Source organism: Bosea beijingensis (assembly GCF_030758975.1).
In the GTDB taxonomy this organism is placed as follows: Bacteria; Pseudomonadota; Alphaproteobacteria; order Rhizobiales; family Beijerinckiaceae; genus Allobosea; species Allobosea beijingensis.
This window is the reverse complement of sequence record NZ_CP132359.1, coordinates 1,849,689-1,907,359: the sequence shown is the minus strand read 5'-3', so window position 1 is coordinate 1,907,359 and position 57,671 is coordinate 1,849,689. Positions and strand designations below refer to the sequence as shown.

Sequence of the window (57,671 nt, the reverse complement as noted above, 5' to 3'; positions counted from 1 at the left end):
GCGGCATCGCCGTCTTCCTGTTCATCGTCTCCGGCCTCATCAACCTGCTGGCCCTGACGGGCTCGTTCTACATGATGCAGGTCTACGATCGTGCCTTGACGAGCGGCAGCATCCAGACCCTGGCGGCGCTTTCGGCACTCGCCATCGGCCTCTATCTCTTCCAGGGATGCTTCGACGTCATTCGCTCGCAGGTGCTGGTGCGCGTCGGGGCGCGCTTTGACAATCAGATCGCGCCGATAGCCCATCGCGTCACCATCGACATGCCGCGCCTGGGTTTTTCGACTGCGGAGGCGATGGAGCGTGGCCGCGACGTCGATACCGTCCGCAGCTTTCTCGGCGGGCAGGGGCCGGGCGCCCTGTTCGACCTTCCCTGGATCCCGCTCTATCTCGCGTTCGTCTATTTCCTGCACCCCTGGCTCGGCGGGCTGACGCTCGCCGGAGCCGTCGTGCTGACCATGCTGACATTGCTCAGCGAGGTCCTGACCCGCCGCATCAACAGCGAGACGCGGCAGGCATCCGTCGCACGCGGCGCCATTGCCGACAGTAACGCCCGCAACGCCGAGGTGCTGAAGGCGATGGGCTTCGCGCCGCGCGCCGTCGCGCGCTTTGACGAGATCAATCGCGAGCACCTCGCCCTTCAGACCCGGTCGAGCGATCTTGGTGGCACCTTCGGCGCGATCTCGCGCGTTCTGCGCATGATCCTGCAATCGGCGACGTTGGGGCTCGGCGCCTATCTCACCATCAAGGGCGAGCTTTCGGCCGGCGCGATCATCGCGGCGTCGGTTGCCTCTGCCCGCGCGCTGGCGCCGGTTGATCTGGCGATCGCCAACTGGAAGCCCTTCGTCGCCGCACGCATGGCGTTCCAACGCCTGCGCGAGACGATGACGGCGCTCAGCAAGGCGGTCGAGCCGATGGAACTGCCGGCACCCCGCCAGTCGCTGAAGATCGACAAGATCACCGTCGCGGCGCCGGGCAGCGGCCAGGTGCTGCTGAGCGACGCAAGCTTCGATGTTCAGGCAGGCAAGGCGGTCGGCATCATCGGGCCGAGCGGCGGCGGCAAGACCACGCTCGTGCGGGCGATCACCGGCATCTGGCCGATCCTGCGCGGTGCCGTGCGGCTCGATGGCGCGGAGCTGGAGCAATGGCCGGAGGAAACCATCGGCCACCATCTCGGCTATCTGCCGCAGGAGGTCGCGCTGCTCGATGCTACCGTCGAGGAAAACATCTCGCGTCTGGCCGAATCGGCTGACCCGGCCAAGGTCGTCGAGGCGGCCACCGCCGCCGGTATCCACGAGATGATCCTGCGCCTGCCGCTGGGCTACAAGACGCAGCTCGGGCCACAGGGCACAGCCCTCTCCGCGGGCCAGCGTCAGCGCATCGGCCTGGCGCGGGCGCTCTATGGCAATCCGTTCCTCGTCATCATGGACGAGCCCAACTCCAATCTCGACGGTGAGGGAGAGGCCGCGCTCACGGCCGCAATCGAGCAGGTCAAGGCGCGCGGCGGCATCGTCCTCATCGTCGCGCACCGCCCGAGCGCGCTGCAGGCGGTCGATGATGTCGGCCTGATCCAGGGCGGCAAGCTCGTCGCCTTCGGCCCGCGCGACAAGATCCTCGCACCGGCACAGCCGCGCGTCGGGACGTCGGCCGCACCGAGCGCGCCAGCTCCCGCACCTGCTGCGGCGCCTTTCAACGGTGAGCGCGGCGTTTCCATGCCACGGGCCGTCGGTCTCGGCGAGCATCCGGTCGCCCATTTCGGACGGGTGCCGGCATGATCACGATCAAGGCAGCCAAACCTGCGGAGCCGCAGCTTCCCGACGCCGCCCAGATCTACCGCAAGGTGCAGGATGAACCTGCCTCGACGCCACGCTGGCCAGGCGTATTTGCGCTCGCCTTCACGGCAGTCGTGCTCTACCTCAAAAGCCTGTTCCCCGGCCAGGCGAAGACCGATGCGTCGGCGCCCCCTGCCGCAGAGGGCATCGCCCAGGCCGAGGAAGCCTCCAGCAAACCGACCGTCGCCGAAAGCGAGGAGCAACAGCCGGATGAGGAAAAGGATGTCGACGAAACCGGTTCGGTGAACAAGGATCCGGCGGCCAAAGCGATCGGCTCGGGAGGGCTCGGCCCTGCCGTGCAGGGGCTGCCGGATTTTCTCAATATCGACTCGCGGCTGATCGACTACGAACAACTGCCCTTGCCGCGTTACACGTCGCCGATCTTTGACGCTGGGCAGGGCTTCTCCGCCAATAACGACAACGGCGGCGGTGGCTTTTCCTTCACTGCGGTCTCGGGCGGTGCCTCCGATGGCGGCGGCTCGTCGACAGGTTCGGGACCCGGTGGCGGAACTGAGCCCGGCGGCCCGGGCCCGGGCGATGACGACGATGACGACCAAACGCCGCAAGAGCCGCGCAACCGTGCCCCGCGCGTCTCCGGCCCCGTCCAGCTCGTCGATATCGGTGGCTGCCAGACGCTGATGATCGCCAGCCTCGCCCTGCTGGCCGGCGCGACCGATGCCGATGCCGACCCGCTCTCGATCGTCGGGGTCCAGGCATCCCACGGGCAACTGACCGCGACCGAGGGCGGCTGGGTCTTCAAGCCGCAGAGCGGCTGGTACGGCACGGTGACGCTGACCTATTGGATCAGCGATGGTGAAGCTCTCGTGCAGCAGATGGCGACGCTGCGCGTGCTCGAGTTCCTCGATGTCACCGGCACAACCGGCGACGACATGCTGCTCGGCAGCGAATGCAACGACCGGATCGCGGGCCTCGGCGGCGACGACGTGGTCGATGCACGCGGCGGCAACGACATTGTCGTGACCGGAGCCGGAGACGACCACATCGTCGGCGGGGCCGGCGATGATCAGATCGACGCGGGAGCCGGCAACGACATCGTCTTCGGCGGCGCCGGCAACGACGTCATTCGCGGCGGCGCAGGCAATGACCGCCTATATGGCGGCGACGGCAACGATACGATCTACGGCGAGGCCGGCGACGACTTCATCGACGCAGGCCCCGGCGACGACATCATCGACGCCGGCACGGGGAACGACGTCGTCGATGGCGGAACCGGCAACAACATCATCGATGCCGGTGACGGCGACGACGTCGTCAAGGCCGGTGACGGCGACAACATCGTACTCGCAGGCAAGGGCGACGACCATGTCGCCCTTGGGGCCGGAAATGACGTCGTCGAGGCCGGCGCAGGCGATGACCGGGTCGAGGCGGGCGCTGGCGCCGATCGCGTCTTCGGCGAGGAGGGCTGCGACGAACTCCATGGCGAGGCCGGCAACGACGTGCTCGACGGCGGCGCAGGCAGCGACCGGGTCTTCGGCGGAGAAGGCAACGACTGGATCGTCGCGACGAGCGATGCCGCCGATGATTGCTACGACGGCGGGGAGGGGCACGACACGCTCGATCTGTCCGCCACCGAGCACGGCGTCACCGTCGACCTGAAGCGCGGCGAGGCGGTCGGGATCGAGATCGGCGAGGACACGGTGATCGATTTCGAGGCCATCCTGGGCGGCAGCGGCGATGATTGTCTCATCGTCGGGGAGAAGGCCACGACGCTCAGCGGCGGTGATGGCGATGACCGCTTCGTCTTCGCCGTGGATGCCGATGCCCGGCGCACCGACGATCTCGTCCATCGTATCCTCGATCTCGAGGTCGGCGATCGCATCGTGATCAAACAGTATCAGCTTCGCTCACGCGACGACGACGACGACCTGGACCGGGACCGGGACTCCGATGATGAAGGCTTCGACCGGACTTATGGCGACGGCGGGAACGACGAACGACCCTTCCGCTTCCGCATCGAGAAGATCGGCGAGGAAGAGCGCACCTATGTCGACGTCTATGTCGAGGAGCGCGACGACAAGGACTTCTCGGTCGAAATCTACGGCAATCACAAGCTCTATTATGCCTGAGGCAAGGACCGGCTGGACGAACAGCCGGCGAGGGGACAATGCCGATGAACGCCCATAATCACGATTTCGCCGCCCGTTCAGCCAAGACAGGCAAGAAGGCGCGTGCTCGTCATGTGAGCTTCAGCCTGCGCGGCCACGTCCTCACGGGTGCGGCCGTCGCCCTTCTGCTGGTGCTCGGCTTTGGCGGCTGGGCGGCCAATGCCGCGCTGAATGGCGCCGTCGTCACGCAGGGCGCGGTCAAGATCGACCAGAACCTCAAGGAAGTGCAGCATCGCGACGGCGGTATCGTCCAGTCGATCGCGATCCGCCAAGGCGACCGCGTCGAGGAAGGTCAAGTGCTTTTCCGGCTCGACGATGTCCAGACCCGGGCCGAGCTTTCGATCATCCGCTCCCAGCTCGCCGAGAATCTCGGCCGCAAGGCGCGGCTCATCGCCGAGCGCGACAACCTGGCGAGCGTCATCTTCCCGTCCGAGATCTCGGCGTTGTCCGACGAAGTCGACCATATCCGCGAGGGTGAGACCCGCCTGTTCGCCGGCAACAAGGCCAACCGCGACAGCCGCAAGGAGCAGTTGGAGATCTCGATCGTCCAGTCGGGCGAGGAAATCCGCGGGCTCGAAGCGCGACAGGTCGCGAAGGTCGAGGAACTCAGGCTCGTCGATCTCGAGCGCGCCAAATATCTCAGCCTTTTCCAGAAGGGCTTCATCGATGGCGTCAAGGTCTTCAACATCAACCGCGAATGGGCGCGGCTGCTGGGCGAGCGTGGCGAGATCGACGCGACGCTTGCGCGCGCGAAGCTGCGTATCAGCGACGCCCGCCTCCAGATCATCGCGATCGACGAGACGGCCCGGACCGAAGCCCAGCGTGAGTTGCGGCAGGTCGAGGCCAAGGTTTCCGAGCTCAGCGACCGCCGTATCGCCAACGAGGACCGGCTCGCGCGCATGGAAATCCGCGCCCCGATCGCCGGCACCGTCAACGAGTTGATGATCTTCACCGTCGGCGGTGTCATCACCCCGGCAGCACGGCTGGCCACGATCGTGCCGGAGAGCGCGAAGCTGGTCGTCGAAGTCCGCATCGCGCCCAACGATATCGATCAGATCCAGGTCGGGCAGACGGCGCGGATGCGCTTCTCCGCCTTCAACCGCAACACCACGCCCGAGGTCTCCGGCAAGCTGACCCATATCTCCCCGGCGACGACGAAGGATCCCGTTAGCGGCCAGAATTTCTACGTCGGCGAAGTCCAGACCAAGGATGCCACGGTCGCGCTCGGCGACCGTCGCCTGCTGCCCGGCATGCCCGTCGAAGTCTTCATCTCGACCGAAGACCGAACCGCGCTCTCCTACCTCATCAAACCGCTGATGGACCACGCGGAACGCGTCTTCCGCGAACGGTAACAATGAACGTTAAAGCCTATGCCAAAGTAATGTCCGGTTTCTGGCCGTGCTCCAACGTCAGCAATTGGCGCGCGCGCGACAAATTTGGGAGCCTGCTGGCACAGTGAGATCGTAGTCCCCGCCTCATCAAAGGTCAGCGATAAGCTCCGGTGACCCGCCGAGCAGCTTCGGCGATAGCCGCGGCGCGGGCAGCCATCGGAGCGCGACTTTCCGCTATGAATGCCGCAATAGCCACGACGCCGCGGTCGGGAGCGGTTAACAGCCCGACATCGTTGGTAACCCCGTTCACGCCGTTGAGGCTTTGGCTCGTGCCGGTCTTGTGACCTACGGTCCAGCCTGCAGGAGCGCCGGCCCGCAGCCGATCCGGAAAGGTGACCGTCTGCGACATCACGGCGAGAAAATGTTCTGTGGAGGCCGGTGAGAGGAGTTGGCCTGCTGCCAGCTTGCGCAGGAAGCTCGCCATCGCCAGCGGTGTCGCCGTATCGCGCGGGTCATTGAGATAGGCTTCGAACGCCTCCGCTAGGCGCTTCTGAGAAACCTTCGCGCGTGCCGCCTTGAGCCGCTCCGGATCGACGAAGGACGGTTCCCACCTCAGCCCGGTCACCTCGGTTTGCAGCTCGCGCTCGGTGCGATCGATGCGGATGTCATGCAGATCGGCGGCTCGGAGGAATGCCTGCACGGCACCGACGCCTCCGAGTCGGGAGATCAGAAAATCGGTTGCCGCGCTGTCGCTTTCGACCACGGCACGGCGCACGAGATACTCGATCGTGCTCTCGAACGTGCCTTCCTTGAGCACGATATCCGCAAGCGGCTGAATGTTGACGCTGAGATCATCGCGCCGCAGCGTCACGCGGTCCTCAAGCCGCATCCTGCCTTCGTCGACGGCGCGCATGACCGCAGCGCCGACCACCAGCTTCATGACGCTCTGCAGCGAAAATCGCTGCTCGCCATTGCCCTGGCCGACAACTCAGAACTATCTTGATGTGGAGCTGGGCCGCGGCGACCGCCATCGCAAGCTGATGCTCAGCCTGCCCGGCTATGCCGCGGTCGGCGCCGCGATCGAGGCATCGGACCTTGTGGCCTGCATACCGGATCGCACCGCGGTGGCGCTCAGGAGGATGCATCCAAACCTTCGCGCTCGGCACATCAATCCGCCATTGCGCTCGACGTTGTCACTGCTCTGAGCGCTCGGTGGGCAACGCGACCCCGCGCTGAAATGGGCCGGCTCCCTGATCGGTCAGGTCGCTGGCCAGCTCCCCACAGAGTGATGCCGAGCCCTTGGGAATCGTTCAGTTTCTCGAACGATGCCCCAATTCCGATGAACCTCCGAGTGATGACTGGCCTGTAAAGGTAACGGTAGCTGCTTGCATGCGAAGGGGATGTCCGCTCTCGGGCAGGGCCTCAATGTCCGGAAGTGGCGCAAGGCGTTCCGGATCCGCTCTCGACCCATTACTGACCTCGTAGCGTTGCGCGCAGCAATCAGCGCTTCGGCCCCATGGTCCCGATCGTCCGCAACCGCGCCGACCTGACCCAGCCGCTGACGTCGTTGCCGGTTCGGGGATTGAGATACATCACCGACGACCAGCCATCCCGGGTCTGCGCATAGGCGATGATCTCGTCCTTCGGGATGATGAAGACGCCCTTCATTTGGCATGCGCTGTCGGGTGCCGAATGGAATTGCAGGCGGCCTGAGCCGGTCACGACCTGGCTCAGCGGCGGCGAGAGGGCGGGGGCCTGATCCGAGCCGGCCGGCGGTTCCGTGCAGGCGGCCTGCGCGGCGTGCGACAGGAACGCGCATATCAGGAGAATTCCCGGCCCTGTCGTTCTCATGGCTTGTTCTTCCGCGCTCAGCCTCGGTTCCGGTGACAGGCTAGCACGAGCCTTCAGCGCGAAGCCTCTTGCGATTTACATAAGTATTTGCTTATGTGTTTCCATGATCGAGAACGAGATCTTCAAGGCACTGGCCGATCCGACGCGGCGCGCGATCCTCGACAAGCTGACGGCGGGCAGCCTGAACGCCAGCGCCCTGCGCAAGGGCATGGCGATCAGCCAGCCGGCAATGTCGCAGCATCTCGCAGTCCTGCGCGGTGCGGGTCTCGTCAGCGAGGAGCGGCAGGGGCGCTTCGTGAACTACCGGGTCGATCCGGACGGGCTCGCGCTGGTCGCGCAGTGGCTGACGAAATACCGTGCCTTCTGGCCGGTGCGGATCGACGATCTCAGGACCTTGCTCAAGGAGATGGATCAATGAGCGGTGACGACAGCCAGGCGGCGGCCGATCCTCTCGTCTTCGCATTTCAGTTCGACGAGCCGCCCGAGAAGCTCTGGCGCGCCATCAGCACGCCCGGCCTGCGCGAGCACTGGCTGCCCGATGCGGAGCTGGCCGATCCCGAGCCGAGCGTCGTCACGCCGGGAGAGGCGCTGCGCTACCGGATGCGCGACAGCGAGCCGCCCTTTCTGGAAAGCGTGGTCACGTTCCGGATCGACGCCAGCGAGGCCGGTGGAAGCAGCCTGCACGTGATCCATGAATTGACCGATAGCCGCGTCGGGCGGCGGCTGACCCCTGCAAACAGCAACGGGCCGCCGGTGATGCGCGCCGCCGCCTGAGGCGAGGCGAAACCACACCATCCATCTTCCCGAGACTCTGGAGTTCGCCGATGCGCGAAGCGATGCAACTCGTCCCTATGGTCGTCGAGCAGTCGAGCCGCGGAGAGCGCTCGTTCGACATCTACTCGCGGCTGCTGCGCGAGCGGATCATCTTCCTCAATGGCGAGGTCAACGACGCGATGAGCGTGCTGGTCTGCGCGCAGCTCCTGTTTCTGGAAGCCGAGAACCCGAAGAAGCCGATCCATCTCTACATCAACTCGCCGGGCGGCATGGTGACCAGCGGCTTCGCGATGTACGACACGATGCGCTACATCCGTTCGCCGGTGCATACGCTTTGCATGGGCACCGCGCGCTCGATGGGCTCGTTTCTGCTGATGGCCGGGGAGCCGGGCGAGCGTGGAGCGCTGCCCAATGCCAGCCTGCATGTCCATCAGCCGCTCGGCGGCTTCCAGGGGCAGGCCTCCGACATCTTCATCCATGCCGAAGAGATGCGGCAGACCAAGCATCGCCTGACCCGGCTTTATGCCGAGCATTGCGGGCGCAGCTACGAGGAGGTCGAGCGCACGCTCGACCGCGACCGCTTCATGACGGCGGAAGAGGCGCTGGAATGGGGCCTGATCGACCGGATCGTCCACCGGATGGAGGAGCCGGCCGCCGCGTGAGCCGTACATGCGCGGTCATCCCGGGCGACCGAAGGGAGACCCGGGATCCATTCCGGAACGGTTCAGGCATGGATCCCGGATCGGCGCCGCTGACGCGGCTTGTCCGGGATGACCTGCTCGGGCGAGTGCGAGCTTTGGGCTATTTCTCCATGAAGGCCCGGATCGCGCCTTCGGCCTGCTTCATCGACATCACACCGTCAAGATGGCCGCGCGAGCCGTCGATCGTGGCGTGGGTGATGTCGCGCCCGGCCTCCTTCGCCGCCTTCACTGTCGTCGCGACCATGTCGGGCGTGAAGACGAGATCCTTCGGCTGGGTGATCAGCAGCATCGGCGCCTTGATCTTGGCCATGCCGTCGGCAAGCGAGGTGCCGCCCGCGGCGAAGAGCTGGTTCGCCTTGACCAGATAGAGGAAGTGGTTGGCGTCGGAGATTTTTGCGCGGGCCATGCCGGCATTGTCGAGCACGCTCTGGACCTGGAACTTGTTGGCGAGCGCCTTGCCGGGCTCCTCGCCCTCCTTGGCCGGACGGCGGCCGAAGGTAGCGTTGGCCCAGTCCTGGTGGTTCGCCTGCAGCGTCACCGCGGTCAGCGCCTTGGCGAGGCCGGCGAGCGGCGGGGTCTTGCCGTAATAGTCGCCATTGTTCCAGTTGGGGTCGACGAGGATCGGCGCGGCCCAGACGTCGAGCCAGGCGATCAGCATCGCGTCGGCCTCGCCGGCGCCGATCACCGGCATGGCCTTGGCGACCATCTCGGGATAGCTCGCTGCCCATTCGAAGGTCTGGAGCGAGCCCATCGAGGGGCCGGCGACCAGCGCGAGCTTCTTGATGCCGAGGCTCTCGACCAGCGCCTTCTGGACCTCGACGAAGTCGCGGACCGTCACGATCGGAAAGTCGAGCCCATAGGGCTTGCCAGTTTCGGGGTTGATCGAGGCGGGGCCGGTGGTGGTGGTCTTCGGATCGCCGGTGCTCAGATTCACCAGCGTGTCGGAGGACAGGACGAAATACTTGTTGGTGTCGATCGCCTTGCCCGGGCCGATGATGGCGTCCCAGTAGCCCGGGGCCGCGTCGTCGGCTGCGTATTTGCCGGCGGCATGCGAGTTGCCGGAGAAGAAATGGCAGATCAGCACGGCATTCGATTTGTCGGCGTTGAGCGTGCCGTAGCTCTCCCAGCCGACGCGGACATTCTTCAGCGTGCGTCCGCTCTGGGTGGTGAAACTCGGAAGTTCGAAGACCTTCTTCTCGACCGTCAGATCCTGCGCGTCGGCCATGCCTGCCGTCATCCATCCTGCGAGCGCAAGCGCGCCCATGATCCACATCTTCATCGCTGCATCCCTCCCGCTGCCGCAACAGGTTCCGTCTGCAACAGAGCGGATTTCCGATGCACACGAAAGCGGGAGTTCACGATCAGCGGGTGAGCGGTGTCGGTGCGACGGAGGCGCCGGCCGGGCTGAGGAAGGCCTCGGTCTCGATATCGAAATCCGGAGCGTCGACCGGGCCCTTCAGCAGGAAGGGCAGCTTCAGCGAGCCGCTGGGGGAGGCCAGCAGCGCGGTCATGTCGAGGGTGCGGGGGCGCAGCGCCGCACTGCCGGCGAGGTTGAAGCGATAATTCGCGCCGATCATCTGCGCCTCGGTCAGGGCGAGCAGGCCGCCGGCGATCCCGGCATTGGCGCTGATGGTCTCGTAGGGCGTCTTGCCCTGCCGCCAGTCGCGCAGCGCCTGGACCGGGCTGCGCTCGGCGCGGCGGATCAGGTCCCCGAAGGCGACGCCGCCGATCTCGCCCTGCCGGGCGGCCAGGTTGATGCGGCCGGTGAACGAGCCCAGCAATTCGTCGAAGGTGCGGCCGACGCCGTCCAGCGCAAGCTGGAGGTTGCCGGTGCCGCTCAGGCGCGCCAGTTGCGGCAGGTCGGACGCCGCCTGGCCGATATTCACCTTGTCGAGCCCGGCCTGGAGCTTGATGTCGACGCCGGCGGGGGTGGCGAGCGCGAGCAGGCGGCTCTTGACGCTGCCGCCATAGGCGCCGGCGCGGAGCAGCCCGGTCTCGAACCGCCCCTTCTTGACGAGCAGATAGGTCGCGACGTCGTTGAGCCTCGCGCCTTTCAGGCGGACGGCGTCGACAGAGACGCGCAGGTCGATATCGCGCGCGGTCCAGGCTTCGAGATCGAAGGGTGTCGTATCCGCGACATCGACCGCCGGAACCGGGAGACGATCGACGATGCGGTCGAGGTTCAGCGCCGCGCCTGCGAGCGTGCCCGAGAGCGCATAGCGCCCGCCGGCCTCCGCGAGCTTGATCGCGCCGTCGAGGCGCTCGCCATCCAGGTTGACGACGGCGCTGCTGAACGAGACCTCGCGCGGCTTCACCTGGATATCGGCCGAGAGAGCGACGGCGCCGAGCGCCGAGCCCAGACGCGATTCCTCGCCGAACCAGCCGAGCAGCTTCGGCAGCGACGGGGTCGACAACACGAGAGGGCCGCTGATCACCGGCTCGCCGGGGCCGGAGCGGCTGCCTTCGAAGCGCAGCTTCAGCAGGGAAGAGGTCGCCGACAGGGCGGCCTTCGCGCTGCCGCCTGCCATCGGCCAGAGCAGGTTCACCTCGGTCGGCACACCGCGCCAGTTGAGGGAGCCGGACAGGGCGAGGGGGTCGCGCGAGCTGCGTTCGTCGATGACGAGATCGAGATTGCGGACGACGCTCTGGATCGCGCCGTTCGCGCGCAGGAAGACCGAGCCGGCGCTGACGACGATCTTGCTCTGGTCCTGGAGGTGTTCGAACTCGGCGAGCGCGGGGCTGAGCCACTCGGTGACGCCGTCGCTGCCGGCTGGAACGGCGATGTCGATCCGGGGAGCCACCAAGTCGACACGGTCGAAGCTGATCCGCCCGCTGAGCAGCGGCAGCAGGCGCAGATGCGCCTTGATCCGCACGGCCTCGCCGGCGAGCGCGCCGTCGTGCTGGCTGAAGGAAACCTGGGACAGGCTGATGCGCGGCAGCGGCAGCAGGGCGATTTCGGCCCGCTCGATCGCCTTGACGACGAAGCCGGTCCGCTCCTGGATTGCCTTGATCGCGCTACGCTGGACGCGCCCGAACGCAACGTCCCAGGACTGCATGCCGAGCAGGCCGATAGCGACGACGAGGCTGAAAGCGATGATCGCAGCGCGTCTGGTCATGGACTTCCGAATCGGCACCGGGCCGAAAGTCAGCCAGCCCCCTGGCGGCACAGGGTGTAGGCCGATGCAGAGGGCTTGTCGAGGCTGGAGAGCCGGCTATCCCGTGCGATCTGCGCCGGTTTTGGCCAGAACGAAGGCCGGATAGAGCCCGGCCAGGATGATCAGCAGCGCCGCCAGCGCGCCGTCCTCGAAGACGCCGCGCGAGGCGTGGCCGTAGACGACCGTCGCCAGCGTGTCGACGTTGAGCGGTCGCAGCAACAGCGTCGCCGGCAGTTCCTTGAGGCAGTCGACGAAGACGAGAAGCGCCGCAGCGGCGATGGCGGGACGCGCCAGCGGCCAATGGATGCGCCTGAGCACCTCCGGCCCGGCGGCGCCGAGCGCGCGGGCAGCGTCGTCGATCCGGGGCGAGACGCGCGAAAGCCCGCTCTCGACGCCGGAGACCCCGATCGCGAGAAAGCGCACCGTATAGGCGATCACCAGTGCCGCACCGGAACTGATCATGATCAGGCCGGGCTTCAGGCCGAACAGGGCGGATGCGGCATCGGCCAGCAGATTGTCGAAGGCCGCAAGAGGGATGAGCAGGCCAAGCGCCAGCACGGTGCCGGGCACGGCGTAGCCAAGGCTGGCGACACGGGCGAGGGGCTTCAGCCAGCCCTCGCGGCCACTGCGGCCCGCGGTCGCGATCCCGAGCCCCAGCGCCACCACCAGAGCCGCGGCGAGGCCGGAGAGCAGGAGCGCATTGCCCAGGAGGCGCAGCAGCCCGATGTCGAACTGCTGAAGCAGGCCGCGCTGCAGGATTTCGGTGACGAGATAGCCGATGGGCAGGGCGGCGCCGAAGATCACGGGCAGGGCGCAGGCGAGGGTGGCCAAAACCGCTCTGCGACCGTGCAGCGGCCGGCGCGTCACCGGGCGGGCCTGGCGCACAGGCAAGGCGAAACGCCTCTGCCCGCGCAGTTTCACCTCAATCAGGATCAGGGCGAAGACGATCAGCAGCATGATACATGCGATCTGGGCGGCGCCGGGCAACGAGCCGCGATTGACCCAGGTCGTGTAGATCGACAGCGTCAGCGATCTCACGCCGAGATATTCGGTGGCGCCGATATCGTTCAGCGTCTCCAGCAGGACGAGGGTCAGGCCGGCGGCGAGCGCGGGGCGCGCGAGCGGCAGGCCGATGCGCCAGAACAGGCGGCCGGGCGCTGCTCCGAGATTGCGGGCGGCCTCGACGATGCTGGCTCCCTGCACGCTGAACAGCGCGCGCGTGCTGAGATAGACATAAGGGTAGAGGACGATCGCCATGATCGCGATCGCTCCCGGCACGTTGCGCGGATCGGGAAACCAGTAGTCGCGGAGCGAACGCCAGCCGGTGGCGGCGCGGAGAGCGCTTTGCAACGGCCCCTGGAAGCCGAGGAACTCGACGTAGATATAGGCGGTCAGATAGGTCGGCAGCGCCAGCGGCAGCACGAGCAGCCATTCGAGCGAGCGGCGGCCCGGGAAGTCGTGCTGCGTCACCAGCCAGGCCGTGCCGACGCCGATGACGGCGCAGGCTGCGCCGACACCGGCCAGCAGCAGGCTGGTCTGGACGAGCGCGACGGGCAGGACATTGGCCGCGAGATGCGGCCAGATCTCAGCCGCCTGTCGCGACGAAAACGCGGTTGCGACGAGCGCGAGGAGCGGCAGCGCCACGAGGGCAGCCCCGCCGATCGCGGCATAGGCAAAACGCGTCGACGGCCGCCACGAGAATGGCGACCGTCGCGTCGTGTCGAGCGGCTGGCTCAGGCTCAATTGTCGAAGCCGACCTTATCCACGAGGTTGGCGGCGGCCTTGCGCTGCTTGGCGACCTCGGAAAGCGTCAACTTGTCCGGCGTGACGGTACCGAAGAGCTTGACGGCAGTGGAGTCGGTGACGGCCGCGTTGACGGGTAACTCGAAGTTGCCGTTCGCGTAGAGGGCCTGGGCCTTGTCGCCGAGCATATACTCGACCAGCTTGACGGCGTTGTCCTTGTTCGGGGCGTTCTTGGCGAGCGCGGCAGCCGAGACGTTCACATGGGTGCCGCCGCCGGCGAAGGTGGTCTTGAGCGGCTTGATCGCGTCGAACCAGCCCTTCTGCTCGTTCTTCGCCTCGCTCATCAGGCCGACATAGTAGGTGTTGATGAGGGCGATGTCGCAGAGCCCGGACTGGATGTCGCGGGCGACGTCACGGTCGCCGCCGCCGGGCTTGCGAGCGGCGTTGGCGCGCACGGCCTTCAGGTAGGTCTCGGTCTTCTCGGCGCCGTAATGGGCGAGATAGGCGGCGAAGAACGCGTTGTTATAGGGATGCTGGCCGGCGCGAATGCAGAACTTGCCCTTCCACTTGGGATCGGCGAGGTCCTCATAGGTGATCGCGTCCTGCTTGACGCGCTCCTTCGAGACCACGACGACGCGGGCACGCTTGGTCAGCGTGACCCAGTTGTTGTCAGGGCGAAGCTGCGCCGGAACGGTCTTGTCGACGACATCCGACTTGATCGGCTGGGTGATGCCGGCATCGACGGCGGCATTGATCTCGCCGACATCGACCAAGAGCATGACGTCGGCCGGGCTGTTGGCGCCTTCGGCCTTGATGCGCTCCTGCAGGCCGTCCTTCAGGAAGACCGCGTTGACCTTGATGCCGGTATCCTTGGTGAAGGCCTCAAGCACCGGGTTGAGCAGAGCCGGCTCGCGGGTGGTGTAGAGATTCACGCCTTGCGCAAAGGCCGGAGCGGCCAGCAGGCAGGAGGACAGCGCCAGGGCGTGGAGATAGGTCTTTGCGATCATTCTTCTGCTCCGTCGTGGGGCGCGATCAGCGCGATGGGCGAGCGATAGAACGCCGCCGGCGGAGCGTCAATGAAGTAATCCTTTAATATCAAAGCCTTATAGCAGTTCTAGTTTTCTTCTTATTTTGACGAATTCTAATAAGATGGACATCGCATTGGAAAGACGAGGGGATTTCCGGCGCATTCCAGTCGTACGTCTTTCGGATGGGACGTCCTGTCGCGGTTAGCGTGTTGCCGTTCTTGTCAAACGCGGACGCAATACCAGCGCCTAAGATGTGCCAGCCGTTGTCATTCCGGGGCGTGCCGAAGGCGCGAACCCGGAACTCACGACTGGGTAGAACATCTTATATCCGGATTTTCAGGCTTCACCCGGTCGTGGGTTCCGGGTTCTTCGCTGCGCGAAGCCCCGGAAGGACAAGGAGCGTCGAAAGTCCAGAAACCTATCGCTGCGGCAGCGCAAGCGGGATCAGGCGGACCGGCTCGCGCGTGGTCGGCTCGACCGTGCCGCGAAGGGCGGCGTCGCTGGCAAAGGTGTCGCCCTGCAACTGCGCCTCTCGGACGCGCATCTGGCGCCGGACGCTGCGGGCCTGCGCTTCCATCCGGGAAATGCCGACCTGCTCGTCGATCTGCTTGCGCTGGGACTTGCTGAGCTCGGAGGCCGTACGGAAATCGCGGAAGTCGCGCCGGCTATAGGGCCAGCTCGAACCGCCGGTAAAGGTCGAGACCTTGCCGTCGAGCACGACGCTGTCGCCCGGCCGCAAGGTGATGTCACGCAGCAACGAGATGCGCCGCTCGCCAGGCTGGACGATGGCCGCGCGGCAGGCCGGGTCGGCCGCCTTCTCGTACCCGAAGGCCATGGGCAGGGCGCCATAGCGCTTGCCATCGGTGGACACGGCGTCGGCAATGCTGGTCGCGCCGGCGGCCATCCTGAAGACCTTGACCGGAACGCCTGGATTCATCGCCGTGCAAAGCGCCTCATGAGCCTTCATGTCGCTGTTGGCGCGGAGATAGCCGATCGGGGAGTGGAAGCCGTCGCAGAGGCGCACGCAGAAGGTCTGGGCGCGGTCCGCCGCGCCGGTGACCGCGTCGAGCGAGGCGCCGGTCGTGCCGGCCGGCCTGCGCTGCCTGTCGGCGGTCTTCTGGGTCGATTTGCGGAAGGGATTGAGCTCGATCGGCGGATGCGCGAGCCGGCCGTCCGGCAGTGCCTGCATGAGCGGCAGCCGCCAGCCATTGCCGGCGGGCGCGTAGGCGTTGGCCTGCGGGGCATAGCGGGTCGAGCTGTAGGTCGCGTTCTGCACGCGTCCCTGTTGCCGCCGGGCCGCTTCCTGGATCAGGAAATCGCGCGCGCTGCCCTCGCTCTCGGCCTGGACCATCGACGCCGTCAGCACGATGCCGCCGGAGCCGAGCGCCATCCCGAGCGCGGCGAGCGCCAGCAGGCGCGCCGTCGGGCTGCGCCGCACCATCTTCGCCTTGCCGGAAACGGCAGCCAGACCCTCACCGTCGCGGGCGAACACCCGCGCCGGGACTTCACGGACACGCAACATCGCGTCACTCCAAACTACGCTTGTCCACCGTCCGCCGCCATCCGGGGTGTAGTTTACTTTTCGTTAAGCTTCAACGCTTCCGGGCGCGTGCTCACCGGAAACGGACGGAATGCTTAACGGGAACGCGGAGTGGGGCGTCGCTCAGAGCACCGAGATCAGGACGCCCAGCCACATGCAGAACAGCGCGATGACGCCGATGCCGTAGACCGCGCCGCGCAGGGGGAGCTTGTTGGGGCCGATATGGATCAAGGTGTGGGCAACGCGGGTCGCGACATAAAGCCAGGCGAGGAGGGCCATGCCATAGCCGGTGGCGCCGGTCTCCATCGCGACCATCACGACGGCGAAGAAGATCACCGGCGTCTCGAACTGGTTGGTGAAGTTGGCCGCCGCCAGCCGCGCCGGAACCGGGTAGCGCTCGGTCGAGACCGACACTTCGTCGGGCCGGACGGCGCCGCTGGTGAAAGCGGTCTTGCGGCGGAGCGCCAGGATGACGCCGACGACGAAGATCCAGAAGATCAGCGCCAGTGTCGGGTAGATCAGCTTGAGAGTCATGGTTATGCGTCGCCTCGTGCCAGCACCGGCCTGGATAGTTCAGGCCAGTGCTGCACGAAGCTCGCCCGGACTCAAGAGCGGGTCGGGTAGTTCGGGCTCTCGCGCACGATGGTCACGTCGTGGACATGGCTCTCGCGCAGGCCGGCGCTGGTGATGCGGATGAAGCGGGCCTTGTTGCGGTAGTCCTCGAGGTCCTTGCCGCCGACATAGCCCATCGCGGCGCGCAGGCCCCCGGCGAGCTGGTGCAGCACGTTCGAGACCGGGCCCTTGTAGGCGACCTGGCCCTCGATGCCTTCCGGCACGAGCTTCAGCGAATCCTTGATGTCCTGCTGGAAGTAGCGATCGGCCGAGCCGCGCGCCATCGCGCCGACCGAGCCCATGCCGCGATAGGCCTTGTAGGAGCGGCCCTGGTACAGGAAGGTCTCGCCGGGTGTTTCATCGGTGCCGGCCAGCAGCGAGCCGACCATGGCGCAGGAGGCGCCAGCGGCCAGCGCCTTGGCGAGGTCGCCCGAATACTTGATGCCGCCATCGGCGATGACCGGCACCCTGGCCTTCGCGCCGGCCGAGGCGGCATCCATGATCGCGGTGAGCTGGGGCACGCCGACGCCTGCGACGATGCGGGTCGTGCAGATCGAGCCCGGGCCGATGCCGACCTTGATGGCGTCGGCGCCGGCATCGATCAGCGCCTGGGCGCCGCCGGCGGTGGCGATGTTGCCGGCGATGACCTGGACCGAATTGGAGAGCTTCTTCACCCGGCTGACCGCCTCCAGCACCTTGGCCGAGTGGCCATGGGCGGTGTCGACGACGATCAGGTCGACGCCGGCATCGATCAGCATCTCCGAGCGCTCGAAGCCCTGGTCGCCGGTCGTGGTCGCCGCGGCGGCCAGCAGCCGGCCATGCACGTCCTTGGCGGCGTTCGGGTGGGCGACCTGCTTCTCCATGTCCTTCACGGTAATCAGGCCGATGCAGCGGTAGTGGTCGTCGACCACCAGCAGCTTCTCGATGCGGAACTGGTGCAGCAGGCGGCGCGCCTCCTCGGGATTGACGCCTTCGCGCACCGTGATCAGGCGCTCCTTGGTCATCAGCTCGGAGACCGGCTGGGCCGGGTTCTGAGCGAAGCGGACATCGCGGTTGGTCAGGATGCCGACGAGCTTGCCCTTGTGGCCCTGCGGGCCGCGCTCGACGACCGGGATGCCGGAGATGCCGTTGTTCTTCATCAGCGCCAGCGCATCGGCCAGCGTTTCGTCGGGATGGATGGTGATCGGGTTGGCGATCATCCCCGATTCGAACTTCTTAACGAGGCGGACCTGTGCGGCCTGCTGGTCGGCGTCGAGATTGCGATGGATGACGCCGAGGCCGCCGGCCTGTGCCATGGCGATCGCCATGCGGGCTTCGGTCACCGTGTCCATCGCGGAAGCGATGATCGGCAGGTTCAGCGAGATCGTCTTGGTGAGCTTCGTGCGGATATCGACATCCGCCGGCATGACCTCGGACGGGCCGGGCTCGAGCAGCACGTCATCGAAGGTGAAACCGTCGCGAATCAGACCGTCGAGGGAAATCGTCATCGTCAACTCCGACGCCGGGCAAGGCCGGCTTTTCAAAGGGGCAGGGCGAAAGGCCCGGTGCCGAGTTGACGAGGCCCGTTAGCATGGGCGGGCCGGGACCGCTAGTGCTCGGTGAGGGATTCTTTTGCAGTGCGGCAACGGCGCCGATACGTGGCGGTGCCGTTGCCGCAGCGTCGCGGTGTCAGCGGGTGCGGCGAGCCGCGGCGGGCGCCTCCGGCGTGAAGCCGAAGCAGGCGATACGGGCGATGCTCTGGTCGCCGGCATCGGCCATGCGCTGGCAGGTCTGCAGGCGCTGGCACATGTCGTAGCGCATGGCCTCGCCGGCGCTTTGCGGTATCGACCTGAACTGGCAGCCAGCCTGCCAGCTCATCATGTCGGTTGCAGCCGCAGGAGGCGCCCAGCTCAAGCCGGCCACAAGGGCGAGACCGAGCACGGGCAGGCCGGGCGAGAGGCGGCGAGCGGCGGCGAAAACAGGTGAAACATCGATCATGGCGCTTCTCCAGAACGTGAACGGCGCGCGCCCCTCGCGACGGCCCGGCGCGACCGGGCTTCAAGGAGATGGGGGCGCCGTCGCGTCCGAAGGAGTGAAGCCAGCGCATGACGGCGTTGTGCTTGCTGCCGGGGCATAATCACAGCGCATGACGGAAGCGCGCCGGCAGCGGGCAAAACCGGCTGCAAAGCGCCATTTCGCTCTCGTCACTTGGTGTGCATGGCATTAATAGCCGAGCTTATGATTTCATACGCGCCTAATTCGACCGGCGCGGAAGGCCCGAAGTCCCAAGGTCCGAAACTTTGCAGCGCTCCAAACTCCTGCCCCTGATCGTCGCCTGTGCGCTGTTCATGGAGAACACCGACTCGACGGTGATCGCGACTTCGCTGCCGGTGATCGCAAAATCGCTGGGTGAGGACCCGATCGCGCTGAAGCTGGCGCTGACCTCCTATCTCGTCAGCCTCGCCGTCTTCATCCCGATCTCCGGCTGGATGGCCGATCGTTTCGGGGCACGCACGATCTTCCGCTCGGCGCTCTGCGTCTTCATGCTGGGTTCGCTGCTCTGCGCGGTATCGAATTCGCTCGGTGCCTTCGTCGGCGCGCGCTTCATCCAGGGCATGGGCGGGGCGATGATGGTGCCGGTCGGGCGCCTCGTCATCCTGCGCAGCGTCAGCAAATCCGAGATCGTCGGCGCGCTCGCCTATCTGACGATTCCCGCGCTGGTGGGGCCGGTCGTCGGGCCGCCGCTGGGCGGCTTCATCACCACCTATTTTGATTGGCGCTGGATCTTCCTGATCAATATCCCGATCGGGCTGATCGGCATCGTGCTGGCGAGCCTGTTCTTCGAGGACATCCGCGAGGAGGACGTGCCGCCCCTCGATATTCGCGGCTTCCTGCTCTCCTCGGGCGGTTTCGCCAGCCTGATGCTCGGGCTCAATACCGGCGGGCGCCATCTGGTGCCGGAGGCGGTGTCCTATGCTTGCGTGCTGGGCGGGGCGGCGGCGCTCGTCGCCTACTGGTTCCATGCGCGGCGCGTGCCCTATCCGGTGCTCAACCTGTCGCTGTTCCGCATTCCGACTTTCCGGATCGGCGTGATCGGCGGCTCGGTCTTCCGGACCGGCATCGGCGCGATTCCGTTCCTGCTCCCGCTGATGCTGCAGCTCGGATTCGGGCTGGACGCGCTGCAGTCCGGGCTGATCACCTTCGTATCGGCGGCCGGCGCGCTGATCATGAAGACGCTGGCGAAGACGATCCTGGCGCGCTTCGGTTTCCGGCGCGTGCTGATCGTCAACTCGGTGATCGGCGCCGCCTTCCTCGCGGCGTCCGGACTGTTCACCCCGACGACACCGCACGCGATCATCCTCTCCGTGCTGCTGGTCGGCGGCTGTTTCCGCTCGCTGCAATTCACCGGCATCAATGCGTTGAGCTATGCCGACGTTTCCAATCGCGACATGTCGAGCGCGACCTCGATGTCGAGCGTCGCGCAGCAGCTCTCGTTGAGCATAGGCGTGACGATCGGCGCCTTCGCCCTGGAGACGACCCATGTCCTGCATGGCGGCAAGACGCTTGCGGCCGGCGATTTCTGGCCGGCCTTCCTCATCGTCGGCCTGGTCTCGGCCTCGTCCGTGCTCTGGATGATGCGGCTCGCTCCCGATGCCGGCGCCGAGGTCTCCGGCCATGTCCCGGTCAGCGCGCGCAAGGTCACCGCCGAGGCGATCGCGGAGCAGAAGCCTCTCGACTAGCTTGCCAGCTTCGCTGACTTGCCGCAGGGTCAAGGCATGCAAGCCGAGCCCGCGCCCTCGAACGAGACGCGCTACACGCTCTGCGTCGGCGACGGCGCGGCCCGGCTCAAGCTCGCCGAAACCGAACTGACGCTCAGCGGCGAAGGCATCGCCTACGAACTCGACGGCCGCTCCGGCTTGCGGTCCTTCGCCAAGCTGACCGGCGTGCGCCTGCAATCCGTCAATGGCGGGCCGCGATCGCCCTGGGAAGCGCTGGCCGAGCTGACCTTCTCCTCCGGCCGGCCGCTCTTCGTCCATTCCAGCGGCCCCTGGGGCGCCGATGATCCGCAGCGCGATACGACCTTCACCGCCTTCATCGAGGACCTGCATCGCCGCCTCGTCGCGGGCGGGCACCGCCATGTCGCGTTCCGGCGCGGCATCCCGGAAGGGCGCCACCGCTTCATGATCGTGGTCGCGCTCATTGCCGCCGTGGTCTTCGGCGGCGCCGGCCTGATGGTTCTCTATATCGGCCTGAGCGGCAAGGCCGGCTTCTTCGAGGTCATCGGGCCGCTCATCGGCGTCGGCGGTTTCGGCTTCTGGATCTGGAACTCGGTCGTGCGGAGCGCGCCGGGCAGCTACGATCCGCGCCATTTGCCGCGCGACGTCTTTCCGGAGTGACGGTAATCTAGAATCCGCAGGCGAGGCATTCGGCGCCATCGGCCGTGCGGTACTCCGCCTTCCAGTAATGCGGGTCGTTCAATGCGGCATAGGCGATGCCGGGCGGCAGCGGATAGCGCTTCCGGAAGGGGCGGGCGAGCTGGACGAAGAGCCGGCAATCGGGCGGCCAGTCACCAACGCTCAGGATGGAATTCCCTCGCGCGATCTCGGCGTCGAGGATCGCCTGAAGCGCCGGTATCATGCGCGGAACGGGCTGCGTCACCGCTTGCTCTTGTTCAGCCGTCGTCGCCTTCCGGCCGCTGCTGCCGGCGATAGCCGGTCGCCAGAACGTAAAGCTCGGAGGAATCGGCGCGGCTCGCGGCCGGCTTGACGTTGCGGACGGTCGTGAAATCGCGCTTCAGCATGGTCAGAAGCTCGGCACTGTCGCCGCCCTGGAACAGCTTGGCGAGGAAGAAGCCGCCCGGCGCCAGCACGCTGTGGGCGAATTCGACGGCCGCCTCGGCCAGCGCAATGATCTTCAGGTGGTCGGTCTTCTTGTGGCCGGTGGTGTTGGCGGCCATGTCGGACATCACGCCGTCGGCGCGGCCGCCGAGGCGCTGCGTCAGCAGGCCAGGCGCCTCCTCGGCCATGAAATCCATCTGGATCAGATCGACGCCGGGAATCGGGTCCACGGCGAGCAGGTCGATGCCGACGATATGGCCCTTGCCCTGCTCAAGCCCGATACGCTTGGCCGCGATCTGGCACCAGCCACCCGGCGCACAGCCGAGATCGACGAGCCGCTGCCCGGGTTTCAGGAACTTGTAGCGGTCGTCCATCTCCTCGAGCTTGAAGGCCGCGCGCGAGCGATAGCCCATCTCGCGGGCCCGCTTCACATAGGGGTCGTTGAGCTGGCGCTCGAGCCAGAGCTGCGAGGAGTGCTTGAGCTTGCCGGCCTTCTTGACCTTGACGCGCATGTCGCGTGCGCCGGCAGGCTTGCCGCCGCCGGTTTTGCCGCCCGATTTTCCGGTGCTCATCGTCTCAAAAGCCTATTTCCGTCGCCACCAGGCGCGGTCCTCATGCATCATGCGCAGCAGGATGCCCTCGCGCAGGCCGCGATCGGCAATGCGCACGCGCTCGCTCGGAAACGCGCGGCGGATCGCCTCGAAGATCGCGCAGCCGGCCAATACCAGATCGGCACGCTCGCGGCCGATGCAGGCATTCGCCGCCCGCGCGGCATAGTCCATCTCGATCAAACGGTCGATCACCGTGAGAATGTCGCGCTGGTGCATCCACAGCCCGTCGACTTCGCGCCGATCATAGCGCGGCAGGTCGAGATGGATGCCGGCAACGGTGGTCACCGTGCCGGAGGTGCCGAGCAGGTGGAAGCTGCGGGCGTCGCGCGCTCCCGCCGCCTTCTTGGCGAAGGGGGCGAGTGCCTGCGCGCAATCCTCGACCATCTTCTCGAACAATTCGCGGCTGACCTCGATGCCGCCATAGCGTTCCGCCACCGTGACGACGCCGATCGGCAGCGAGGCCCATTCGCGGATGCGGGCGGCGGGGTCGCGCGCCTCGCTGCGGCCGCCGAGCCAGACGATCTCGGTCGAGCCGCCGCCGATATCGAAGACGATGACGCTTTCCGCCGCCGGATCGGCCAGAGCCGCGCAGCCGGAGACGGCGAGCGCCGCTTCCGTGCGCTGGTCGATGACCTCCAGCGCGAGCTCCGCTTCGGCTGCGACGCGGCGGATGAAGTCGAGCCCGTTGGTGGCGGCGCGGCAAGCCTCGGTGGTGACGAGGCGGGCGCGGGTGACGCCGCGATTCGCCATCTTGCCGCGGCAGATCTTCAGCGCCTCGACGGCGCGGTCCATCGCGGCATCGGCAAGGCGGCTGCTGGCCGCCAGACCCTCGCCGAGGCGCACGATGCGGGAGAAGGCGTCGACGACGCGAAACCCGTGCTGCGCCGGGCGGGCGATCAGCAGGCGGCAGTTATTGGTGCCGAGATCGAGCGCGGCATAGGTCGTGGGCTGCGGGCGGTTGTCGGTGGGTTGAGCAAAGCTCCTGAAGGACGCACCAACCGGGATCGCGCCGTTCCGCTGCGGATCGGCGTCATGTCTCTGCGGTCGCGCCAGAGGCGCGACATCCCGTTGTTGCCGGTCCTCGACCGCCACCGATCCAAATCCCTCAACCTGTCCGATACCCGGGGCGCGGACAGGGGCCGCGACCCGGCGCGGCCCTGCTTCGTGATGAAGCTAACTACAGGGCAGCCGACATGCCAAGCAGAACCTTGCCGGGCGGGAGACTTACCCGACATTCGCATGGGACGCGCTTGCGCGGGGACCGGCTGATCGGCCAGTCTCCGCCGACTCGAGAGACGGGGCAGGGAACCGACATGGCCGCCAGACATATCCTCGCCATCGACCAGGGCACGACCTCCTCGCGGGCGATCCTGTTCGATGCGTCGCTCGGCGCGGTGGCCAGTGCCCAGCGCGAGTTTCCGCAGCATTTCCCGGCTTCGGGCTGGGTCGAGCACGAGCCGGAAGATATCTGGGAGAGCGTGCTGGCGACTGCGAGGGAAGCCATCGCCAAGGGCGGCCTGAGCGTCAGGGATATCGCCGGCATCGGCATCACCAACCAGCGCGAGACGACGCTGATCTGGGACCGCCGCACAGGCCGGGCGATCCACCGCGCCATCGTCTGGCAGGACCGGCGCACGGCGAAGGCCTGCGCGGCGCTCGTCGCGGCCGGCCATGAGGACCTTGTCGCCGAGCGCACCGGCCTGCGCATCGACCCCTATTTCTCCGCCACGAAGATCGCCTGGCTGCTCGACAACGTCCCCGGAGCACGGCGTCGCGCCGAGGCCGGCGAGCTCGCCTTCGGCACGATCGACTGCTTCCTGCTCTGGCGCCTGACCGGCGGGGCCGTGCATGCGACCGACGCGACCAATGCCGCGCGCACCATGTTGTTCGATATCGGCCGCGGCGTCTGGGATTCGGATCTGCTCGACCTGTTCGGCATCCCCGCTGCATTGCTACCGCAGGTGCGCGACTGCGCCGCGCATTTCGGCGATACGGCGCCGGAGCTGTTCGGCGCCCCGATTGCGGTACGCGGCATCGCCGGCGACCAGCAGGCGGCGACGATCGGGCAGGCCTGTTTCTCGCCCGGCATGGTGAAATCCACCTATGGCACCGGCTGCTTTGCCCTGCTGAACACCGGTGACAAGCCAGTGCGCTCGAAGCATCGCCTGCTCAGCACTATCGCCTATCAGCTCGGCGGCAAGCGGACCTATGCGCTGGAAGGCTCGATCTTCATCGCGGGCGCGGCGGTGCAATGGTTGCGCGACGGGCTCGGCATCATCGAAAAGGCCAGCGAAACCGGGCCGTTGGCCGAGGCTGCCGACCCCGAGCAGGACGTCTATCTGGTGCCGGCCTTCGTGGGCCTGGGCGCGCCGCATTGGGACGCGCATGCACGCGGGGCCATGTTCGGCCTGACCCGCAATTCGGGGCCGCGGGAGTTCGCGCGGGCGGCGCTGGAGAGCGTCTGCTACCAGACGCTCGATCTCGTCGAAGCTATGCGAGCCGACTGGCCGGAAGCCGGCGCCGGCAAGCAGTCGGTGCTGCGGGTCGATGGCGGCATGGTCGCTTCCGATTGGACGATGCAGCGCCTCGCCGACATCCTCGACCTGCCGGTCGATCGGCCGAATGTGCTGGAGACAACGGCTCTGGGCGCCGCTTATCTCGCCGGGCTGGACGCCGGTTTGCTGCCCGAGCCCGATCGTTTCGCCGATCTGTGGCGGCTGGAACGGCGCTTCTCGCCGGCCATGGCGTCGAGCGAGCGCAAGCGCAAGGTCAACGGCTGGCGCGACAGTGTCCGGCGGACGCTGAGCTCAACCTGAGAAGGAGAGCCAGCGTCGCTCGGCCGAGGACGCCACGGCGCATTCGATGAAGCGCACGCCGCGCGCGCCGTCCCTTACTGTCGGGTAGTCGGCATCGAGCGGATCGGCCGTCGTGCCGGCCTTGCGGGCGCGGATATCGGCGAAGACGCCGCGATAGATATTGGCGAAGGCCTCGATGAACCCCTCGGGATGCCCCGCCGGGATGCGCCCGGCCCGCCGGGCCGATTCGCAGAGCCAGGGCGAGGCTCGCGTGAATATCTCGGTCGGACCCTCGCGGCGATGATGAACGAGCCGGTTCGGCTCCTCCTGCCGCCATTCCAGCGTGCCGTTCTCGCCGGAGACGCGCAGGCGCAGGTCATTCTCCAGCCCGGCATTGATCTGCGAGGCGACGAGCACGCCGCGGGCGCCGCCCTGGAAGCGCAGCAACACGCTGGCATCGTCATCAAGCGCGCGGCCGGGAACGAGGGCGCCGAGATCGGCGACCAGCTCCTCGATTTCAAGGCCAGAGACGGTGGAGACGAGGTTCTCGGCATGGGAGCCGATATCGCCGAGTGCCCCGGCGATGCCGCTGCGGGCCGGATCGGTGCGCCAGCTCGCCTGCTTGTTGCCGGTCGCCTCCAGCGCGGTGGCAAGCCAGCCCTGATTGTACTCGACCACGACCTTGCGGATGCGGCCGAGCGCGCCCGAGCGCACCATCTCGCGCGCCTGCCGGACCATCGGATAGCCGGTGTAGTTGTAGGTGACACCGAAGACGGTGCCTCGGCGGGCGACCGTCTCGACAAGCTTCGTGGCCTGCTGGCCGGTATGGGTCAGCGGCTTGTCGCAGACGACATGGAAGCCGGCTTCGGCGAAGGCCTGTGCGATCGGGAAATGCGTGTCGGTCGGCGTGACGATGACGACGAGGTCGACGCGCTCCGCCGCTGGGCGGGCGAGTTCGGCTTCGAGCAGTGCCTGCCAGCTTGCGTGGTTGTGGGTATCGGCCAGCCCAAGGGCGCGGCCGGATTTGCGGGCGCGTTCGGGCGTCGAAGACAGGGCGCCTGCCGCCAGTTCCGCCTGTCCGTCGAGTGCGATAGCATGACGATGCACGGCGCCGATGAAGGCATCGCGGCCGCCGCCGATCATGGCATAGCGCAGCCTTGGCGCGTATTCGTCGTTCATCGCGTGACCTGACATTCTCGGAGATGCGGCCGCCGCTGGAGCGGCGGCCGGTGGATGCTGTCCGCTCAGAACGGCGAGTCGGGGAAATAGAAGTCCTTGGCGTTGCTCTTGTCGATCAGCACCGAGGGGATGATGGTGGTCGCCGGCAGCTTCTCGCCTTTCAGGCGAGCTTCCGCCGTCAACTTGATCGATTCGTAGATGAATTTCGGGGAGTAGCTGACATTGGCCTGGATTCGCGGGTCCTTGCCGTCGAGGATGATCTTGACCATGTCCTTGGCCCCGGCGCCGCCGAAGATCACCTTGATGTCCTTGCGCCCGGCCTGGTCGATGGCGCGGATGGCGCCGAAGGCCATGTCGTCATCGGCGGCCCAGAAGGCGTCGATCTCCTTGAAGCGGGTCAGGAAGTCCTGCGTGACCTTGTAGGCGTCGTCGCGGTTCCAGTTGGCGTATTTCGCGTCGAGCAGCTTGATGTCGGGATAGCCCTTCAGCACGCCGTTGAAGGCGTCCATGCGCTCGTTGTCGAGCGTGGTCGGGATACCACGCAGCGCCACGACATTGCCTTTGCCGCCGAGCGTCTTGGCGATGTACTCGGCCGGGATCTTGCCGAAGGCGGTGTTGTCGCCGGCGACATAGGCATCCTGGGCCGAGGTGTCGGTCAGGCCGCGGTCGACCACCGTCACATAGGCGCCCTTGGCCTTCACATTGGCGACCGGCCGGGTCAGCGCCGCCGATTCGAAGGGGAAGACGACGAGCGCGTTGATCTTGGTGACCGTGCTCAGGTCCTGAAGCTGGTTGGCCTGCTCGACGGCGTTGGCGGCTGTGCGGATCGTGATCTTGAGGTCCTTGTGCTTGGCCTCGAGATCCTTCTTCGCCTGGTTCGCCCAGTAGTTGATGCCGCCCATGAAGCTGTGCGTCGCGGCGGGAATGGACACGCCGAGATTGACGGGCTCGGCCGCTGCGCTCGTCGCTACGAAGGCGAGGCCCGCGGCGGTGGCAAGCATGAGGCTGCGTCTGGTCTGCATGGACATCGCTTCTCTCCCTTTATGGCCCGCCTAGAGCACGCGCCGATCCGATTGCTGCGCAATCGGATCGGATCACGCGTTCTCTCTTTTTGAGTGAGAGACGGATTCACCGATCAGGTCAGGATGGCCTGATCGGATCCGGCTCTAGCGGCGGCCTTTCTGCAAAAACGCGACGGTGATGATGACGAAGCCCTGCACGGCAGCGTTCAGATAGACGCTGATCAGGCTCGTCAGGTTGAGGATGTTGCTGATCACCGAGAGCAGGATCGCGCCGATGACCGTGCCGGTGATGCTGCCGTGGCCGCCCTTGAGCGCCGCGCCGCCGACGATGACCGCGGCGATGGCCTCCAGCTCCCAGAGCAGGCCGGTCGTCGGCGAGGCCGAGCCCAATCGCGGCACATAGAGCAGCGTCGCGATGCCGACGCAGAGCCCGAGCAGCATGTAGGTGAGGATCTTGACGCGCTCGACATCGACCGCGGCATAGCGCGCGACGGTCTCGTTCGAGCCGATCGCCTGGACATGCCGGCCGAAGATCGTGCGGTTCAGGATCAGTGCGCCGAGCAGAGCGACCAGCAGGAAGACCCAGACCGGGATCGGCACGCCGAGGAAGCTGCCGTAGTAGACCGGCGCGTAGAGATCGGCGAGCGCATTGTCGAGGGTCAGCGCGCCGCCATCGGCGAAATAGGTGAGGTATGCCCGGTAGATGCCGAGTGTTCCCAAGGTGACGATGAAGGGCTCGATCCGCCCCTTCGCGATCAGGATGCCGTGCAGCAGGCCGAAGACGCCGCCCAGCACGACCGCGAGCGCCGCGCCGCCGATCACCGCCAGCAGCGGCGAGCCGAAGGCACCGGACGCCCAGTTGATGAAGAGGATGACGCAGCCCGCGATCAGAGCCGCCATCGAGCCGACCGAAAGGTCGATGCCGCCGAGGATGATGACGAAGCACATGCCGACCGCGATGATGCCGATGAAGGCCGTGCGGGTGAGCACGTTCAGCGCGTTGTCGAGCGTGGCGAAATCGCTGTTGAGCATGGCACCGGCCGCACAGAGCAGCACGAGGCCGATGATGGGGCCGAAGGCGGCGATGCGGTCGCCGAGCGGCGTCGTTGCCTCGCGGGCGCGGGCCTCGGCTCGCTGTGCGGCTTCAGGCTGCGACATGGCGGGTCCCCGTGGCATGGGCGATCATCGTCGCTTCTGTCATCTCGTCGCCCTCGACCGTCGCGACGATCCGGCCCTCGCGCATCACCGCGACGCGATGGGCGAGGCCGATCAGCTCGATCAGCTCCGAGGAGATGACGATCAGGGCGAGGCCCTGCGCCGCGAGCTTCTGGATCAGGAAATAGATCTCGCGCTTGGCGCCGACATCGACACCGCGTGTCGGCTCGTCGAGGATCAGCACGCGCGGCGCCGGATGCAGCACCTTGGCGAGCGCAAGCTTCTGCTGGTTGCCGCCCGAAAGCGAAGCCGCCTTCATGCCGAGTGCGCCGGCGCGAATGCCGAATTCGCTGACCGCGGTTTCGAGCGCGCGCTGCTCCGCGCCATGGTCCAGCAGCGGGTTCGCATAGCGCTCCAGCACCATCAGCGTGAGGTTGGGCCGCAGCGGGAACTCCACATGCAGGCCCTTGCCCTTGCGGTCCTCGCTCAGATAGGCGAGCCCGTGGCGGGTGGCATCGCGCGGCGAGCGGAGCTGGACCGGCTTGCCGTCGCGCCGGATCGTGCCGCTGCCGGGCCGCAGGCCCAGAACGCCCTCGAAAAGCTCGGTCCGCCCGGCGCCGACCAGCCCGGCGAAGCCCAGGATTTCGCCCGGCCGTACAACAAACGAGATGTCGCTGGCCCAGCCCGGCACCGAGAAATCCTCGACCGCCAGCGCCGGCGGCAGGTCGGGATCGGCCGGGACTTTCTCCGGAAAGAGGTCGGCGATCTCGCGGCCGACCATCATCGTCGCCATGGCGTGGCGGGTGAGCGAGGCGGTCGGGGCGCGGCCGACGAAGCGGCCGTCGCGCATGACGATGACCTCGTCAGTGATGCGCTCGACCTCGTCGAGCTTGTGCGAGATGTAGACGACCGTGATGCCTTCCGCCCGCATCCGCTCGATCAGGGTGAAGAGCCGGCTGGCCTCGGATGGTGTCAGCGTCGCGGTCGGCTCGTCCATGATCAGCAGGCGCGCCTTACGCGACAGCGCCTTGGCGATCTCGACGAGTTGCTTCTCGGCGACGATCAGGCGGCGCACCGGCGTATCGGGCGTCCGTGCCAGCCCGACCTGATCGAGCGCAGCCTGGGCCCCGCTGCGCATCGCTTCTTCATCGAGCAGCCAGCCCTTGCGGCGCTCATGACCGAGGAAGATGTTGCCGGCGATGGTCAGGTCGTCGGCCAGATTGAATTCCTGATGGATCAGGACGATGCCCTTCGCCTCGGCCGCACGCGAGCCGTCGAAGGCGACGGGCTCGCCGTCGATCAGGACGCGGCCCTCGCTCGGCTGTTCGTAGCCGGAAAGGATCTTCATCAGCGTCGATTTGCCGGCGCCGTTCTCGCCGAGCAGGCCGTAGACCTTGCCGGGTTCGAGATCGAAGGAGACGCCGTGCAGCACCTCGACCGGGCCGAAGCGCTTGACGATGCCATCGAAGGCGACGGCGAGGCCTGCGGCTGCGCTCATGCGGGGCCTCCCGCACGGAGCGCTTCGCGCATGGCCAGAACCCCGGCGCCGATCAACCCGGTCTCGGGGCCGAGCGGGGCGGAGGTGATCTCGAGATGGCGGGTCGAGAGGGCAAGCGATCGCTGGTTCACGCTCTGGCGGATCGCGGCGAGGAACATCGGGCCGATCGCGGAGACGCCGCCGCCGATGAAGATATGCGATGGATTGTAGAAATTGACGAGCGCAGCCAGCACCTGCCCGATCAGCCGGCCGGAGCGGCGCACGATCGCATCGGCCTCGGCATCGCCGGCCCGGCTGGCGGCGCCGATATCGGCGGCTTCGAGCTGGCCTTTCGTGGCGAGGCGATCCGCGAGGGCGGGGCTGCGGCCGGACCGGGCGGCCTCCATCCCCATGGCGACGATGGCGGGCGCTGCGGCCATGGCCTCGACGCAGCCGCGATTGCCGCAGCGGCAGAGCGGGCCTTCTGGATCGGCGCAGATATGGCCGATATCGCCGGCCGAGCCGGTCGAGCCGCGATAGAGCTCGCCATGACAGACGATGCCGCAGCCGATGCCGGTGCCGACCTTGATGACGAGGAAGTTCTCGATCTGCTTGCGCTGGCGCCAGAGCACGCCGAGCGCCATCAGGTTCACGTCGTTGTCGACGAATATCGGCGCATCGGTGATCTCGCGCAGGTCCTCGCGGATGGCGTAGCTGTCCCAGCCCGGCATCAGCGGCGGATTGACGAGTTGGCCAGCGGCGAAATTGACCGGGCCGGGCACGCCGATGCCGACGGCGAGCACGCAGTCGGACGCGATGCCGTTCTGGGCGAGCATCGCCGGCAGCAAGGTGCGCAGCCGCGCCATGATCGGGCCGGGGCCGGCCTGGACATCGGCCTCCTGGGCATGGCGGGCGATGATGCCGAGGTCGGGTCTGAGCAGCGCGATATCGAGGCTGGTCGCGCCGATATCGATGCCGACGAGCACGCCGATGCGGCGATGGACGCAGAGGGTCTCCGGGCGACGGCCGCCGGTGGAATGCTGGACGCCGGCCTCGTCGAGCAGGCCTTCCTCAATCAGGCCCGCTGCGATCGCATTGGTCTTGCTGCGGGAGAACTGCAGGCTGTCGGCAAGCGCATGGCGGGCGGCGCCCCCGGACCAGAAGGTGGCCTCGAGCAGCGCGAGCTCATCCGGGCTCAGCCTGTGCCAGGGCAGGGCGATCGCAGCCTCCTGTCGTTTCCCGCTCGGCCTTTTGCTGGCCGTTATGCGCAGGCTAGGGGACGGCCTCGAAACGGCTCAAGACCGAACTTCAGCCTAATTCAGGTAGAAGTTGAATTGAAGACGAGACGGAGATTGCACGGGCCTGATCTGGACGCCCGGCCAACCCTTGCGCGAAGCTGCGCGCAACGATGGAGGAAAAGCCGATGCCGGCAACGATGCAGGGTCCCGCGATCTTTCTTGCCCAGTTCGCCGGCGAAAAGGCGCCGTTCGACAGTTGGGCCGGCATTACGGCCTGGGCTGCCGGGCTCGGCTATCGCGGCGTGCAGTTGCCCAGCGGCGACGCGCGCTTATTCGATTTGGAGAGGGCAGCTTCATCGCAGGACTATTGCGACGAGATCATTGGCGTCGCCCGCGAGAACGGCATCGCGATCACCGAGCTTTCAACGCATCTGCAAGGGCAGCTCGTCGCGGTGCATCCCGCCTATGACGCGGCCTTCGACGTCTTTGCGCCCGAGGAACTGCGCGGCAAACCGAAGGAAAGGCAGGCCTGGGCAGTGGAGCAGATGAAGCTCGCGGCCAAGGCATCGCGGCGGCTCGGGCTTTCGGGTTCCGTCAGCTTCACCGGCGCGCTCGCCTGGCCCTTCCTTTATCCCTGGCCGCAGCGTCCGGCCGGTCTCGTCGAGGAAGCCTTCGGCGAGCTGGCGCGGCGCTGGCGGCCGATCCTCGATGCCTATGAGGAGCAAGGCGTCGACGTTGGATTCGAGATCCATCCTGGCGAGGACGTCTTCGACGGCGCCACATTCGAGCTTTTCCTCGACCGGCTCGGCGGGCACAGGCGCTGCCGGATCAATTACGATCCCTCGCATTTCCTGTTGCAGCAGCTCGACTACCTCGCCTTCATCGACATCTATCACGAGCGCATCAGCGCCTTCCACGTGAAGGATGCCGAGTTCCGGCCGGACGGCCGGCAGGGCGTCTATTCCGGCTTCTCGCCCTGGATCGGCCGGGCCGGGCGCTTCCGCTCGCTCGGCGACGGGCAGGTCGATTTCAAGGCGATCTTCTCGAAGCTCGCGCAATACGGATTCGACGGCTGGGCCGTGCTCGAATGGGAATGCGCGCTGAAGCATCCAGAGGACGGCGCACGCGAGGGCGCCCGCTTCATTGCCGACCACATCATCCGCGTGACGGACACCGCTTTCGACGATTTCGCCGGCGGCGGCGATCCGGGGCTGGCGCGGCGGATGCTGGGGCTGGCGTAGTGCCTGCCGGACTTCAACTGGACCACACGCTTGTCATTCCGGGGCGCGCCGCAGGCGCGAACCGGAAACCCACGACCGGGTGGGCCGCTTGCAACCGGATGTTCCATGTCTAACCCAGTCGTGGGTTCCGGGTTCTTCGCTACGCGAAGCCCCGGAATGACAAGGGGACCGGCCAAAACGATCCAGCAACTGCAATTTGGCTAGGACAGGCGCCGGTCGAGCGTCTCGGCGATCCGCTCGACGAGCGCGGCATGGTCCGCGAGCAGGTCCTGCAACGGGCCGATCGGGCGGAAGGCGCGGGAATCCTGCGCCTCCTCGCCCTCGCTCTCCCAGGTCTCGATGGCTTCGTCGGACGCCGTCAGCCAGGTTTCCAAGGCGCCTTCGATGGACGCGCCGGCTTCCAGTGCGAGGCGCTCGGCAATCCGATGTCGCAGTGCGTCGCGGGCCGCGCGAAGAGCGTCGAGTTCGTCGGTATAGCGCATGGAACGTTGCGCCCGGCTCAGTGTACGGTGGCGAGGTCGTCGTCGTCCGGGTTGATCAGGCGGTCGAGGCCGAGCTGCTCGACGCCGTCGGTGAACTCGGCGAAGGCGCCGGCATCGGTGGCGAAGGCGTCTTGCCAGACGGTCGAGCCGCCGTCCTCGTCGATCAGTTCGAGGGTCCAGCCGTCGGTGCCCTCGATCTTGTAGATTTCCACCCGCACGGTCAGGCCGTCATGGGTGAAGCTCTGCGACAGAGGTGAATGGATGATATCGGGGAAATCGGTCATCGCGGAAGTCTAGCAGCTTCATTGCGAGGGCGCAGCCGTTGCCGGCCGCGCCCCCGTCATTCACTCGGCGGTGGTCGCGGGAGCCGGCTCCGGGCGGCGCCAGCGCCGGACGAGGCGCACGACGCCGACATAGAGCAGCGGAACGAAGAAGACGCCGATCACGGTCGCAGCGATCATGCCGCCCATCACGCCGATGCCGATCGCGTTCTGGCTGCCCGAGCCCGCGCCGGTCGCGACCGCGAGCGGCGTCACACCGAGCACGAAGGCGAGCGAGGTCATCAGGATCGGCCGCAGGCGCTGGCGCGCCGCTTCCAGCGTCGCCTCGACGAGGCCCTTGCCATGGGCTTCCTGCTCGATCGCGAACTCGACGATGAGGATCGCGTTCTTGGCGGCGAGGCCGATCGTCGTCAGCAGGCCGACCTTGAAATAGACGTCGTTGGTCTGGCCGAAGAGCGTCGCCGCGAGCAGGGCGCCGAAGATGCCGATCGGCACCGAGAGCATGACCGCGAAGGGGATCGACCAGCTCTCGTAGAGTGCCGCGAGGCAGAGGAAGACGACCAGCATCGAGATGGCGTAGAGCGCCACCGCCTGGCTGCCGGAGAGCCGCTCCTGGAAGGAGAGGCCTGTCCATTCATGGCCGAAACCAGCTGGCAACTGCGTCATCAGCCGGTCGATTTCCTCCATTGCCGCGCCCGAGCTGACGCCGGCCGCGGCCGCGCCCTGCATCTGGACGGCTGCCGCGCCGTTATAGCGCTCCAGCCGGGGCGAGCCGTAGGTCCAGCGCCCCGAGGAGAAGGCCGAGAACGGCACCATCTCGCCGCCCTGGTTGCGGACATACCAGCGCCCGATATCGCCGGGCTGCATGCGGAACGGCGCATCAGCCTGGACATAGACCGATTTCACCCGGCCGCGGTCGATGAAGTCGTTGACATAGGCGGAGCCCCAGGCAGTCGACAGCGTGTTGTTGATCGCTGCTAGCGGCAGGGTCAGGGCGCTCGCCTTCTCCTGGTCGATCTCGACCGCATATTGCGGGGTGTCCTCCTGGCCGTTCGGGCGCGTGCCGGTGAGCTGCTTGCTCTGCGCCGCGAGGCCCAGCAACTGGTTGCGGACCTCCATCAGGCGGGAATGGCCGGCGCCGGCGATATCCTGCAGATAGAAGTCGAAGCCCGCCGTGTTGCCGAAGCCCTGGATTGCCGGCGGGGCCAGCGCGTAGACCGTGCCGTCCTTGATCGAGCGGAAGGCGCCCATGGCGCGGCCGGCGATGGCCTGAGCCGTCGCCTGCTTGCCGACGCGTTCGGCGAAAGGCTTCAGGCGCACGAAGGCGAGGCCGACATTCTGGCCCTGGCCGCCGAAGCCGAAGCCAGCGACGGTCAGCACGCCCTCGACGAGGTCCTTCTCCTTTTCGAGATAGTGCTTCTGCACCTGGTCGAGCACGCGCAGCGTCCGGTCCTGCGTCGCGCCGACAGGCAATTGCACGCTGGTCAGGAGGATGCCCTGGTCCTCGTCGGGCAGGAAGGACGAGGGCATGCGGGCGAAGAGCCAGGCCATGCCGCCGCTGATCAGCAGGAAGACCATCAGGAAGCGCAGCGGCCGCGCGATCATACCGGCGACGCTGGAGCGGTAGCCGTTGGTGGTGCGCTCGAAATTGCGGTTGAACCAGCCGAAGAAGCCCTTGCGCGGGCCATGATCGCCGACCGGCTTGAGCAGCGTCGCGCAGAGGGCAGGGGTCAGCACCAGCGCGACGACGACCGAGAGCGCCATCGCGGTGACGATCGTCACCGAGAACTGCCGGTAGATGACGCCGACCGAGCCGCCGAAAAAGGCCATCGGCACGAACACGGCCGAGAGCACGGTGGCGATGCCGACGAGCGCGCCGGTGATCTCGCCCATCGACTTGATCGTCGCTTCCTTCGGCCCGAGCTTCTCCTCCTGCATCACGCGCTCGACATTCTCGACCACGACGATGGCGTCGTCGACGAGCAGGCCGATGGCGAGCACCATGGCGAACATGGTCAGCGTGTTGATCGAGTAGCCCGCCAGCGCCAGCACACCGAAGGTGCCGAGCAGCACGACCGGCACCGCCAGCATCGGGATGAAGGTCGCGCGCAGGTTCTGCAGGAAGACGTACATCACGATGAAGACGAGGACGATCGCCTCGAAAAGTGTCTGGACGACCTTCTCGATCGAAAGCGTCACGAAGGGCGTGGTATCGTAAGGGTAGGTGACCTCGACACCTTCCGGCAGGGTCTGCTTCAGGCGCTCGATCGTCGCGGTCACCGCCTTGGCGGTGTCGATCGCGTTGGCGCCGGTCGCGAGGCTGATGGCGAGGCCGGTCGTCGGCTGGCCGTTATAGCGCGAGACGGTGTCGTAGCTCTTGGCGCCGAGCTCGACGCGGGCGACGTCATTCAGTCGGACGATAGAGCCGGAAGCGCCGCTCTTCAGGATGATGTTCTCGAATTGCGAGACGGTCTGGAGCCGCGAGAGCGCGGTGACGGTGGCGTTGAGCTGCTGGCCGGAGACCTGCGGCAGGCCGCCGAGCTGGCCGGCCGAGACCTGCGTGTTCTGCGCCTCGATCGCGGCGGCGATGTCGGCGGGCATCAGCGCGTATTTGCGCAGCTTGTCGGGGTCGAGCCAGATGCGCATGGCATAGCCGGCGCCGAAGAGCTGGGTCGTGCCGACGCCCTCGACGCGCTTCAGCGTGTCGTTGAGGGTCGAATCGACATAGTCGGCGAGGTCGGTGGTCGACATCCGCCCGTCCTTCGAAACGAAGGCGACGACCATCAGGAAGCCGGTGGAGGCCTTGGCGACCGAGATGCCGGTGCTCTGCACCACCGAGGGCAATTGCCGGGTGACGAGCTGCAGCTTGTTCTGCACCTGCATCTGGGCAACGTCGGGATCGGCCTGGCTGTTGAAGGTCAGGGTGATCTGCGCGTTGCCGGTCGAGGTCGAGGTCGCCGTCATGTATTGCAGGTTGTCGAGGCCGGTCATGCCCTGCTCGATGACCTTGGTCACCGAGTTCTCGACGGTCTGCGCGTCCGCGCCGGGGTAGTTGGCGCTGATCTGGACGGTCGTCGGCGCGATCTGCGGATATTGCGAGATCGGCAGCGTGCGCAGGGCCAGCAGGCCGGCCAGCATGATGACGATGGCGACGACCCAGGCGAAGATCGGCCTTTCGATGAAGAAGCGCGACATGGCTTAGAGGCTGGTATGAGCTATGGGAGCGATTTGACGCTGGCGATTTTGCGCGAATGCAAGGAGTTCGAGGACGCAAGCCTTTCGGCTTGCTACGAAGAACGACACGGCAGTCGCGCAAAAGCGCCGCGCCCTGCGGGTGAGGTGAAAACGACGGAGCTGCAGCGTCGCATCGCTTGTCGATACGGACGTATCGTCGGCGCGATGCTCCTCCCATCTCCGGCGTTTTGACCTCATCAAATCGCTTCCATAGCTCATATCAGCCTCTAATTCTTCGCCGTGTTGCCGGCCGGCAATTCTGCCCGGCGATTGGCGGATTTGAGCTCGCCGGTGGCCTCGTCGACGCTGACCTCGTTAACGGTCACGGTCTGGCCGGAGCGCACGAGTTGGCCGCCTTCGACGACGATGCGTTCGCCGCCCTTGACGCCGCTGTCGACCAGCCAGTTGTTGCCGATGTTGCGGCGGGTCACCAGCACGCGTTCCTCGACCTTGCCCTCGGCCGAGACGAACTTGGCGGTGGCCTCGCCCTTGGTATTACGGCCGACGGCGCGCTGCGGCAGCAGGAAGTTGTTCTCGGCGATGCCTTCCTGGATTTCGGCGCGGACGAACATGCCCGGCAGCAAAATCCGCTCCGGATTTGGGAACTCGGCGCGGACGCTGAAGGTGCCGGTGGTCTCGTTGATGTTCGCCTCGGCGAATTCGAGCTTGCCGGACTGCGCATAGGCGTCGCCGGTGTCGAGCTTGAGCTTCACCGCGACATTCGGGCCGGTGAATTTCAGGCGGCCCGAGGCGATGTCGTTGCGGAACTTCAGCAGGTTGGTGCTCGACTGGGTGACGTCGACATTGATCGGGTCGAGCTTGCGGATCGTGGTCAGCACCGCCGCTTGGTTGGCGGTGACGAGCGCGCCCTGCGTCAGAGCCGACTTGTCGATGCGCCCGTCGATCGGCGCCGTCACCTTCGTATAGGCGAGGTTGATCCTGGCCGCCTCGACATTGGCCTTGGCGGCCGCGACATCGGCCTGGGCCTGGCCCAGGGTGGCGGCGGCGTCATCGGCATCCTGCTTGCTGCCGGCATTGCGCTGGAGCAGTTCGCGATAGCGATCGGCGCGCACCTGCGCGTTGGCGACGGCGGCCTCGGCCTTGTGCTGGGCGGCGACCGCGCTGTCGAGCGCGGCCTGATAGGGAGAGGGGTCGATCTCGTAGAGCACGTCCCCGGCCTTGACCTCGCTGCCCTCGCGGAACAGCCGCGACTTGATGATGCCGTTCACCTGCGGCCGGATCTCGGCGATCAGGCTGGCCGAGACGCGGCCCGGCAATTCCGCCGTGATCGCGACCGGCTGTGGATGCAGCGTGACGACGCTGACCTGGATCTGCGGCTGCGGCGGAGGCGCCGCCGCCTTCTCGGAATTGCAGGCAGCCAGCGCCGCCGCGAGCAGCAGAACGCTCGGCAGGGCGTGGCGGGAAGAGGAGGGGGCGCGCTCGGCCGACATGCGGGCTCTCTTTTTGGAAACTATCGGGTTTCTTATCTCTTGATTTCCCTGACTGTCAAACTCAAGAATGCGGCGCGATGACGGACGCGCGTGTGACAAATGGCAAAAATGGCTGAAACAGCGGCACAGCCCCGGGGGCGCGGGCGGCCCAAGACACGTTCCGACGAGACGGAGCGGCAGCGGATCGTGCAGACAGCGCGCGATCTGTTTCTCGATGTCGGGTATGGCGGCACGACGATGGACGCGGTCGCGGCACGCTGCGGCGTCTCGAAGCGCACCCTCTACCAATTGTTCCCGGCCAAGACCGATCTGTTTCGGGTGATGATGGCCGATCACCGGCGCTCGATGCTGGCGCTGCCGCGCCCTCCCGGCGAGGATCTGCCGCTGCTCGAGGCATTGGCCGCGATCTTCCGGCTCGATATCGACGAGATCGACAATCGCGATCGGCTGGCCTTCGTCAGGCTGGTCCTTGCCGATTCGGACCGCTTCAGCGAGATCGGCGAGATGATCGAGCAGGAGGGGGCCGAGCCCGCCCGGCGCCTTCTCGAAGACTGGCTCGCCGCCCGGCAGGTGCGTGGCGAGCTTCGCGCCTTTCCGGCGGATGCATTGGCCCGCATGCTGATGGACATGATCTTCTCGGTCCTGATCAAGCGCTTTCCCGGTGACCGGCTGCTGACGGTCGAAGACCGCGCCCGGCATGCGCGGCTCTGCCTCGACGTGTTCCTGCATGGAGCGGCGGCGAAGGCGGCATGATCGAGGGCGGCCGCCGTGCTGGCCACGGCGTTGCCGACGCAAGGCGATCGAGCCGAGGTATGCCGATATTCCCGGCTCCTGCCGACTTGCGTCGACGCGCTTCACCTCTACAAATGCTTCATGCTGCAGCGCCGTTGCCGTGGTCGAGGGGAGAAGACTTGTGAAGATCGGAACACCCAGGGAAACCTTCGCCGGCGAGGCGAGGGTGGCGATGACGCCCGACAGCGCGGTTCAGCTCCAGAAACTCGGCTATGACTGTCTGATCGAAGCGGGTGCTGGCGTTGCGGCCGGCTTTACCGACGATGCCTATCGCGCCGCAGGCGTGAGCGTGGTCGAGACCGCGGCTGCGCTCTGGGGTGAGGCAGACGTGATCGCCAAGGTGCGTCCGCCCGAGACCGCCGAGGCCGAGCGGCTGACGGCCGACAAGACGCTGATCTCGTTCTTCTATCCGGCGCAGAACAAGGATCTGCTGGAGTTCTGCAAGGACAAGGGCGCCGACGTCATCGCCATGGACATGGTGCCGCGCATCTCGCGCGCCCAGAAGATGGACGCGCTGTCCTCGATGGCCAATATCGCCGGCTACCGCGCGGTGATCGAGGCCGGCAACAATTTCGGCCGCTTCTTCACCGGCCAGATCACGGCTGCGGGCAAGGTGCCGCCGGCCAAGGTGCTGGTGGTCGGCGCGGGCGTCGCCGGCCTTGCCGCGATCGGCACGGCGACCTCGCTCGGCGCGATCACCTATGCCTTCGACGTCAGGCCGGAAGTCTCCGAGCAGATCGAATCGATGGGCGCCCAGTTCGTCTTCCTCGACTTCAAGGGCCAGCAGCAGGACGGTGCCTCGACCGGCGGCTATGCGGCACCGTCGAGCCCCGAGTTCCGCGAGGCGCAGCTCAAGAAGTTCCGCGAGCTTGCCCCCGAGATCGACATCGTGATCACGACCGCGCTGATCCCCGGCCGCGACGCGCCGGTGCTCTGGACCGCGGACATGGTCGAGGCGATGAAGCCGGGCTCGGTCATCGTCGACCTCGCCGCCGAACGCGGCGGCAATTGCGAGCTGACCAAGGCCGACCAGAAGATCGTCACGCCCAATGGCGTCACCATCGTCGGCTATACCGATTTCCCGAGCCGGATGGCGGCGCAGTCCTCGACGCTCTACGCCACCAATATCCGCCACATGATGACGGACCTGACGCCGGGCAAGGACGGCAAGCTCGTCCACAACATGGAGGACGACGTCATCCGCGGGGCGACGGTGGCCTATGAGGGCGCCATCACCTTCCCGCCGCCGCCGCCCAAGGTCGCCGCGATCGCCGCGCAGAAGCCGAAGGAGAAAGCCAAGGAGCCGACACGCGAGGAGAAGCTCGCTCTGGAGGCGGCGACCTTCAAGGCGCAGACACGCTCGCAACTCACGCTGCTGACCGTCGGCACGGTCGTGATGCTGATCATCGGCGCCTATGCGCCGGCGAGCTTCATGAGCCATTTCATCGTGTTCGCGCTCGCCTGCTTCGTCGGCTTCCAGGTGATCTGGAACGTGTCGCATTCGCTGCACACGCCGCTGATGGCGGTCACCAACGCGATCTCCGGCATCATCGTGCTCGGCGCGCTGCTGCAGATCGGCTCCTCGGGCTGGATCGTCACCATCCTGGCGATGATCTCGGTGCTGATCGCATCCATCAACATCGTAGGCGGCTTCCTGGTCACGCGCCGGATGCTCGCCATGTTCCAGAAGTCCTGAGGGGGGCTCGGACATGAGCATCGGTATCGTTTCCGCGGCCTATATCTCGGCTGCCATCCTGTTCATCCTGTCGCTCGGCGGCCTCTCGAACCAGGAAAGCGCCAAGCGCGCGGTCTGGTACGGCATCGTCGGCATGGCGCTCGCCGTCTTCGCCACGGTCTTCGGGCCGGGCAGCGGCAAGCTCTGGCTCGTCCTCGTCATGTTCGCCATCGCGGCCGCCATCGGCTGGCAGGTGGCGATGAAGGTGCAGATGACCGAGATGCCGCAGCTCGTCGCGGCGCTGCACTCCTTCGTCGGCCTCGCCGCCGTGCTGATCGGCTTCAACGCACATATCGAGCTGGGCTCTGTCCAGGCGCTGGAGCCGGCGGCACGCGCCGCGTTGACCGGCTTCGCCGGCGTGCTCGCGCACAAGACCGGGGTCGAGATCTCGATCCTGAAGGTCGAGGTCTTCCTCGGCGTCTTCATCGGCGCGGTCACCTTCACCGGCTCGATCATCGCCTTCGGCAAGCTCGCCGGAAAGGTCGACGGCAAGGCGAAGAAGCTGCCCGGCGGGCATTTGCTCAATGCCGGCGCGGCCGCGCTCTCGCTCCTGCTGCTGATCGTCTATGTGCAGGGGGCGGGCTTCTGGGCGCTCTTCCTGATGACGCTCTTGGCCTTCTTCATCGGCTACCACCTGATCATGGGCATCGGCGGCGCCGACATGCCGGTCGTGGTCTCGATGCTGAACAGCTATTCCGGCTGGGCGGCGGCGGCGATCGGCTTCACGCTCGGCAACGACCTGCTGATCGTCGTCGGCGCGCTGGTCGGCTCGTCCGGCGCGATCCTCAGCTACATCATGTGCAAGGCGATGAACCGGAGCTTCATCTCGGTCATCCTCGGCGGTTTCGGCAACACCACCGGACCGGCCCAGGCGATCGAGGGCGAGCAGATCGCGATCGATGTCGACGGCGTCGCCGCCGCTCTCAACGAAGCGGACAGCGTCATCATCGTCCCCGGCTACGGCATGGCGGTGGCGCAGGCTCAAGGGTCCGTGTCCGAGCTGACGCGCAAGCTGCGCGCCGCCGGCAAGGAGGTGCGCTTCGCGATCCACCCGGTCGCCGGCCGCCTGCCGGGCCACATGAACGTGCTGCTCGCCGAGGCGAAGGTGCCCTACGACATCGTCATGGAGATGGACGAGATCAACGAGGACTTTCCCGAGACGGATGTCGCGATCGTCATCGGCTCGAACGACATCGTCAATCCGGCGGCTCAGGAAGACCCGAACTCCCCGATCGCCGGCATGCCGGTGCTCGAGGTCTGGAAGGCGAAGCAGGTCTTCGTCTCCAAGCGTGGTCAGGGCACCGGCTATTCCGGCATCGAGAACCCGCTCTTCTACAAGGAGAACACGCGGATGTTCTACGGCGACGCCAAGAAGAGCCTCGACGAACTCCTGCCGAAGATCGCCTGAGGCAGGACCGAAACCGAATCGCGGCCTGCGGAGTACAGGCTGCGGTTCGGTCTGAGCCGGCAAGGTTCGATGATAATCAGCAGGCCGCTGCCGAGACCGCGAGTCGTTTTCTCAAGGCGGCTCCGGTGCAAGCGGGCGACTGCCGGCGGCTTGAGGCGCTCTGTCCGCGCGAGCGCGAATCATCAGGCCACATTGCGCTCCGGGCCCGGTTCGAGCCCGATCAGCAGCGTTTTCTGCGGCTTCTCCTAGGTGTCGGCGCTGAAAGGCTCAGGCGATCCCGGAGCACACGAGACGCGAAGCACGATCGACGACGTTTCTGTGAAGCGTTTTACACCGAGGGTGAATTCTGCTCTTGCCAAGCCGGATCGCATTGATTAGACCCCGGCTCACCAACGCGGTGCAGCACCAAAGCGCCCAGTCGTTGGGGGATCGTCTAACGGTAGGACCCCAGACTCTGACTCTGGTTGTCTAGGTTCGAATCCTAGTCCCCCAGCCACTCTCGCGTGGCTTTCCAATCTCGCATACAGACGTGATCCGCCCTGGGGATCGCATGCCGAGCGCTTCGCAGGCGCGTTCTTCCCGATCGCGGCGCGGGCTTGGCCGCGAGACACGGTTTGCGGCCCCGGCCTGTGCGCCATGCATGGGAACCGCCTTGCGTGCCAAGGGCTTCTTCGGAGAACATCGCACCATGAATCAGCAAGAAGCCGCCGCCGCGCTCTCCGTCTGGGTCGCGCTTGAAAGCCCCACCAGCCATCCCGCCGGATTGAACGGCATGATGGACCTCGTCCAGAAGGATGTCGCGGGGTTGCCGATCGCGGTCGAGCGCATTCCCGGCCGCGACGGCCTCGGCGACATGGTCATGCTCCGCGCCGGGCTCGACAATGGCCAGCCGGGCGTCGCCGTGATGTCGCATCTCGACACGGTGCATCCGGTCGGTACCAGCGCCAAGGACCTGCCGGTGCGGATCGACGGCGATCGGCTCTATGGCCCTGGCGTCTATGACATGAAGGGCGGTGCCTGGCTCGCCCTTCAGGCCTTCAAGCAGGTCGCGGCCGCAGGCTCGGCCAAGCGGCCGATGGTCTTCCTGTTCACGCCTGACGAGGAGATCGGCTCGCCGACCAGCCGGGCGCTGATCGAGGAGATCGGCCGCGGGGCGAAGGCCGTGCTCGTCACCGAGCCGGCGCGCTCGGGCGGCAAGATCGTCACGGCGCGCAAGGGCGTCGGCCGGTTCGACGTCAGGCTCGAAGGCCGCCCGGCCCATGCCGGCGGCAGGCATGCCGACGGGCGCAGCGCGATCCGCGAGGCGGCGCACCAGATCCTCGCGATCGAAGGCATGACCGATTATGCGCTTGGCATCACGACCAGCGTCGCGCTGATCGGCGGCGGCACGGCGGCGAACGTCATTCCGCAGCATGCCTGGTTCAGCGTCGATTGCCGCGTCACCACGCTCGCCGACGGCACGATGATGGAGAACCGCATCCTCAGCCTGAAGCCGCATGATCCAGATGTCGCGCTGCGCATCACCGGCGGCATGAACCGGCCGCCCTACGAGAAGTCGGCGGAAGTCGCGGAGCTGTTCGAGCTCGCGCGCAAGGTCGCGGCCGATGTAGGCTTTGACCTGCAGGATTGTCCGATGACGGGTGGTGGCTCGGACGGCAATTTCACCGCGGCGCTCGGTGTGCCCACCCTCGACGGGCTCGGCATCGATGGCGATGGCGCGCATACGCTGCAGGAGTACGGGCTGATCTCCTCGATCGCGCCGCGCCAGGCGCTGATGAAGGGCCTGCTGGAGACGATCTGAGCACCAGCCTTTCGGCTGGATCGCTGACATGAAAAAAGCCCCTCGCGATGCGAGGGGCTTTCTCGTTTCGGGAGAGGTTCGGAGCCTCAGGCTTCCGGCTCGCCCATGCCGCCGGCGGCGAGGAATTTCTCGAGCCAGTGGATGTTGTAGTCGCCGTTGAGGATGTCCGGGTTACGCACCAGCGTGCGGAACAGCGGCAGCGTCGTGTCGACGCCGTCGACGACGAACTCGTCGAGCGAGCGGCGCAGGCGCATCAGGCATTCGTCGCGGTTGCGGCCATGGACGATCAGCTTGCCGACGAGCGAGTCGTAATGCGGTGGGATCGTGTAGCCCTGATAGGCGGCCGAATCGACGCGCACGCCGAGGCCGCCCGGCGTGTGGAACGAGGCGATCTTGCCGGGCGAGGGGCGGAAGGTCGCGTGATGCTCGGCATTGACCCGGCACTCGATGGCATGGCCTTCGATGACGATGTCGGACTGCTTGAGCGAGAGCGGTGCGCCCGCGGCGATGCGGATCTGCTCGTTGACGAGGTCGATCCCGGTGATCATCTCGGTCACCGGATGCTCGACCTGGATGCGGGTGTTCATCTCGATGAAGTAGAACTCGCCGTCCTCGTAGAGGAATTCGATCGTGCCGGCGCCGCGATATTGCAGTTCGCGCATCGCCTTGGCGCAGATCTCGCCGATCCGGTCGCGCTCGCCGGCATTGAGGGCGGGCGAGGGGCCTTCTTCCCAAACCTTCTGGTGACGGCGCTGCAGAGAGCAATCGCGCTCGCCGAGATGGATGGCGTTGCCGCGCCCATCGCCGAGGACCTGGATCTCGATGTGGCGCGGCTTCTCGAGGTATTTCTCGATATAGACCGCGTCATCGCCGAAATTGGCCTTGGCCTCGCTGCGGGCGGTGGCGAGCAGGACGGCGATCTCGTCCTCGGTGCGAACCACCTTCATGCCCTTGCCGCCGCCGCCGGAGGCGGCCTTGATGATCACTGGCAGGCCGATCTCGCGGATGATGCGCAGCGCCTCGGCCTCGTCGGCCACGCCGCCTTCCGAGCCCGGCACGCAGGGGATGCCGAGGCGCTTGGCGGTGCGCTTGGCCTCGATCTTGTCGCCCATCGAGCGGATATGCTCGGCCTTGGGGCCGATGAAGGTGATGTTGTGCCGGTCCAGGATGTCGGCGAAGCGGGCGTTTTCGGAGAGGAAGCCGTAGCCGGGATGGACCGCGTCGGCGCCGGTGATCTCGCAGGCGGCGATGAGGGCGGGGATGTTGAGATAGCTCTCGCGGGCCGGCGGCGGGCCGATGCAGACACTCTCGTCGGCGAGGCGCACGTGCATGGCGTTGGCGTCGGCCGTGGAATGCACCGCGACGGTCGCGATGCCGAGCTCCTTGGCGGCGCGCAGCACCCGCAGCGCGATCTCTCCACGGTTGGCGATCAGGATCTTGTCGAACATCTTGAAACCCAAATCCGGCCCGGCAGCGCGAGGCGCCGCGCTCACTCGATCACCAGCAGCGGCTCGCCGTATTCCACCGGCTGGCCGTCCTCGACCATGATGGCCGTGACCTTGCCGGCGCGGGGCGCGACGATGTCGTTGAAGGTCTTCATCGCCTCGACCAGCAGGATGCGCTCACCCTGCTTCACGACGCTCCCCACTTCGACGAACGGCTTGGCATCGGGCGAGGGGCGGCGATAGGCGGTGCCGACCATCGGCGAGGGCACGGCGCCGGGATGGGCGGCGGTCGGCTTGGCCTCGACGGGAGCGGCCGCTGCGGCGACCGGAGCCGGCATCGCGACCATCGGCGCGGCGGCAGGAACCTGGACGGTGGTCGAGATGTTGCGGGCGACGCGGACGCGCAGATCGCCCTTCTCGACCTCGATCTCGGTGAGATCGGTCTGGTTCAGCAGCTCGGCGAGCTCGCGGACAAGTTCGGGATCGATCGGGCTCTTGGTCGCCATGGCGGGTATCACCGTCTTCTTCGGATATTCGGATCAGAGCGGCGGACCCGGCCGCGCTCCCGTTCAAAAAGGTTCAGGCGGCTTTCGCCGCCCGCTTTTCCAGCAGCGGCACGATCGCGTCGAGAGCCAGATCGTAGCTCGCGACGCCGAAGCCGCAGATCACGCCGACGCAGACCGGCGCCATATAGGAATGGTGCCGGAATTCCTCGCGCGCATGCACGTTGGAGATATGGACCTCGATCGCTAGCGCATCGACGCCCTTGATCGCGTCGCGCAGGGCGACCGACGTATGTGTATAGGCGCCCGCATTGATGATGACGCCGGCGCCGGCCAGGCCCGCCTGCTGAATGAAGGTGACGAGCTCGCCCTCGAAATTGGTCTGCCGGAAGGTGAGCTCGACGCCGGCCGCCTCGGCCTTGCGGCGCAGACGCTCCTCGACGCCGGCCAGGGTGACCGCGCCATAGGTTCCGGGCTCGCGGGTTCCGAGCAGGTTGAGGTTGGGTCCGTTCAGGACGTGGACGGCGACCATCGAGGGTGTTGATTCCGGCACCGCGCGCGGGCGGCAGGAGCCGCCCTCATAAACGTTGCGAGCCGGCAGGGGAAGCCTGTCGCTCCCTGCAGGCCCGCGGGATGGTGTTGAAACGGCCGATCAGCCGGCGCAGTCGGTCTTGCCGCAGCGGCGGACGGAATCGAGCTTCGCCTTGAGGGCGGCCTGGCCGACCGCGCCGAAGACGATCTCGTCGCCGATGATGAAGGCCGGCGTGCCGGTGAGGCCGAGGCGGTCGCCGAGCGCGATGGTATCCGCGATCGCGGCCTTGGTGGCGGGGGCCTCCATGTCCTTCTTGAGCTGGGCGACGTCGGCGCCGGCCTCCTTGGCGATGTCGAGCGCCTTGGCGGCGTTGACTTTGCCCTTCACGGCCATCAGCTTGTTGTGGAACTCGAAATATTTCGCGCCCTGGAGCTGGTTCTTGGCCGCCACGGCGACGCGGCTGGCCTCGACCGAATCAGGACCGAGGATCGGGAAGTCCTTGAGCACGACGCGCAGCTTGGGATCGGCCTTGGCGAGCGCCGTCACGTCCTCCATCGCCCTTTTGCAGTAACCGCAATTGTAATCCATGAACTCGACGAGGGTGATGTCGCCGTCGGGATTGCCGACGATGACCGAGGTCGCGGGATCGGTGATGCGCGCCCTCTCGGCTGCCACCGCGCTGCGCTGGGCATCGGCCTGGGCGACAGTGTTGCGGCGCTCCAGCTCGATCAGGGCGTCCTGGATGATCTCGGGATTCTTCAGCAGCGTCTCGCGGATCAGGTCGGTGACGGCCTTGCGCTGCTCGGGCGAGAGCGGCTGGCCCTGCGCCATGGCCGGGGCGGCCGAGGCCGCGAGCCACAGGCTCAGCACGACGGCGGCAGGCCGCAGGCAGGCGCGCGCCAGGCTGGTCAGGGTCGGGAAAGCCATCTCGTCATCCTTTTCAAAGCCGCCGGGCAGAAAACCGCGGCGCAAGCAGGGCTTCAAGCCGCGAGCTTGTGGGTGTTCGGGGGGCGAAGGTCAAATCACAGCTCTGCCAACGGATGCGGCCGATGGTTGCAGGGCGCGGCCGCCTCGGCTACGCGAGCGGGCGTCTTCGCGAAACCGGACAAGCCGATGCAGAAGCCCCTGATAGCGCCCGCCGCCTTGCCCGCTCTCGCCGAGCGAGCCGAGCGCGTCGCGCCCTTCATCGTCATGGACGTGATGAACCAGGCGGCGGCGATCGAGCGCCGCGGCGGCTCGGTCGTGCATATGGAAGTGGGCCAGCCCTCGGCACCGACGCCGGCCTCGATCCGCACCGCTGCCGCCAGGGCGCTGGAGCATGGCCGGATCGGATACACGCAGGCGCTCGGCACGGATTCGCTGAGGGAACGCATCGCACGGCATTATCGCGACGCTTATGGTGTCCAGGTGGCCGCCGAGCGCGTCGTCGTCACGACGGGATCGTCCGGCGGTTTCATCCTCACCTTTCTCGCCTGCTTCCAGCCGGGCTCTCGGATCGCGATCACGGCGCCGGGCTATCCGGCCTATCGCAACATCCTGATCGCGCTCGGGCTGGAGCCGGTGGCGATCGAGGTCGGCCCCGAGACGCGCTTCGCGCTGACGCCCGACCTGATCGAGCGCGCCCATCGCGAGAAGCCGCTCGCCGGCGTGCTGACCATGAGCCCGGCCAACCCGACCGGCGTGGTGATGACGCCGGACGCCATCGCCGATGTCGCCGCCTGCTGCCGCAAGCTCGGGCTCTGGTACATCTCGGACGAAATCTATCACGGCCTGACCTACGAGACGCCGGCGACGACGGCGCTCGCCGCCGATCCCGACGCGATCATCGTCAACTCCTTCTCCAAATACTACTGCATGACCGGCTGGCGAGTCGGCTGGCTCGTCGTGCCGCAGCGGCTGGTGCGCACGATCGAGCGATTGCAGCAGAATTTCTCGATCTCGGTGCCCTATCTCAGCCAGGTGGCAGGCGAGGCCGCCTTCGACGCGACCGACGAATGCGAGGCGATCAAGGCGGGCTATGCGCAAAACCGCGCCTTCCTGCTGAAGGCATTGCCGCAGATCGGCCTCGGCGATTTCCTGCCGGTGGATGGGGCCTTCTACATCTATCTCGACATCGGCCGGTACTCGAACGATTCCATGGCCTTCTGCCGCAGCGTGCTCGAGGAGGCCGGCGTCGCGATCACGCCCGGGCTCGATTTCGACGAGGCGCGGGGCGCCCGCACGATCAGGCTCTCCTTCGCCGGTTCGCTCGGCGAATGCGAGGAGGCGGTGACGCGGATCGGCGCCTGGATGAAGAAGCGCTGAAGAGCGCTTTGTCCGGCCACGCGAATGGCTTGTCAGATTTAGCGAAACCTCTGCATGCTGCGTTCTTGGGATAGCACGGAGACCTGCCATGAACGTCGCTGCACAGGGCGGAACCGTCCCGCGGCGTAGCACTGCCCGACCGGCAGTGCTCTTCGGCTGGCTGGCACTTGCCTTCGCGTGTCTCTCGCCGGTCACGCCAGCAATGGCCGAAGACCGACCCTCCGTGGTTCTCAACCTGCGTGGCGACGAGACGCCCGAGGCGATCCGCAGGATGGTCGATGCCCTGTCGGTCCCGGGGCGACAGGTCGAGATCAGGGTCGGTGGCGCGCCCGCTGCCCCGGTCGCAGCAACACCGGCGGAGCCCGCCGGCAAGGCAAAACCTGCCGCCGTTCAACCCGCGCCTGCGCCGTCGATGGCGGATGAGGCCGGCTTCCAGGCGGAGGTCAATGCCCTCGTCGACCGTTTCATCGACGGCGTCGAATATGGCGGCACCGCGATCCCCGCGATCGGCGAACTGCCGGACAACTGGGGGCGTGCCTGGCTGCGCAATCTCAATGGCCGCGAGGGAGCAACCGCCGGCTGGCGCATCTTCGGCATCATCTGTCTTGCGCTCACTGCCGCTTTCGCCTTCCGGATCGCGAGCGCCCGCTGGTTCGCGCGCAAGATGCAGCCTGCCGGGCCGGAATTTACGCCCCGCCTGATCGCCTCGTCCTGGGGGCTGCTCCAGGATGTCGCGACCATCCTGCTCGCCCTGGCCGTGGCGCGGGTCACCCGCAATGCCTGGCTGTCGGAACATGATCTCGCCAATATCGCGCTCACGACCGGCGCCAACGGCGCAGCGATCGGCGCCCTTTATATCGCTGTCGGCCGCTTCCTCGTCTCACCCGGCGTACCGGAGCGGCGGATCATGCCGTTGCCGCGCGCCGAGGTGCATTTCCGGCGGCTGGTCGTCTACGCGGTGCTGACGCCGTTGATCGTGACCAGCATCCTGCTCGCCCATCAGGTCAGCTCGGGCCCACGGCCAGTGACCGGCCTGATCGCGCTGACCGGGCTCCTGATCACGCTGTTCAAGGTCTGGTGGTTCCACGACGCGCGACATGATCTTGCAGCCCTGATTCTATCCGGGGCTCCCGAGCCCGGGCCGATCCGGCGGCTGATCGCGGGTGGGGCCGCCTGGTTTTACATCTCGACGACAGTCCTGCTCTGGATGGTCAGCAGCGCAGCCGCAATGATGTCGAATGGGGGGCGCTGGGCAGAAGCCTCCGCCCTCACGCAGGTGGCCATCGTCATCATCCCGATCCTCGCCGTCGGCGTTGCCAGCCTGCTGCGCTGCCATGCGATGCGGCGCGAGGTGGAGCATGGCATGACCCCGATGATGCGCGCGGGCGGCGCGGCCCTGCGTGCGGCGGCTGTCGGCGTGTTCTGGGCCGCCGGATTCTTCGTCCTGTCGCGCCTCTGGGCCGGCTTGCTGCTCGGCGTCAGTTCGGCGCAGTTCGCCGCCGTGATGCGTCAGACCGCTGGCGTCGCGATCTTCGCGTTCGTGGGCTGGGTGGCGCTCGTCTTCCTGCATGCATTCTTCGACGCCTATACGCCGCGGCGGCGCGTCGTCGGGCCCGGTGATGAGGACGCCGCGCATGAGGAGGGCGTACCGAGCCGGCTGGCGACGGTGCTCCCGGTCCTGCGCGGCGTCGTGCTGGGCGCCGTGCTCGGCCTGACAATTCTCGTCGTGCTGTCACGGCTCGGCGTCGATATCGGCCCGCTGCTCGCCGGCTTCGGCATCCTCGGCCTTGCCCTCTCCTTCGGCTCGCAGGCGCTGGTGCGCGACATCGTCTCGGGCGTTTTCTTCATGCTCGAGGACGCCTTCCGCGTCGGCGAGTATGTCGATACCGGCCGGCTCAAGGGCACGGTCGAGAAGATCTCGCTGCGCTCGATGCAGCTACGCCATCAGAGCGGCCAGATTCACACGGTGCCGTTCGGCCAGGTCCAGTCGTTGACCAATGCCAGCCGCGACTGGGCGACCATCAAGTTCAACGTCCGCCTCGACCATTCCGCCGATATCGAGCAGGCCCGCAAGGCGATCAAGAAGACCGGTCTCGCGCTGATGGAGGACCCCGAATACGGGCCGCATTTCATCGCCCCGCTCAAGATGCAGGGTGTCGCCGACATCACCGACAGCGCCATCGTGATCCGGCTGAAATTCACCGGCAAGCCGAACCAGTCCTCGATGCTGCAGCGCGAATCGCTGAAGCGTGTCTATCGCGCCCTGAACGAGGCCCGCGTGCCCTTCGCCTCGAATGCCGTCACGGTGCGCGGCGGCGAGGGGGGCTCGCAGGGCCACGCAGCCGCTGCGATCTCGACCGTGCCGCCCCCGACACCGCTGGCGCCGGCCGCGGGCTGAGGCCTGTCGTCACAGCAAGAAGAACAAGCCAAAGCCGGTGACCGCCAGCACGGCACCGAATAACCCGGCGAGGCGGGCGGAGCTCGTCAAGGCGAGCCGTTCCAAGCTGCGTCCAGCTCGTTCGGCATGCCCCTGGCCGGATTCGGTGTGGAATTGTCCGGCATAGAGACCGGGCGTCATCTGATGACCGACAGGGCGATTGTCTTCGAGTTCCACCCGGATCGCGATGAACAGCACGAGCAGGCCGAGAATGCCCACGCCAAACCAGCCGATGGCGCTCCAGGCGAGATAGGCGCACCCCATCAAGCCGATGGCGGCCAGCATAATCATGACCATGCGCTCGCGATTGCGGGGTGGCGGCATCGGCTCCTGCTTCGGGTCGAGCACTGTTCGGTGACGATCCTGACCGGTTTGGCTGCCCGTGAAAAGGAAAAGCCCGCTGCGGAGCGCAGCGGACTTCATCATTCGTCGGATGTGGAGCGCGTGATCAGGAGCGGCCAGCGAGCCTGTTCCACCAGCCACCGCGCTTGGGCCGGTTCGGATCCGGCTCGGTCAGCACGACCGCGACGGGCTCTTCGGCAGGCGCGCGGACGGGAGCGGGTTCAGGCGCCGGGGTCGGCTCGGCCGGGGCCGCAACGGCCTCGGGAGCCGCAACCGAAACCTCGGCCTTCGTCTCGGCGGGAACCGGAGCGGTTTCCGCGGCGGCTTCCCCGCCCTCGGTGATCGGCACGACCTTCTTGCGCGAGCGGCTGCGCTTCGGCTTCTCGGCCTCAGTGGGAGCAGCCTCAGTCACGACCGTCTCAGCCTTGGCCTCGGTCTCCTTAGCGGCCTCGGCCTTCGGCTTGCGGGCGCGGCTGCGCTTCGGCTTGGCGACCTCGGCTGCAGGCTCCTCGGCGGCCGGCTCCGGAGCAACCTCGGCCACGGCTTCGGCGACAGGCTCGGCCGCAGCGGCCGGGGTCACGGCCTCATCGCCGTCTTCCTCGCCCTCGTCGCCCTCGGCTTCGTCATCACCCTGCGCGCCGTCGAGCTGCTGGCCCTGCTCGTCACGCTCGCCGCCACGCCGGCGACGGCGACGCCGGCGCCGGCGACGGCCGTTTTCGCCTTCGCCACGATCGGCCTGGCCCTGCGCCTCGGCCGCGACGGCTTCGGTGCCGTCGGTCTCGGCGTCGAGGGCAGCAGCTTCCGCAGCGGCGTCGAGCGCTTCGTCGTCGACATCCGACGCGATCGCCTCGGCCTTGAAGCTGGTCGAGACGATGCGGCCTTCATTGCCGACGAACTCGCCACGCTCGACCTCGAAATAGCGCGTGCCAAGCAGGTTCGCGTCGGTCGAGACGGTGATGGCGATGTTGAAGCGGGTCTCTAGATCGGCGAGATGGGCGCGCTTCTGGTTGAGGACGTAGAGCGCCACTTCCGGCCGGGTGCGGACGGTGAGGTTATGCGAGGCGCTCTTGATCAGCGTCTCTTCCAGCGCGCGCAGGATCTGCAGCGCGACCGAAGGGGTCGAGCGGATCATGCCGGCGCCGGCGCAATGCGGGCAGGGCACCGAAGAGGATTCGAGCACGCCGGTGCGGATGCGCTGGCGCGACATCTCCAGCAGGCCGAAGGCCGAGATGCGGCCGACCTGGATGCGGGCGCGGTCGTCCTTCAGGCACTCCTTCAGCTTCTTCTCGACGGCGCGGTTGTTCCGGTTCTCCTCCATGTCGATGAAATCGATCACGATGAGGCCGGCGAGGTCGCGCAGGCGGAGCTGGCGGGAGATTTCCTCCGCCGCTTCGAGATTGGTCTTGAGGGCGGTGTCCTCGATATTGTGCTCGCGGGTCGAACGGCCCGAGTTGATGTCGATCGCGACCAGCGCTTCCGTCTGGTTGATGACGAGATAGCCGCCGGACTTCAGCGTCACCGTGTTCGAGAACATCGCGTCGAGCTGGCTCTCGACGCCGAACGAGGCGAAGAGCGGGGTCTGCTCGCGATAGGGCTTCACGCTCTTGGCATGGCTCGGCATGAGCATGCGCATGAAGTCCTTGGCCTCGCGATAAGCGCTCTCGCCGGCGACGTGAACCTCGTCGATATCCTTGTTGTAGAGGTCGCGGATCGAGCGCTTGACGAGGTTGCCCTCCTCATAGACCAGCGACGGGGCGACGGAGGCCAGCGTCAGTTCGCGCACGCTCTCCCACATCCGCATCAGGTACTCGTAGTCGCGCCGGATCTCGACCTTGGTGCGCGAGGCACCGGCCGTGCGCAGGATCAGGCCCATCCCCTCGGGAACCTCGAGCTCGGTCGCGATCTCCTTGAGGCGCTTGCGGTCCTCGGCATTGGTGATCTTGCGCGAGATGCCGCCGCCCTTGCCGGTGTTCGGCATCAGCACCGAATAGCGGCCGGCCAGCGACAGATAGGTGGTGAGAGCCGCGCCCTTGTTGCCGCGCTCTTCCTTGACGACCTGGACCAGGATGATCTGGCGGCGCTTGATCACCTCCTGGATCTTGTACTGGCGGCGGTGGCTGCGCTGGCGCCGCTCCGGCATGTCGTCGAGGGCGTCGCCGCCGCCGAGCTGCTCGGGAGCCTCTTCGGCATCCTCGTCGCCGTTCTCGTCGTCGCCATCGTCCTCGGACGGCTTGCGCGCCTCAGTCTCGGCGCTGTCCGATGCTTCGGCCGACACGACGGTCTCTTCGACCGAGACGCTCGCCTCGACGGTTTCGAAGGTCAGCGGCGCGGCGTTCGGTGCGGCGTCCTCGGTGGCGGATTCGGCAACGTCCGGGGCGAAGAACTCGCCGAAGGCGGGGCCGCCCTCGTTGACCATCGCGGCTTCCTTGCCGTCGGTCTCGACGCGCTCCTCGCCGTTCTCGGCACTTGCTTCGACCTCGGCCGAGACGGTCTCGTCGGCGGCGGCCTTCTTGGCGCGGTTGTCGCGATCGCCGCGGCGGCCGCGGTCGCGGCGGCCACGCTTCTCGCGGCGCTCCTCGTCGCGCTCCTCGTCACGATCGGCGCGGGCCTCGTCCTCGAGCAGCGCCTGCCGGTCGGCGACCGGGATCTGGTAGTAGTCGGGGTGGATCTCGGAGAAGGCGAGGAAGCCGTGGCGGTTGCCGCCATATTCCACGAACGCCGCCTGGAGCGAGGGCTCCACGCGGGTCACCTTGGCGAGATAGATATTGCCGCGGAGCGGCTTTCGGCTTGCAGACTCGAAATCAAACTCTTCGACGCGGGATCCGCGGACCACCACGACCCGGGTCTCCTCCGGGTGGGTGGCATCGATAAGCATCTTGTTGGCCATAAGACAGTTCCATTGGCGCGGCTGCCGACCGGCGCCGCGCGGCTACGGATGCACATCCGCCGCCGCGGGCGAGGGCGCCGCGAGAAAGCCGGAGCGAGCCGGCATGTTGCAGGAGGGAGGAGGAAGCGGTCGAGACAGGAAGGCGGCTCGGAACAGCCACCCGGGCGACAAGCCCGGCGCGGTTCCGCAGGTTCGGACGGTTCACCGATGGTGCTAGCGGCGTCTTATGCCCCGTCATCTGTCCTGACCTGCGATGCTCCGGCCAGGCAGCCAGGCGCATCGCGTTTGCACGCTCGCAAGACAGGGCAGGGCGCAGAAAACACGCAATCCCGATGCCAACCGTCTGCGGACGATCCGTTGCGGTCGTCTTGTTGCCACCGCTCCGCTCGGGAACGGCAGCCCAGCCTGCTTCGGACGCCGACGGATCGCACGATCCGGATGTGTCCCTCGGACAGGCTGACAAGCAACCTGTTCCATTACAGACAGGTGATGGTGATTTGCAAGTCACATGACGGCCGCATTTCGGCCGGAGCGCGCAGAGGCGGTTTCCGGCCCTCGGGAGAGATGGTAACGCCCTGTTAGGATTTCAGCCCCGTTATGGTTAAACCCTCGTAATAATAGACGGGATTTTTCAACTGTTCTCGTGCATCCGCCGCGCCGATTGGAGCCGTCGCGATGCGCCGTGGCGCTCCCGTGCGCTGCGGTGCGCGCTGGCCGTCGCCTGCCTGCTGACGGTCGAGTCGATGGCCGGCGCCTTCCCGGCATGGGCGCAGCCGAAAGCCGAGTCGCGGGCACAGAGCGAGTATCCGGTCGCGACCGATGCCCGCATCGAGCAGAGCGGCGAGACCGTGCGCCTGACGATGATGCTGTCGGCGTCCGTCGCGGTCGATGCCTGGGTGCAGGCCGCGCCTGACCGGGTCATCGTCGAGCTGCCCTCGACCAATTTCCAGATCCAGCCCTCGGCAAAGCGTAGTGCCGGTTTCGTCAGCGGCTATCGCTACGGCTTGTTCACGGCCGACAAGGCCCGAATCATCATCGACCTCGCCCATCCCGCCGCCATCGTAAGGGCTGAGGTGAAAACGGTGCGCGGCGGCTTCGGCGAACTGACGATCGAACTGAAGAAGACGGCGCGGGCGGATTTCCTGGCCGAGGCCGGCAAGGTGCTGAAGCCTGCACCGGCAATTCCGGCGCCGGCGCCGACCAAGACGGCGGGCGAGACGCGTCGCACGATCGTGATCGATCCCGGCCATGGCGGCATCGACCCCGGTGCAACCGTCGCTGCCATCGCCGAGAAGGCGGTGGTCCTCGCCTTCGGCAAGGCGCTCAAGGAGCAGCTCGAGGCGAATGGCCGCTATCGCATCGTCATGACCCGCGACGACGACCGCTTCGTCTCGCTCGGCGACCGCGTGCAGATCGGGCGCGGCGAGCAGGCCGACCTGTTCATCTCGATCCACGCCGATTCGCTGACGCAGGCCCAGGAGGTTCGCGGCGCCACCGTCTATACCCGCTCGGAGCGCGCGACCGATGCCGAAGCCGCAAGGCTCGCCGCCAAGGAGAACGAGGCCGATGCCGTGGCGGGCCTGGAAACCAGCGAGGAATTGCAGGATGTCGCCGGCATCCTGATGGATCTCGCCCGGCGCGAGACGCGGACCTTCACGGGGGTTTTCGCGCGCAATCTGGTCGAGAAGCTCGGCGGCTCGATCAAGATGCACAAGATCCCGCTGCGTTCGGCGCGGTTCTGGGTGCTGAGCGCGCCGGACGTGCCGTCCGTGCTGATCGAGCTCGGCTACATGTCGAGCCCGAAGGATGCCGAACTGCTGAACTCGCCGGAATGGCGCGGCAAGGCCGTGACAGCCGTCTCCGCAGCGATCGACGATTATTTCGCCCGCGAACGGGCTTCCGTCGGCAAGGCGGCGGAGAGCCGGAACTAGCCGCCGCGGTTGCACCGGGCGTGCATAGGCGGCAGGGATGGGCAAGCGGCCGAATCGTCGGCGCATGCCCATGTGTAGCGTCAGGCGTGTCGGGATGATGCGAAATGTGGTCCTGAGGCCACGGTTCCGCCATCTCTGTCATGTTATAGCTATGATTTGCGAAGCGCCCCGATCTGGCGCACGCCGGGTGGGAATTACGGGGTCCAGGGCCTGAGATGCGGTTCATTCTGCGAATCTTCGGATGGTTGTTCGCCGCCGGCGCGATCGCTTTTGTGATCGGTGCCGCCATCGCGGGCGGGCTGATCTGGCACTATTCGCGCGACCTGCCGGATTACGCGCAGCTCCGGAACTACGAGCCTCCGGTCATGACCCGCGTCCATGCGGGCGACGGCAGCCTGATCGCCGAATATGCGCGCGAGCGGCGCCTCTACCTGCCGATCCAGGCCGTGCCGAAGCTGGTCATCGATGCCTATCTCTCGGCCGAGGACAAGAATTTCTACAAGCATGTCGGCGTCGATCCCGAAGGCCTGGTCCGCGCCGCGATCTCCAACTTCCGCAATCGTTCCGCGAATCGCCGGCCGCAGGGCGCCTCGACCATCACCCAGCAGGTTGCGAAGAACTTCTTCCTGAGCCCGGAGCAGTCGATCGAGCGCAAGATCCGCGAGGCGCTGGTCGCGCTGAAGCTGGAATCGACCTACTCCAAGGACAAGATCCTCGAACTCTACCTGAACGAGATCTATCTCGGCGCGCCGGCTCCGGGGCAGGGCAGCTACGGCATCGCCGCCGCGGCGCTGAATTATTTCGGCAAGTCGGTGCATGAGCTCAACCTGCAGGAAGCCGCCTATCTCGCAGCCCTGCCGAAGGCTCCTTCCGACCTGCATCCCTTCCGCAATCGCGACCGTGCGATCGAGCGCCGCAACTACGTCATCGATCGCATGGTCGAGAACGGCTACGCCAAGCGCGAGGCGGGCGAGGCGGCCAAGAAGCAGCCGCTCGGTGTCAATCCGCGCACGGTTTCTCCGAACCAGATCGCCGCCGGCTATTTCGCCGAGGAAATCCGCCGCGAGCTGCAGGACCGCTATGGCGAGAAGAAGCTGCTCGAAGGCGGCCTCTCGGTTCGTGCCACGGTCGATCCCAAGACCCAGTTGATGGCGCGCAAGGCGCTGGTCGACGGTCTCGTGCGCTTCGACGAGGCGCGCGGCTGGCGCGGCGCGATCCAGAAGATCGATCTCGGCGGCAAGGACTGGGGTACGGTCGTCGGCGAACTGCCGGTGCTCGGCGACGTCGCGCCGTGGCGGCTCGCGGTCGTGCTCGAGGTCAATGGCGACAGCGCCAGGCTCGGCCTGCATCCGCTGCGCGACAATGCCGGCCATCTCAACCCGGAGCGCCAGATCCTGACGCTCGCCGCCGACGGCATCAAATGGACCCGGCGCGCCCGCGTCTCGCAGGCCGTCTCGGTCGGCGACATCGTCTATGTCGAGCCGATGGACAGCCGGCCGGGCTTCGCGCGGCTGCGGCAATTGCCGGAGGTCAACGGCGCCATCGTCGCGATGGACCCGTTCTCGGGCCGCGTGCTCGCCATGGTCGGCGGCTTCAGCCATGACCAGTCGGAGTTCAATCGCGCGACGCAGGCGCTGCGTCAGCCCGGCTCTTCGTTCAAGCCCTTCGTCTACGCCACCGCGCTCGACAACGGCTATACCCCGTCCAGCATCATCCTCGACGCCCCGATCGAGATCGACCAGGGGCCGGGCCTCGGGATGTGGCGGCCGGAGAACTATGACGGCAAGTCGACCGGGCCGCGCACGCTGCGCTACGGCATCCAGTTCTCGAAGAACCTGATGACGGTCCGGCTCGCCAAGGATGTCGGCATGCCGCTGATCG

47 protein-coding genes and 1 tRNA gene (2 of these 48 cut by a window edge) are annotated in these 57,671 nt (G+C 66.8%); 20 read left to right on the top strand and 28 right to left on the bottom strand.

What is annotated here, in order from left to right:
- The 3 genes in view from Q9235_RS09215 to Q9235_RS09205 are tightly spaced (at most 44 nt apart) and all read left to right on the top strand, a layout consistent with a single transcriptional unit that may run on beyond the window.
- Positions 1–1,772: the 3' portion of a type I secretion system permease/ATPase gene (locus tag Q9235_RS09215; protein WP_306226552.1), read on the top strand. The gene continues 67 nt to the left of window position 1, outside the view; 1,772 of the gene's 1,839 nt are visible here — the last part of the coding sequence; its start codon lies beyond the left edge, outside the window; it ends in the stop codon at positions 1,770–1,772.
- Positions 1,769–3,916, top strand: a complete 2,148-nt coding sequence (locus tag Q9235_RS09210; protein WP_306226550.1) for a calcium-binding protein — start codon at positions 1,769–1,771, stop codon at positions 3,914–3,916. The genes Q9235_RS09215 and Q9235_RS09210 overlap by 4 nt, the downstream gene beginning before the upstream one ends.
- 44 nt (positions 3,917–3,960) lie before the next feature.
- The gene (locus tag Q9235_RS09205; protein WP_306226548.1) at positions 3,961–5,307 is read left to right on the top strand and encodes an HlyD family type I secretion periplasmic adaptor subunit; all 1,347 of its coding nucleotides are present in this window, start codon (positions 3,961–3,963) and stop codon (positions 5,305–5,307) included.
- Between the two features lie 133 nt (positions 5,308–5,440).
- Here Q9235_RS09205 and Q9235_RS09200 read toward each other — a convergent pair whose 3' ends face one another.
- Positions 5,441–6,226: a serine hydrolase gene (locus Q9235_RS09200; protein ID WP_306226546.1), complete on the bottom strand. Its 786-nt coding sequence runs from the start codon at positions 6,224–6,226 to the stop codon at positions 5,441–5,443.
- Here Q9235_RS09200 and Q9235_RS09195 point away from each other — a divergent pair.
- On the top strand, positions 6,198–6,491 hold the full coding sequence (locus Q9235_RS09195; protein WP_306226545.1) for a type 2 periplasmic-binding domain-containing protein: 294 nt from the start codon (positions 6,198–6,200) through the stop codon (positions 6,489–6,491). The genes Q9235_RS09200 and Q9235_RS09195 overlap by 29 nt on opposite strands.
- 295 nt (positions 6,492–6,786) lie before the next feature.
- Here the strand turns inward: Q9235_RS09195 and Q9235_RS09190 are convergent, their stop codons facing one another.
- Positions 6,787–6,954, bottom strand: a complete 168-nt coding sequence (locus tag Q9235_RS09190) for a hypothetical protein (protein WP_306226543.1) — start codon at positions 6,952–6,954, stop codon at positions 6,787–6,789.
- 286 nt (positions 6,955–7,240) lie between these two features.
- Here Q9235_RS09190 and Q9235_RS09185 point away from each other — a divergent pair, with 286 nt between their 5' ends.
- Genes Q9235_RS09185 through Q9235_RS09175 form a run of 3 tightly spaced genes read left to right on the top strand, consistent with a single transcriptional unit; the run spans position 7,241 to position 8,573 of the window.
- On the top strand, positions 7,241–7,555 hold the full coding sequence (locus Q9235_RS09185; RefSeq protein WP_306226542.1) for an ArsR/SmtB family transcription factor: 315 nt from the start codon (positions 7,241–7,243) through the stop codon (positions 7,553–7,555).
- The gene (locus Q9235_RS09180; protein ID WP_306226541.1) at positions 7,552–7,911 is read left to right on the top strand and encodes an SRPBCC family protein; all 360 of its coding nucleotides are present in this window, start codon (positions 7,552–7,554) and stop codon (positions 7,909–7,911) included. Before Q9235_RS09185 ends, Q9235_RS09180 begins: the two co-directional genes overlap by 4 nt.
- 50 nt (positions 7,912–7,961) lie before the next feature.
- Positions 7,962–8,573 carry an ATP-dependent Clp protease proteolytic subunit gene (locus tag Q9235_RS09175; protein WP_306226540.1) on the top strand — a complete coding sequence of 204 codons (612 nt, stop codon included), beginning with the start codon at positions 7,962–7,964 and terminating at the stop codon, positions 8,571–8,573.
- A gap of 139 nt (positions 8,574–8,712) precedes the next feature.
- On the opposite strand, the gene Q9235_RS09170 is transcribed toward Q9235_RS09175, so the two are convergent.
- The 8 genes from Q9235_RS09170 to Q9235_RS09135 all read right to left on the bottom strand — a co-directional run bounded on the left by Q9235_RS09170 (position 8,713) and on the right by Q9235_RS09135 (position 18,667).
- Positions 8,713–9,891, bottom strand: a complete 1,179-nt coding sequence (locus tag Q9235_RS09170) for an E22 family MetX-like putative esterase (RefSeq protein ID WP_306226539.1) — start codon at positions 9,889–9,891, stop codon at positions 8,713–8,715.
- Positions 9,892–9,973: 82 nt separating this feature from the next.
- Entirely contained in the window at positions 9,974–11,728 is a 1,755-nt protein-coding gene (locus Q9235_RS09165) for an AsmA family protein (RefSeq protein ID WP_306226537.1), read from the bottom strand.
- A gap of 96 nt (positions 11,729–11,824) precedes the next feature.
- Positions 11,825–13,510: an ABC transporter permease gene (locus Q9235_RS09160; protein ID WP_306226535.1), complete on the bottom strand. Its 1,686-nt coding sequence runs from the start codon at positions 13,508–13,510 to the stop codon at positions 11,825–11,827.
- Positions 13,507–14,517, bottom strand: coding sequence for an extracellular solute-binding protein (locus Q9235_RS09155; RefSeq protein ID WP_306226533.1), 1,011 nt, complete (start codon positions 14,515–14,517; stop codon positions 13,507–13,509). Before Q9235_RS09155 ends, Q9235_RS09160 begins: the two co-directional genes overlap by 4 nt.
- Positions 14,518–14,956: 439 nt before the next feature.
- Positions 14,957–16,060, bottom strand: a complete 1,104-nt coding sequence (locus tag Q9235_RS09150) for a DUF2865 domain-containing protein (protein ID WP_306226531.1) — start codon at positions 16,058–16,060, stop codon at positions 14,957–14,959.
- A gap of 141 nt (positions 16,061–16,201) precedes the next feature.
- Positions 16,202–16,612: an MAPEG family protein gene (locus tag Q9235_RS09145; protein WP_306226530.1), complete on the bottom strand. Its 411-nt coding sequence runs from the start codon at positions 16,610–16,612 to the stop codon at positions 16,202–16,204.
- Between the two features lie 71 nt (positions 16,613–16,683).
- Positions 16,684–18,177, bottom strand: coding sequence for an IMP dehydrogenase (gene guaB / locus Q9235_RS09140; protein ID WP_306226528.1), 1,494 nt, complete (start codon positions 18,175–18,177; stop codon positions 16,684–16,686).
- A 181-nt stretch (positions 18,178–18,358) separates the two neighbouring features.
- The gene (locus tag Q9235_RS09135) at positions 18,359–18,667 is read right to left on the bottom strand and encodes a hypothetical protein (protein ID WP_306226527.1); all 309 of its coding nucleotides are present in this window, start codon (positions 18,665–18,667) and stop codon (positions 18,359–18,361) included.
- 302 nt (positions 18,668–18,969) lie between these two features.
- On the opposite strand from Q9235_RS09135, the gene Q9235_RS09130 reads away from it, so the two are divergent.
- The gene (locus tag Q9235_RS09130; protein ID WP_306226525.1) at positions 18,970–20,409 is read left to right on the top strand and encodes a DHA2 family efflux MFS transporter permease subunit; all 1,440 of its coding nucleotides are present in this window, start codon (positions 18,970–18,972) and stop codon (positions 20,407–20,409) included.
- Between the two features lie 36 nt (positions 20,410–20,445).
- Positions 20,446–21,066 (top strand): hypothetical protein, encoded by a 621-nt coding sequence (locus Q9235_RS09125; RefSeq protein WP_306226524.1) that lies wholly within the window; start codon positions 20,446–20,448, stop codon positions 21,064–21,066.
- A gap of 7 nt (positions 21,067–21,073) precedes the next feature.
- Here the strand turns inward: Q9235_RS09125 and Q9235_RS09120 are convergent, their stop codons facing one another.
- Genes Q9235_RS09120 through Q9235_RS09110 form a run of 3 tightly spaced genes read right to left on the bottom strand, consistent with a single transcriptional unit; the run spans position 21,074 to position 23,210 of the window.
- Positions 21,074–21,328 (bottom strand): hypothetical protein, encoded by a 255-nt coding sequence (locus tag Q9235_RS09120; RefSeq protein WP_306226523.1) that lies wholly within the window; start codon positions 21,326–21,328, stop codon positions 21,074–21,076.
- Between the two features lie 13 nt (positions 21,329–21,341).
- The gene (locus Q9235_RS09115) at positions 21,342–22,079 is read right to left on the bottom strand and encodes an RlmE family RNA methyltransferase (RefSeq protein ID WP_306226521.1); all 738 of its coding nucleotides are present in this window, start codon (positions 22,077–22,079) and stop codon (positions 21,342–21,344) included.
- A 12-nt stretch (positions 22,080–22,091) separates the two neighbouring features.
- Positions 22,092–23,210 carry a Ppx/GppA phosphatase family protein gene (locus Q9235_RS09110; protein ID WP_306226520.1) on the bottom strand — a complete coding sequence of 373 codons (1,119 nt, stop codon included), beginning with the start codon at positions 23,208–23,210 and terminating at the stop codon, positions 22,092–22,094.
- Positions 23,211–23,431: 221 nt separating this feature from the next.
- Here Q9235_RS09110 and glpK point away from each other — a divergent pair, with 221 nt between their 5' ends.
- Complete coding sequence (glpK, locus tag Q9235_RS09105) at positions 23,432–24,934, top strand: glycerol kinase GlpK (protein WP_306226519.1); 1,503 nt, start codon at positions 23,432–23,434, stop codon at positions 24,932–24,934.
- Here glpK and Q9235_RS09100 read toward each other — a convergent pair.
- The 5 genes from Q9235_RS09100 to Q9235_RS09080 all read right to left on the bottom strand — a co-directional run bounded on the left by Q9235_RS09100 (position 24,926) and on the right by Q9235_RS09080 (position 30,732).
- Positions 24,926–26,092 (bottom strand): Gfo/Idh/MocA family protein, encoded by a 1,167-nt coding sequence (locus Q9235_RS09100; protein WP_306226517.1) that lies wholly within the window; start codon positions 26,090–26,092, stop codon positions 24,926–24,928. The two genes, glpK and Q9235_RS09100, sit on opposite strands and share 9 nt — an antisense overlap.
- A 65-nt stretch (positions 26,093–26,157) precedes the next feature.
- Positions 26,158–27,120, bottom strand: a complete 963-nt coding sequence (locus tag Q9235_RS09095) for a substrate-binding domain-containing protein (protein ID WP_306226515.1) — start codon at positions 27,118–27,120, stop codon at positions 26,158–26,160.
- Positions 27,121–27,258: 138 nt separating this feature from the next.
- On the bottom strand, positions 27,259–28,272 hold the full coding sequence (locus Q9235_RS09090; protein WP_306226513.1) for an ABC transporter permease: 1,014 nt from the start codon (positions 28,270–28,272) through the stop codon (positions 27,259–27,261).
- Positions 28,259–29,767, bottom strand: coding sequence for a sugar ABC transporter ATP-binding protein (locus Q9235_RS09085; RefSeq protein ID WP_306226512.1), 1,509 nt, complete (start codon positions 29,765–29,767; stop codon positions 28,259–28,261). Before Q9235_RS09085 ends, Q9235_RS09090 begins: the two co-directional genes overlap by 14 nt.
- On the bottom strand, positions 29,764–30,732 hold the full coding sequence (locus tag Q9235_RS09080; protein ID WP_306226510.1) for an ROK family protein: 969 nt from the start codon (positions 30,730–30,732) through the stop codon (positions 29,764–29,766). The genes Q9235_RS09085 and Q9235_RS09080 overlap by 4 nt, the downstream gene beginning before the upstream one ends.
- 437 nt (positions 30,733–31,169) lie before the next feature.
- On the opposite strand from Q9235_RS09080, the gene Q9235_RS09075 reads away from it, so the two are divergent.
- Positions 31,170–32,225, top strand: a complete 1,056-nt coding sequence (locus tag Q9235_RS09075; RefSeq protein ID WP_306226508.1) for a sugar phosphate isomerase/epimerase family protein — start codon at positions 31,170–31,172, stop codon at positions 32,223–32,225.
- Positions 32,226–32,425: 200 nt separating this feature from the next.
- Here the strand turns inward: Q9235_RS09075 and Q9235_RS09070 are convergent, their stop codons facing one another.
- The 4 genes from Q9235_RS09070 to Q9235_RS09055 form a co-directional block, all read right to left on the bottom strand.
- Complete coding sequence (locus tag Q9235_RS09070) at positions 32,426–32,707, bottom strand: hypothetical protein (RefSeq protein WP_306226506.1); 282 nt, start codon at positions 32,705–32,707, stop codon at positions 32,426–32,428.
- 17 nt (positions 32,708–32,724) lie between these two features.
- Complete coding sequence (locus tag Q9235_RS09065; protein ID WP_306226504.1) at positions 32,725–32,991, bottom strand: hypothetical protein; 267 nt, start codon at positions 32,989–32,991, stop codon at positions 32,725–32,727.
- 60 nt (positions 32,992–33,051) lie between these two features.
- Positions 33,052–36,183: an efflux RND transporter permease subunit gene (locus Q9235_RS09060; protein WP_306226502.1), complete on the bottom strand. Its 3,132-nt coding sequence runs from the start codon at positions 36,181–36,183 to the stop codon at positions 33,052–33,054.
- A gap of 266 nt (positions 36,184–36,449) precedes the next feature.
- On the bottom strand, positions 36,450–37,673 hold the full coding sequence (locus tag Q9235_RS09055) for an efflux RND transporter periplasmic adaptor subunit (RefSeq protein ID WP_306226500.1): 1,224 nt from the start codon (positions 37,671–37,673) through the stop codon (positions 36,450–36,452).
- A 186-nt stretch (positions 37,674–37,859) separates the two neighbouring features.
- On the opposite strand from Q9235_RS09055, the gene Q9235_RS09050 reads away from it, so the two are divergent.
- The 5 genes from Q9235_RS09050 (at position 37,860) to Q9235_RS09030 (ending at position 43,409) form a co-directional block, all read left to right on the top strand.
- Complete coding sequence (locus Q9235_RS09050) at positions 37,860–38,426, top strand: TetR/AcrR family transcriptional regulator (protein ID WP_306226498.1); 567 nt, start codon at positions 37,860–37,862, stop codon at positions 38,424–38,426.
- 160 nt (positions 38,427–38,586) lie between these two features.
- Positions 38,587–40,161: a Re/Si-specific NAD(P)(+) transhydrogenase subunit alpha gene (locus Q9235_RS09045; protein WP_306226497.1), complete on the top strand. Its 1,575-nt coding sequence runs from the start codon at positions 38,587–38,589 to the stop codon at positions 40,159–40,161.
- A 13-nt stretch (positions 40,162–40,174) separates the two neighbouring features.
- Positions 40,175–41,608, top strand: coding sequence for an NAD(P)(+) transhydrogenase (Re/Si-specific) subunit beta (locus tag Q9235_RS09040; RefSeq protein WP_306226496.1), 1,434 nt, complete (start codon positions 40,175–40,177; stop codon positions 41,606–41,608).
- Between the two features lie 422 nt (positions 41,609–42,030).
- Positions 42,031–42,104 (top strand) — tRNA-Gln (locus Q9235_RS09035).
- Positions 42,105–42,296: 192 nt separating this feature from the next.
- Entirely contained in the window at positions 42,297–43,409 is a 1,113-nt protein-coding gene (locus Q9235_RS09030) for a M20 family metallopeptidase (protein ID WP_306226494.1), read from the top strand.
- A gap of 86 nt (positions 43,410–43,495) precedes the next feature.
- Here Q9235_RS09030 and accC read toward each other — a convergent pair whose 3' ends face one another.
- From accC to Q9235_RS09010, 4 genes are all read right to left on the bottom strand, one after another.
- Positions 43,496–44,857 carry an acetyl-CoA carboxylase biotin carboxylase subunit gene (gene accC / locus Q9235_RS09025; protein ID WP_306226493.1) on the bottom strand — a complete coding sequence of 454 codons (1,362 nt, stop codon included), beginning with the start codon at positions 44,855–44,857 and terminating at the stop codon, positions 43,496–43,498.
- A 41-nt stretch (positions 44,858–44,898) separates the two neighbouring features.
- Positions 44,899–45,360, bottom strand: coding sequence for an acetyl-CoA carboxylase biotin carboxyl carrier protein (gene accB, locus Q9235_RS09020; RefSeq protein WP_306226491.1), 462 nt, complete (start codon positions 45,358–45,360; stop codon positions 44,899–44,901).
- A gap of 73 nt (positions 45,361–45,433) precedes the next feature.
- Positions 45,434–45,889 (bottom strand): type II 3-dehydroquinate dehydratase, encoded by a 456-nt coding sequence (gene aroQ / locus Q9235_RS09015; RefSeq protein ID WP_306226490.1) that lies wholly within the window; start codon positions 45,887–45,889, stop codon positions 45,434–45,436.
- A 120-nt stretch (positions 45,890–46,009) separates the two neighbouring features.
- Positions 46,010–46,816: a DsbA family protein gene (locus Q9235_RS09010; RefSeq protein ID WP_306226489.1), complete on the bottom strand. Its 807-nt coding sequence runs from the start codon at positions 46,814–46,816 to the stop codon at positions 46,010–46,012.
- Between the two features lie 186 nt (positions 46,817–47,002).
- On the opposite strand from Q9235_RS09010, the gene Q9235_RS09005 reads away from it, so the two are divergent.
- Positions 47,003–48,193 carry a pyridoxal phosphate-dependent aminotransferase gene (locus tag Q9235_RS09005; protein WP_306226487.1) on the top strand — a complete coding sequence of 397 codons (1,191 nt, stop codon included), beginning with the start codon at positions 47,003–47,005 and terminating at the stop codon, positions 48,191–48,193.
- A gap of 88 nt (positions 48,194–48,281) precedes the next feature.
- Positions 48,282–50,591, top strand: a complete 2,310-nt coding sequence (locus Q9235_RS09000; protein ID WP_306226485.1) for a mechanosensitive ion channel family protein — start codon at positions 48,282–48,284, stop codon at positions 50,589–50,591.
- Positions 50,592–50,600: 9 nt separating this feature from the next.
- Here Q9235_RS09000 and Q9235_RS08995 read toward each other — a convergent pair whose 3' ends face one another.
- Positions 50,601–51,056, bottom strand: a complete 456-nt coding sequence (locus tag Q9235_RS08995; RefSeq protein ID WP_306226484.1) for a hypothetical protein — start codon at positions 51,054–51,056, stop codon at positions 50,601–50,603.
- A 22-nt stretch (positions 51,057–51,078) separates the two neighbouring features.
- Complete coding sequence (locus Q9235_RS08990; RefSeq protein ID WP_306226482.1) at positions 51,079–53,859, bottom strand: Rne/Rng family ribonuclease; 2,781 nt, start codon at positions 53,857–53,859, stop codon at positions 51,079–51,081.
- A 743-nt stretch (positions 53,860–54,602) separates the two neighbouring features.
- Between Q9235_RS08990 and Q9235_RS08985 the strand changes: the two genes are divergently transcribed.
- Both Q9235_RS08985 and Q9235_RS08980 read left to right on the top strand, forming a co-directional pair.
- Entirely contained in the window at positions 54,603–55,790 is a 1,188-nt protein-coding gene (locus tag Q9235_RS08985; protein ID WP_306226481.1) for an N-acetylmuramoyl-L-alanine amidase, read from the top strand.
- Positions 55,791–56,005: 215 nt separating this feature from the next.
- Positions 56,006–57,671, top strand: partial view of a penicillin-binding protein 1A gene (locus Q9235_RS08980; protein ID WP_306226480.1) — the 5' portion only. Its footprint extends 782 nt past the window's final position; 1,666 of the gene's 2,448 nt are visible here — the first part of the coding sequence; its start codon is at positions 56,006–56,008; its stop codon lies beyond the right edge, outside the window.

Coding starts and splice junctions, on each gene's coding strand:
- Q9235_RS09210 (WP_306226550.1), top strand. CDS start 1,769: ATGATCACGATCAAGGCAGCCAAACCTGCGGAGCCGCAGCTTCCCGAC.
- Q9235_RS09205 (WP_306226548.1), top strand. CDS start 3,961: ATGAACGCCCATAATCACGATTTCGCCGCCCGTTCAGCCAAGACAGGC.
- Q9235_RS09195 (WP_306226545.1), top strand. CDS start 6,198: ATGACCGCAGCGCCGACCACCAGCTTCATGACGCTCTGCAGCGAAAAT.
- Q9235_RS09200 (WP_306226546.1), bottom strand. CDS start 6,226: ATGAAGCTGGTGGTCGGCGCTGCGGTCATGCGCGCCGTCGACGAAGGC.
- Q9235_RS09190 (WP_306226543.1), bottom strand. CDS start 6,954: ATGAAGGGCGTCTTCATCATCCCGAAGGACGAGATCATCGCCTATGCG.
- Q9235_RS09185 (WP_306226542.1), top strand. CDS start 7,241: ATGATCGAGAACGAGATCTTCAAGGCACTGGCCGATCCGACGCGGCGC.
- Q9235_RS09180 (WP_306226541.1), top strand. CDS start 7,552: ATGAGCGGTGACGACAGCCAGGCGGCGGCCGATCCTCTCGTCTTCGCA.
- Q9235_RS09175 (WP_306226540.1), top strand. CDS start 7,962: ATGCGCGAAGCGATGCAACTCGTCCCTATGGTCGTCGAGCAGTCGAGC.
- Q9235_RS09170 (WP_306226539.1), bottom strand. CDS start 9,891: ATGAAGATGTGGATCATGGGCGCGCTTGCGCTCGCAGGATGGATGACG.
- Q9235_RS09165 (WP_306226537.1), bottom strand. CDS start 11,728: ATGACCAGACGCGCTGCGATCATCGCTTTCAGCCTCGTCGTCGCTATC.
- Q9235_RS09155 (WP_306226533.1), bottom strand. CDS start 14,517: ATGATCGCAAAGACCTATCTCCACGCCCTGGCGCTGTCCTCCTGCCTG.
- Q9235_RS09150 (WP_306226531.1), bottom strand. CDS start 16,060: ATGTTGCGTGTCCGTGAAGTCCCGGCGCGGGTGTTCGCCCGCGACGGT.
- Q9235_RS09145 (WP_306226530.1), bottom strand. CDS start 16,612: ATGACTCTCAAGCTGATCTACCCGACACTGGCGCTGATCTTCTGGATC.
- guaB (WP_306226528.1), bottom strand. CDS start 18,177: ATGACGATTTCCCTCGACGGTCTGATTCGCGACGGTTTCACCTTCGAT.
- Q9235_RS09135 (WP_306226527.1), bottom strand. CDS start 18,667: ATGATCGATGTTTCACCTGTTTTCGCCGCCGCTCGCCGCCTCTCGCCC.
- Q9235_RS09125 (WP_306226524.1), top strand. CDS start 20,446: ATGCAAGCCGAGCCCGCGCCCTCGAACGAGACGCGCTACACGCTCTGC.
- Q9235_RS09115 (WP_306226521.1), bottom strand. CDS start 22,079: ATGAGCACCGGAAAATCGGGCGGCAAAACCGGCGGCGGCAAGCCTGCC.
- glpK (WP_306226519.1), top strand. CDS start 23,432: ATGGCCGCCAGACATATCCTCGCCATCGACCAGGGCACGACCTCCTCG.
- Q9235_RS09100 (WP_306226517.1), bottom strand. CDS start 26,092: ATGAACGACGAATACGCGCCAAGGCTGCGCTATGCCATGATCGGCGGC.
- Q9235_RS09095 (WP_306226515.1), bottom strand. CDS start 27,120: ATGTCCATGCAGACCAGACGCAGCCTCATGCTTGCCACCGCCGCGGGC.
- Q9235_RS09090 (WP_306226513.1), bottom strand. CDS start 28,272: ATGTCGCAGCCTGAAGCCGCACAGCGAGCCGAGGCCCGCGCCCGCGAG.
- Q9235_RS09085 (WP_306226512.1), bottom strand. CDS start 29,767: ATGAGCGCAGCCGCAGGCCTCGCCGTCGCCTTCGATGGCATCGTCAAG.
- Q9235_RS09075 (WP_306226508.1), top strand. CDS start 31,170: ATGCCGGCAACGATGCAGGGTCCCGCGATCTTTCTTGCCCAGTTCGCC.
- Q9235_RS09070 (WP_306226506.1), bottom strand. CDS start 32,707: ATGCGCTATACCGACGAACTCGACGCTCTTCGCGCGGCCCGCGACGCA.
- Q9235_RS09065 (WP_306226504.1), bottom strand. CDS start 32,991: ATGACCGATTTCCCCGATATCATCCATTCACCTCTGTCGCAGAGCTTC.
- Q9235_RS09060 (WP_306226502.1), bottom strand. CDS start 36,183: ATGTCGCGCTTCTTCATCGAAAGGCCGATCTTCGCCTGGGTCGTCGCC.
- Q9235_RS09055 (WP_306226500.1), bottom strand. CDS start 37,673: ATGTCGGCCGAGCGCGCCCCCTCCTCTTCCCGCCACGCCCTGCCGAGC.
- Q9235_RS09040 (WP_306226496.1), top strand. CDS start 40,175: ATGAGCATCGGTATCGTTTCCGCGGCCTATATCTCGGCTGCCATCCTG.
- Q9235_RS09030 (WP_306226494.1), top strand. CDS start 42,297: ATGAATCAGCAAGAAGCCGCCGCCGCGCTCTCCGTCTGGGTCGCGCTT.
- accC (WP_306226493.1), bottom strand. CDS start 44,857: ATGTTCGACAAGATCCTGATCGCCAACCGTGGAGAGATCGCGCTGCGG.
- accB (WP_306226491.1), bottom strand. CDS start 45,360: ATGGCGACCAAGAGCCCGATCGATCCCGAACTTGTCCGCGAGCTCGCC.
- aroQ (WP_306226490.1), bottom strand. CDS start 45,889: ATGGTCGCCGTCCACGTCCTGAACGGACCCAACCTCAACCTGCTCGGA.
- Q9235_RS09010 (WP_306226489.1), bottom strand. CDS start 46,816: ATGGCTTTCCCGACCCTGACCAGCCTGGCGCGCGCCTGCCTGCGGCCT.
- Q9235_RS09005 (WP_306226487.1), top strand. CDS start 47,003: ATGCAGAAGCCCCTGATAGCGCCCGCCGCCTTGCCCGCTCTCGCCGAG.
- Q9235_RS09000 (WP_306226485.1), top strand. CDS start 48,282: ATGAACGTCGCTGCACAGGGCGGAACCGTCCCGCGGCGTAGCACTGCC.
- Q9235_RS08995 (WP_306226484.1), bottom strand. CDS start 51,056: ATGATGAAGTCCGCTGCGCTCCGCAGCGGGCTTTTCCTTTTCACGGGC.
- Q9235_RS08990 (WP_306226482.1), bottom strand. CDS start 53,859: ATGGCCAACAAGATGCTTATCGATGCCACCCACCCGGAGGAGACCCGG.
- Q9235_RS08985 (WP_306226481.1), top strand. CDS start 54,603: ATGGCCGGCGCCTTCCCGGCATGGGCGCAGCCGAAAGCCGAGTCGCGG.